Genomic DNA, 57671 nt, shown 5'->3' with positions numbered 1-57671 from the left:
GTTCCCAACGGCTGACTGCCTTATCCGTCACACCGATCTTCCCTGCAAGCTCTGCCTGCGTCATATACTGCTGTTTTCTTCTGTCAGAAATAAATGCACCAAACTTCTTTGCATCCATTTATCAGTTCCTCCATCCTTTTCTGACTCTGGTATACACTATAGCTGGTATTTTCGTCAATCGACGAATTGTTTACATGCAAAAATATGTCTATGTAGTGCAAAAAAAGTTATTTTTTAAAAGTTTTTGCAATTCAGTGCATAAACTTTATTTTTTCAAAATTTTATGCTACACTCTACCTATAAGGAGGAATGTCAAATGATTGATACACACAAACTGCAAAAAAGAGATTTATACTTGAATAAAATGATTGCCTTTCAGGACACAGAACCTGTGAAGGTTGTCACCGGAATTCGCAGGTGTGGCAAATCCAGCCTGCTGAAACTCATGACTCTTCATTTAAAGGAAAGTGGCATCACAGAAGAGCAGATTCTTGAAATGAATTTTGAATCTCATGCTTTTAAAAGTATGACCAATGATGATTTTTATGAATACGTAAAGCAGCACATCGTACCGGATAAAAGAATGTATCTTTTCTTTGATGAAGTCCAGCGTATTCCTAACTGGGAAGATACTGTCAATTCGCTCCGTGTTGATTTTAACTGCGATATTTATGTTACTGGTTCCAATGCCTATATGCTCTCCTCCGAATATTCCACCTATTTATCCGGCAGGTGTGTTGAAATAAAAATGCTTCCATTGTCTTTCTCTGAATTTTTATCTTTTTACGGATTTGAAATCAGAGAAACCAAAAGTGCATTAGGCGGCACGAGAAAACAGGCGTTTGATCAAAATGACGACCCGTATGAGATTCGTGAAATTTTTGATGCCTACATGCGCTTTGGCGGTATGCCTGGTATTGCTGATGTTGGATTAGATCAGGAAAAAGCACTGGTTTTACTTGAAGGGATCTACTCCACTGTAATTGTAAGAGATATTCTCGAACGCGAAAAACGCCGTGGACAAAAGAATATCACAGATCCTGTTCTCCTGAAAAAAATTGTTCTGTTTCTGGCCGATAATATTGGCAGCAACATATCCGTATCCTCCATTGGGAACATCCTTGTAAATGAAGGACTGCTCGAAGACGGCAAACGAAAAGGGACACCAAGCGCCCATACTGTACAGGCATACATCAATGCACTTCTGGAATCCTATTTCTTTTATGAAATTAAACGATTTGATATCAAGGGAAAAGCGTTTTTGCGGACATTGGGAAAATATTACATTGTCGATATTGGTCTCAGAAATTATTTGCTGGGCTTCAGGGATCGTGACAGTGGTCATGCATTAGAAAATATTGTGTATTTTGAACTTCTCCGTCGTGGTTACGATGTATCAATCGGTAAGGTAGATCAATCAGAAGTAGACTTTATTGCAACGAAAGCAGATGATAAACTGTATGTTCAGGTAACAGAATCCATGACAGGTGAAGATGTCCGTAAAAGAGAACTTGCTCCACTGCAAAAAATCAATGATAACTATGAAAAGATTGTTCTTTCCATGAATCCCGGAATGGATTCTTCTTATGAAGGTATAAAATCCATCAATCTTATCGACTGGCTGATTTCCTGACAACGATTCAGGGAGCATATCATTTTTTGTGATATGCTCCCTGTGTTTTACTTCCTCTGTAAAAGGTTCTCCACGGTACATTCCTCGGTACGAATGCAAAGTCCTCTTTTGGTATTTCCCGAACGGTTCCGTCGTGTTCGATCATCAGCAGCCGGTCTGCCAGTGACAGGGAATCAGACAGATTCAGGGAGATGTCCACTACTGTGATTCCGCGGTCCAGCAGCATCTCCAGCAGCTTCCAGATATGAATCCGGTGGGCCAGGTCAGCTCCTTTGAATGGTTTAATACAATATACAATCTGGGGATTCTGAAGCATCACACGGCTGTAAATTAACTGGTATTTCTGCCTCTCACTAAGATCTTCCACCTTCATATCAAAAACTTCTTCCCCCAGAAGACTCTCATATTCTCTGCGGATACTTCCCCGTATGCTGCTGGTTTTCCAGATGTTTCCCATTCTTCTAGAAAGAGACATGCACAGGTTATCCATATAGCTGAGTCCGTGAAAAATCATGCTGACCGTAGGAGATTCCTGAATAACCGCCGCTTTTTCATCTTTTACTGTATCTGTCTGTAATTTTTCAATTATCTCCTGAAGAATCGTATTCTCATGGATCTGAACGGCCAGATATTCCCCGCGGTAAATAGGAAATTCCAGTTTTTTGCCCATAGTTTCACTGAAAGAACGCCAGGTGGTATATATCTCCTGCGTCTTTTCCTCGAGTTCTCTTTTTTCCAGATGAAAACGCACCATCTGGTTGTATTCCATATTATAATGGTTGTAATCGTAGATCTCCCATGTCTGGTTCTTCATCATTTCCTTGGGGATCACTTTCCAGATCCGTCCGTTAGTCAGAAACGCTATCCTGTCACAGAAGTTATTCTCCTCCTCAAAATGAGGACTGATGTACAGAAAGGAAAAGCCTTTCTCTGCATAATGGTGCAGAATCTGATGAAGATATTCCAGTTCCCGGTCACTGATCAAAGCACCGATCTCCTCCAGCACAATCAGATGATTGCCCGCCACCACGGAGCGAAGCAGTTCCACGATGACACGCTGAAATACCGTCAGGCGCTCTACTTTTGTCTCCGCTGTCATCTCCATGCCAATCTCTTTTAAAAAAGGCTGCAGCTGCCGGTTCAACAGTTCCTCGTGAATGACTTCCTGGCGGAATCCCTGCCTCAGAACAAATACATTATCTGCAATCGTCATAGATTCTACCAGTGAACTCTGAGCCTGAATCACTCCGATCCGGTTATGGGTTCCGGATGACTCTTTCCAGGAATTGACCTGCTCCCCATTATAATAGATATAACCGTCATACAACGGCAGATTCACCTGCAGAAGCTTCAAGAGATCAGCCATACCCTGCCCGTTAAATGGCAGCATTCCCATGATCTCGCCCTCATAGATCTGCAGATTAAAATCCTCCAGCCTGGTCATATCCGCTTCTTTGTAGGTAACCCGCTCCATTCGCAAAATTTCTTTTCTCATGACAGTACACTCCGGTTCTTCACATCCCGGTCATTTGCCGTGATCGGAATGGTAATCTCCACATCTGTTCCCCTCTGCTGTACCGAATAAACATGCATGCCATATTCATCCCCAAAGATCAGATGGATGCGGTTATTCACATTAACCAGTGCGATTCCGCCCTTTTTCTCATCCGGGGAACCGAAGGAATCATTTCCCCTCCCCAGCTTCCGGTTCAGGGCTGCCAGCGTCTCCTCATCCATTCCCACACCATCGTCAGAGATACAGATAATCAGACGATCCTGGGTGCAGGCGAAACGAATATACAGATTGCCCGCTCCGATCTTCAGTTCCGTTCCATGAATAATACTGTTCTCTAATATGGGCTGCAGTGTCAGCTTCGGAATCCGGCAGTTCATGATCTTCTCATATTCTTTTGGATCGTATTCAATATGCAGATTCAGCCGGTCTCCGAACCGATACTTCTGAATGCCAAAATAAGTCTCACAGTTATCCAGTTCTTCCTCTACTGATACCAGATTTTCTACTTTTGTGATGGTATACCGGAAAAACTTCGCCAGCGCTTCAGTCATATCTGCCACCCCATCCAGCCCGGCAATCAGAGCCTCTCCACGGATGCTTTCCAACGTGTTATATAAAAAATGTGGATTAATCTGATTCTGCAGTGCCAGATACTGTGCCTGCCGTTTATTCAGATCCATCATCTGCGGAGAATGCAGAAAATGCTCCATGAACTTCATCTCTTCGGCAGTCGTCGGTGTCAGCAACGCTGCCCGCGCCCCATCTCCTGCCATAACCATATAGCCTTCCAGAAAACGCTCCATGGTCTTTTCTGCCTGCTGATATGGTCTGCTGATCCAGAATACTGCTGCTATCAGATACCCAATCAATACCGCCACTGTCAACAATACATTCCAAAGCGGTCCCTGCCCCTGAAAAAACAGGACTGCCTGAGTCACTGTCAGTATAACCAGAAGTGCCAGCACTGCCATTCCCATCCACCAGATTCTGCCGGAAATATAACGAATATTTCTTCTTTCTTTCATAGCAAGTATTCTCCTGATCAGCCGTATAACTTCCGGTAAGTAGATGGTTTCACTTCGGTAGACTTTTCAAAGGTCTGGGTAAAATGCTTCAGATCGTTGTAACCTACTTTTTTACAGATCTCCACCACCGGAAGATTGGTCTCACGCAAAAGGATCTTCGCCTGTTCCATCCGCACATTGATCAGATATCTGGCAAAGCCTTCCCCTTCTGTCTTCTTAAATAATACGCTGAAATAAGTCGGACTTAAGCCTACTTCGCTGCTGACCTCTTCCAGAGTAATCGGCTCCCCGTAATGATTCTGAATGTATTCTTTGGCCCGGCGGATCGGACGCACTCTGTCATTTTCCCGCTTTTCTTCTATCTCACGAACGTATTTCTGCTGGAATTCCCGCAAAGTGGCAAAGAGTTTTTCCACACTTGCGCACTGTTCACACTGTCTGCGAAAAGCTTCCAGACATTCGGTGCGGTTGGCGATCTGTATGCACGCTGTAAAGACATCTGCTGCGCTGTATACAAGATCCAGGATATCGCAGCCCCGTGGATTCCTTGCCTCACTGACCTTTTTCTGCAGATAAACAGCTGATTCATCCGCAAGATCTGTACTCATCACTTCCACGGCATGAGTGATCTCACGAATATATTTGTCCAGCAGCCGTTCTCCCTGCAGGGAAGAATAGTTCTCCTGCTGCTCCAGAATCCGACCGCTGCCCTTTACCAGCCTCTGGCAGATCAGCCTGGACAACTCCGGTCCTGCATCTTCCAGTTCTTCTGCTCTTCTCACGGCTTTTCCCAGCGCCATAGAAAATTCTACCGATTTGAAAATGGCCTTCTGCAGTTCCATCTGCGCCAGCGCATTCTTCAGAATCCTGCGCACATCCTCCTGCTGCCTGCTTTCATAATTCAACAAACCGATACAGTAAAATCCCTGACATTCCATAATCGGATCCAGCCTTTTTTCCCGAAGGTTCCGGTCCAGAATCTCCAGTGCCTTTTCCATCAGAACAGATACAGAGGAAGTACCAAGTGCCTCTTCCTCGCAGTCCATCTTCAGGCTAAATGGCTGAATTAGCCCGGCTTTTAGCGTAATTCCATACTGATTCTGCAGAATCTCTTCTGTCAGGGATACCGGTTCCCCGTTTAAAAGCTGCGTCAGCAGCTTGCTGCGCATATAATCTTCATTCTTCTGCGCCTTCTGGATCAGGACCTGCTTGTCCCTCTCAAATTCTTGCCGCTGACCGATCTTACTCTTCAGCTTCTCCAGTGTCTCTGTCAGTTCCGCCTTATTGATCGGCTTCAACAGATAGTGACCCACACCAAACCGGATAGCCTGCTGCGCATATTCAAAATGAGCATAACCACTGATGATAATAATCTCCACCTCCGGGCAAGCTTCCTTTACTTTCTCAATTAATTCCAGACCTGACAATCCGGGCATCCGGATGTCTGTGATCAGGATATCCGGACACACCTTCTGCACCACATCAAATGCTTCGATCCCGTTGTGCGCCATTCCTGCGATCTCCATTCCCAGACGATCCCAGTTTATTAATGCCTGAATCAGCTGGCAGATTCGTTCCTCATCGTCTGCAATAACAACTTTCAAGTTTCCCATCTTCTCTTCCCCAAAAACATTTATATTTATATTGTCTCATACTTTCGCTTTTCGGTCAATTTTCTGTAACCGAAAAAACCGCCGCGGGATGCGACGGTTTTTCTCAGAGTTATTCTATGCGAGGTTTATTTGCTTTCTTTTGTCAGTACGGATACACCGGTATCTGTTACTTCACCGCCAAGGTCTTCACCGTTGATTGCCTGGATTGCTGCTTTTACGCCTTCGTATCCCATAACGTCTGGATTCTGAGCCATAGTTGCATACAGATATCCGTCATCGATCAGGTTCAGGATTGCATCAGATTTATCAAAACCAACACCAACGATTGCATCGTTTCCGGAAGCTTTGATGGCATTGCCGGCACCTGTTGTGGATCCTTCATTACAACCGAAGATACCAACAACACCCTGTGTGATGTAGTTTTCTGCGATACTCTGAGATTTTGCTGCATCACCTTCGCCGTACTGTGTTTCCATCAGTTCGAAGTCAGATCCGTCAAATGCTGCACGGAAGCCTTCTTCTCTGTTTACACAGGAGTCTGTTGCTGCGTTTACATTGATGATACCGATCTTACCGGATGTAACGCCTGCGTCTTCCAGAGCTTTGATCATTTCTTCGCCGGCTGTCTGGCCTGCTGCCTTGTTATCTGTGGAGAATGTAGCGGATGCTTCTACGTTTGCAGGGGAGTCGACGTATACGATCTTAACTCCACCGTCTACTGCTTCCTGTAATGCAGATGAAATTGCATCCGGTCCGTTTGCTGCTACCATGATGGCACCGTAGCCGCCTGCTACTGCGTTGTTTACACATTCGATCTGCTGTGCATCGTCCTTGGTATTTGGGGACATGAAGTCTACGGTTACACCAAATTCTTCAGCTGCTTTCTGTGCGCCTTCATTCAATGTGATCCAGTGCTGGTCGATGGAGTCCATAGTGATCAGAGCTATCTTCTCGTCTCCTGTTGCCTTTACTTCGTCGTCTGCCATTGCCATAGTTCCCATTGAGAATACCATTGTTGCTGCGCAGATCGCTGCTAATAATTTCTTTTTCATTTTTAAAACCCTCCTAAATATATAATTTGTTTTATTTACTATCCGCAACCCATATTTTGCGGCTTAGTTCGTATCTGGTCTGAATTGTACGAAACAATCCATATGGCATCTTTTTGCCTCATGATTTACTACTTTCTTTTTCCGAATTTTCCGTTACGTACGACTACGTCCAGAAGAACGGCTACTACTACGATGACACCGATGACTACTCGCTGGATACCTACCTGTGCACCGATCATGTTCAGACCATTTTCCAGTGTCTGCCATACAGCTGCACCTGCCAGAGTTCCAAGAAGAATACCGGTTCCTCCAAGTGGTGATACACCACCGATAACGCCGGCTGCCACACCATACATTTCATACATGTTTCCTGCTTCCATATTTCCCATACCGGCCTGTGCACAGAGGATCAGACCTACCAGGCAGGAACAGGTTGCACTGATCAGGTATGTCTTAATGGTGGTTGCCACTACGTCTACACCTGACAGTTTTGCTGCGTCTACGTTTGAACCGATTGCGTAAATATGACGTCCGGTTCTTGTTTTGGACAGTACAAAGAAGAAAATAATGAATACGATCATTGCAATCCAGAAGGTATTATATACACCAAGTGTTTTTCCATAGTAGAAAAAGTTCTGGAACTTGTCTGCTGCTTCTTTTCCGATACCGGTTGCAATGGCATCGGTATTACGGTTACCGTTTACCATGTAGGCAATACCTCTTGCCACGAACATGGTTCCCAAAGTTGCGATGAATGGCGGAAGCTTGAACTTTCCTACCAGATATCCGTTGACTACACCGATCACCAGACAACACAGTAGTGAAATCAGGATGGCAAGCAGCGGATTCATACCTGTAGTCATCAGGGTTGCTGAGATCATGGCACTCATACCAACCATTGAACCAATGGACAGGTCGATGTTTCCTGTGATCAATACGTAGCTCTGTGCAATACCGATGAGCAGATATTTGGACATGGAACGAAGTAAGTTCAGAATGTTCTGTCCGGAAAATACTGCTGAATTAATCAGACCGAATGCGATATAGATAATGACCAGACCTACGAAGGCGGTCAGGGCTGCGCCCATTCCCCGGATTGCCAGTAATTTTTTTACCGGGCTCTGCTGTTTGTTGTTCATTTTTCTTCCCCTCCACTAACTCACTATTTTCTTGTTTTCAAAGGATGTTGCCATGGTCAGAATCTCGTTCTGAGTTGTATCCTGTGCCATTACTTCACCGGTAATACGGCCATCACACATAACGATGATCCGGTCTGCGATTCCCATGACTTCCGGCATTTCGGAAGATACGAACATGACTGCTATTCCCTGTTTTTTCAGTTCATTCATCAGATTGTAGATCTCTACCTTGGCTCCGACATCGATTCCTCTGGTCGGCTCATCAAAGATGACCACTCTGGAATTTCTTGCCAGCCATTTTCCAACTACTACTTTCTGCTGATTACCACCGGATAAGTTGCCGGAGTCGATCTCTACATTCGGTGTCTTAATGCGGAGGTTCTGTACTGCCTCTTCACACAGTTTATCTTCTTTGGTACTGCTGATCACGCCAAGTCCGTTGCAGATCATATCCAGATTCGGTAGTGCCAGGTTCTGACGGATACTAAGTTTGGTACACAGCCCGTCTTTTTTCCGGTCTTCCGGTGCCAGTACCACACCGTGTTTGATAGCATCCATCGGACAGTTGATCTTGATTTCCTGTCCATCCAGCCAGATCTCTCCTCTGTCCTTCGGATCTGCTCCGAAGATTGCTCTTGTGGTCTCGGTTCTTCCCGCTCCCATGAGTCCTGCAAATCCAACGATCTCGCCTTCATATAAGGAGAAGTTGATGTCCCGCACCATTTTTCCTGCATTCAGATGCTTCACTTCAAAGACTTTTTTGCCCTTCTCGCAGGATACCCGCGGGAATTTTTCTTTGATCTCACGTCCAACCATGTTGGTAATAATCTGATCCATGGTCATATCCGCAAAATTGCCATTGGTGATGTACTGGCCATCTCTCATGATGGTAACACGATCAACGATCTCTGCCAGTTCTTCCAGTCTGTGGGATATGTATACAATTCCTCTTCCTTCCGCTTTTAATTTGCGGATAATGCGGAACAGGTCTTCGATCTCTTTTGCCGTCAGCGCAGAGGTCGGTTCGTCCATGATCAGGATCTTGGCATTGATGGATAAGGCTTTTGCAATCTCAACCATCTGCTGCTTGGATACCGGCAGATCCCCAACGGTCTGATCTGGATTAATATCAATCTTCAGATCATCCAGTATCCGTTTCGCTTCCTGGCGCATCTTTCGATTGTCCAGTGTAAACTTGCCTGCCAGCTCTCTTCCCAGGAACATATTTTCCGCAACGGATAAGTGTCTGCACATGTTCAATTCCTGATGAATAATGGCTACTCCGACTTCCTGCGCCTGCTTCGGTGTCAGATCTCCATATTCCTTTCCGAATATCTCCATTGTACCATCATCTCTGGTATAGACGCCACTGAGGATTTTCATCAGTGTAGACTTACCTGCACCATTTTCTCCCAGAAGTGCCATAACCTCACCGGATCTCAGTTCGAAATGTACATCATCCAGTGCCTTCACACCCGGAAAGCTCTTGCTTATATGGTTCATGGAAACTATGATTTCATTCATATGATTTCCCCCCGTTTTTTGTTTTCTTTTTCCTTATGTCAGTATGATAACGCAGTTTTCTTTTGTGCAACAGGATGGGAGATTTTTGTTTTAGAGGGGGTTTTTTATGCAGTTTGATGCCAAAATAAAAATGCACCATAGAAAAAACACAGCTTTCTGACTGATTTTATCGAAAACTGTGCTTTTTTATTGGCATTTTATTCACTTTTTTCCATACTGTGCCACTGTAATTTCACCTTCTGAATCAAAATGGCATTCTTTTTAGCATTTAAGCGCATCCGATCGTAAGCAGAATATTCGCAAATGTTCTCTGTTCTCCTGTACTGATTGCCAGATAAACAGCATTTTCTTCCATACATGCATCATAGTATTCATATCTTCCCATTCCGGAAAGTTCCATTCCATTTAACTGGCTGCGGAATTCTTCAAAGATCTCAGGTTCTGGTCCTTCTTCCGGCACCATAACTTCCGCTTTTTCAACATTCACTACTGAAAGAATGGCCTCTAATACATCCGTTACTGTCGGTAATCCTCTTGTCAGACCAAGATATACTTTTCTGGCATTTCCGCTTTTTTCTGCCAGCGGATAATTCGCATCTGCAATCAGCACTTTGCTTCCATGTCCACAATATGCAAGTGCAGCTAAAATATCCGGATTAATTAACTTTGTTGTTGTCATATTTTTATACCTCTCCTTCTCTTAACTTTCCGAGGGCACCATGTGGATGATGTTTTACATACTGTTCCGGTGTTACATTGCAGTCTGCCTGTAAAATCACCGTCAGCATCTGAAGGACTAACATTTCAGCTAAAATAGAATTTCTTGGCGCACGGTTCAATGGACCGCCTTCTTTTTCAATATCCGCCAGCAGACATACATCACTGTTTAATGCCAGTTTACTGGATGAATTACCTGTTACACCAATTACCTTACATCCATTATCAATTACACAGGCTATCGTTGCCATCAGTTCATCTGTGTTGCCACTGTTGGAGATTGCAATTACTACATCTCCCTCTACCAGCTGTCCACTGGATCCATGTACCGCTTCCGTTCCGTGTAAGAAATAGGTCGGAGTTCCGGTAGATGCCATTAATGAGGATATATAGCCAGCTAAATGTCCCGGTTTACCAATTCCTGTTACATGAATCCGGCCACCATTTTTTACCGATTCCTGTATCAGCTCTGCCGCCTTGCCAAGTGCTTCTTTATCCACACTTTCTATTGTATATGTTACCTGTTCCTTCACAGCTTCCCAAAATACATCTAATGCTTTATTTCCCATTTCTGTCATTTCTGTAATTCCTCTACTTTCTCAATAATCGAAACATCCCTTCCTGCTGCTTTATGGAACTCTTTCGCCACTTTCAGGCTGGACAGCGATGGCTGCGCACCCATTTTGGAAACAGTAACTGCTGCAATCATATTGGCAAATGCCATCGCATCCCCATCATTCAGTCCAGAACCTTTGGCAACACAGAATGCAGCTACAAATGAATCTCCTGCCGCTGTCGGGTCTACTGCTTTAATATTCGGTACAGCCGGTTTAAATACTACATTTTCACCCTCAATCGTCATCGCACCCGCATCTCCCAGCGTTAACAGCAGTTTCTGAAGATTTTTCTTTCGCATTGCCTCTTTTATTCCTTTTATTGCTTCTTCTGTCATCTCCTGTCCTTCTTCACGAATAAAACAGTTCAGAAGTGCTGCTGCTTCTGTCTCATTTGGTGATAAGTAGGTGATATGGCTCATAAAATCTTCTGAAAGTGGAGCAATCGGTGCCGGATTTAACATAACCGGTACTCCCTTATCATATGCATATTTCGCAACCAGTTCATTAATCTCCATTGGTATTTCCAGCTGAAGCATCACCATGTCATATTCTCCGACAGCCTCTTTTAAAAACGCCACATCTTCCGGTGTAATTTTCATATTGGCACCAGGAATCACAATAATCCGATTATTCTGAAGCACACCATTTTTTGTCGTAAGCATAACATTTCCGATACCACTGCTGACATCCGGCTGTCTTCCTACAAAGTCTGTATTCACTCCTGCACTCTGCAGGGACTCAATCATCCTGTCTCCAAACGCATCTGTTCCTACTTTTCCAACCATGGTTACTTCTGCACCAAGAAGTGCAGCTTCCATTGCCTGATTTGCTCCTTTTCCTCCCGGGGCTGTTGTATATTGATATCCTAAAACAGTCTGACCAGATTCCGGAAAAATTTCAGTACTGGAAATGGTATCCATAACAAAACTTCCAACAACCAGGATTTTTACTTTTTTATTCATGCTCCATTCCTCTTTTTCTATAATCTTTTCAAGCTGCCATATTTTTTCTGTCAATTCTTCTCAGCATTTCTGATAAACGTGATCTTATTCTGTAAAAACGCTTTATTTATCTGAACAAAAAACGGGCTGTCTCTCTGGAGAAACAGTCCGTTTTGCTTGCTTACACAATGATTACGTATTTGCTGACTGACATAAAGCTTTACGATTCTTCAATATGGCTTCGCGTACTGCATGGACACTGTGTTTCTCTTGATTTCTCACTTTTTCATGTTGCCAGTGCATACCTTATCATTTTTCCACGCAAGAATGTGTCTTTTTGAATCATCGCGATAAAACATTTCCCGTAGTACTTACCCTGAAGAAATTACAGATAACCTCCTGCATCCTTAACAGGAACACGAATGACATTATCCATTTGACGCCATACATAGATAGAAATATTACAATTTTTCCGTCGTGACAGAAGTATTTTTATTATGAATCTTCTCCATATCACTGGTAGTAATATTCAGATGATTTCTCATCTCATCCACAGCTCTCTTATAATCATGGTGACGGAAACAGTCTAATAATGCTTCATGAGGCTCGATCGCATTTTTATATACATCACGGTCGGTAAAAGATTCTGAACGATATACCCGAAAAGCTTCCAAAAGCTGTCTGTTAATATTGATCAGAAGCTGATTTTTCGTTATTCCCACTATCGTTGTGTGAAATAATTCATCAAGCATAATCATCCGCACCATATCTTTGTTCTCATTTGCTTCTACAAAGGACTGATGGATTTCTTCCAGCTTCTTTATATCTTTTTCTGAAGCCTTCTTCACGGCTATACGGACTGCAAATGTCTCCATTGCCATACGAATATCCATAAAATCAGTAAACTGCGGATTCTCCACATCATACCACAAAGATGAGTCTTCTTTATGATTGGCAGCCACAAATGCACCTTTTCCCGGTTTATTCTCGACATACCCCAGTGCCTGCAATACTCTCAATGCCTCTCTGACACTTGTTCTGCTTACTTTCAGCATTTCACAGAGTTTTGCTTCTGCCGGCAGTTTTTCCCCAACTTTATATTCTTCTGCCTCAATCATTTCCTTAATATTATCAACCACTGCATCCGTTATTGAAATTCTTTGTATCTCTTTCATGCTTCCCCCTGTTATGTATTGTTCCTTTGGTACGACTGTTCGAAACATCTGTGTAATTCAGAAGAACTGAATGATCATATCATAGAAAACTTTCAAAATATGCATTGATTGAAGAAAATTAAAGCACTGCATCCATATACTAGTTATCATCTTGGGTCATTAATAATTGGAATAATTTTCAGTCACGATGTCTGTCTGATATGAACTCTTACTGTTTCGAAATACACAGCAAGAACTTAAGAACTATGTATTCTATATACAACTATAATTAAAGCTTAATATATCATATAAATTTTTCAGACACAATCTTTTTCTCACAACATTTTTCGCTTATTGCAAATTATTCTTCAATGGTTGCTTAAAGTTTTCCGATCTCTTTCAGAATTGCAGTAGTTACTGCCATTTCTTCCTCTGTAGCCGGTGCAAGAGGACTTCTTGCTGCTCCAAGTTTAATTCCTGTTACCAGTTCAATTGCCGGTCTGAGAATTGAGTTCGGAAGAATTCTTCCATTCTGGCCGGTTGATTTGCACACTCTGTAAATCGGAACAAATAACTCTTTTGCTTTCTCATTTTCTCCATTTTCAAATGCCTTGAAAATCTCACGGATTTCATGTCCGAAAATGTGAGCGCCACCACTTACCAGTCCCATAGCACCCTGAACGATCGTAGGCAGTAACATAATATCATCACCATTGAAAATAACGAAATCAGGATCTACATCCTTGGTTGCAAGGAAGAAATCTGTAACCTGTGTAGGATTAATTCCGGCTTCATCTTTGATACCAATGATATTGTCGATCGCTGCCAGTCTTGCAACTGTTTCCGGTTCCAGGTTTACACCTACGAAAATTGGGATATTGTAAAGAAGAATTTTGGTATCAGGGCAAGCCTCTGCAATTGCTTTGTAATGTCTGTAGATACCTTCCTGGGTTGGTTTGTTATAAAATGGAACTACGATCATGCACACTTCAATTCCAAGCTTTGCAGCTTCTTTTGTAAGTGCAATGGTCTCTTTGGTAGATGCACATCCTGTACCGGCGATTACCGGTTTTTTACCAGCTGCTGCTTTAACTGCGGTCTGCATCAGTTTTACTCTTTCATCAAATGTAAGGAGAGATGCTTCACCGGTAGTACCTGTTACGATAAAGGTATCACAAAGATCTTCTTTTGCCAGATAGTTGATCAGTTCTTCATATGTGTCATAATTTACTTCTTCATTTTCACCATATGGTGTAATTAATGGTAACAGAATCTGTCCGTATTTTTCTTTAAAAGTCATTTTTTTAACCCTCCGCTTATATATATAATTTTTTTTGTAAAAACTTTATTCCATAAATGCTGCTCTGATCTTTGCCTTCTCGTCGTCAGGCAGGTAAGTAATCGGACTTCTGCAAAGCCCCGGCTCGCGTCCAAGAACTTCTAACGCATATTTCAAACGAATTGGGAACTGGTTGCCGCCAAGACACTGCCATTTGTTATATAAAGCATTTTGTATTGCAAAAGCTTTTTCCTTTTCGCCATTTTGCTGATAGTTGAACATGTCTACACATTCTTTCGGGAATACGGAAAGAATTGCGGAAATCGCACCGCTTGCTCCCAGTTCATAGCAGGTATACAGCATATCATCTGTAGCAGCATAAACATCGCCTTTATCACCAACTGCCATTTTCATTGCATACAATGCAGGAACACTTCCCACGCTTTGCTTTACACCTCGTACATACTCGGTTTCGTCTACCAGACGTTTAAACAGTCCAGGAAGAATGGTATTCTGAGGAATTACGTTGTAAATAATAATCGGAAGCTGCACTTCTTTTGATATGGTGCTGTAATAATCGAACATTCCCTGTTCATTCGGAACTAATACGTTATATGCCGGTGGTGTTACCATGATGGCATCTGCTCCAGCCTCTTTTGCTGCCAGTCCGGCACGTACCGCATCTCTTGTACAGGTCCGCATAACACCACATACCAGACTCTGTTCTTCTTTCAGAAGTTTCTTTGCAACACCGATCAGTTCTACCAGTTCTTCATCCCGAAGTGTAGGTCCTTCTCCTGTACTGCCTCCAACACTGATACCATGCACTCCTGCGTCCAGACAAATCTTCATTTCTTTCTCTGCCAATTTCAGATTAATTGAACCATCCGGATCAAACGGAGTAACAATTGGCGGGATAATTCCCGCAATTTTTTTTGCCATTCTTAATTGCCTCCTTTTCCTCTCCTTATGTTTTGTATGATTGTATGATGTGTTATAATCATACAATATTGTTTCTTTTTCGTCAATACTAAAAACTAATATTTCTCATCTTTTTTGATTCTCATGTACACCGTATGTCTGAACAGGTTCCTTCAGCCAAATGACATTTCCATTCTCGTTAAACGGAGTCTCTTCAGGCTCACTCTCTATCGACAGAGAAGGATTCTTTTTTGCCTCCTCCACTAATGATTCAGAAATCCAGAAAGACTCTACATGAAGTGTATTCTTCATCCAAACCATTCTGTAATCCATAGTTCTGTCATTATCCATACAGGTCTGCAAAGCCATCTTAACTGCACATTCATCATTAGGCATTACAGGCGGAATTCTCATACTGCAAGGATCATGACTGGTAATTCCATTTGGATAGGAGGTCACAAAATCCATTTTTTCAAAAAATCTCTGAGTCGTAATATCTGCTCCTCCAATTCCACATCCGTTATGATGCGATTTTTCTGTAAGATCCAACACTACAATACGCTCAATAAATGGTTTCCAACGCCCAAGCATACTGGAACGTCCCGTAACATTCGGATCCATTCCTGCTCCACTCACGTCTTTTCCGATCTCATCCAGTACCAGAACATCCACTTTATCAAAAGGAATGCCCGGAACCAGCGCTTTCGCCTGGATCAGCAGTTTTTCTTCCTCTTCTTCTATCTTTTCACCTGCAATTGCCTGTATCTTGTAGGTGCCATGAAAGGCATCCTCTACAATGGCAATACCAAATGGAATCTGTTTCTTTTCCAAAATTACTCTGGCGATCTCTGTTACATTTTCCGCCATCATAGGGAATCCCAGCGTATGGCATATGTTGGCACCATGCTGTTTTCCACAGCCGATCGTCAGCATCTTCATCAGGCCACTCTCTATTTTCCCTCTGAAATCTGTATGTGGTTTCACTCTTCCAATCGGGATTACATAATCTGCCTCATCCGCATACTTATCAAAATGAACCTCCAGCCCCTTTGGACTCTTTCCAAGAATTACCGTATCCATAGAAGCTTTCACAGGTACGCCCATGGTTTCTTCTGTAACACCATAACCTGCCAGAATCTCTTTCTGCCCTTCTGCATTAGCCCCGCCGTGACTTCCCATTGCAGGAAAAATAAACGGTTCTGCCCCTTTTTCTTTCAGCAATTCGATCACACTGCGAAGAATAATATCAATATTACAGATTTCCCTGCTTCCGCAAGTCAGTGCAACCGTTTTTCCTTCCTCAATCCGATCCAGGAGATGCTGACTTTCCAGTGATTCTCTGATAATACCCGGAATCTGACTGGCACTCACCTCTCCACGCTGAATGTGATACTTTACTTTTACCATTTTAGGAATTCTTGTTTCCTCTAACAGCTTATCAAAAATCATTTTTCAGTACCTCTCTTGTATGGTTTACAGGAATCCCATGATACGTGGCAGGAACAGGCATAATTCCGGTACAAAAGTCAGTATCACTACCAATGCGAAGCCCATAAGTATGAACGGCATTGTGGATTTTACTACAGTCTCGAACTTCTCTTTTCCTACATTTGCAACTGCATACAATACTACACCTACAGGTGGTGTAATCAGTCCAACCGTTAAATTCACAATTACAATCACTGCGAAATGCACCGGATGTACTCCCATAGAAGTTACCATAGGTGCCAGAATCGGGACAAACAGAAGAATCGCAGCTGATGTCTCCATCCACATTCCTACAATCAGGAAAATCAGGTTAATAATTAACAGCATCACATATTTACTTTCCGTTACAGACATCATAAATGCTGTGAGCTGTGCCGGTATGTTTTCTACACCAATTGCCCATGCAAATACTGCAGATAAAGAAGTAATAATAAACAAGTTCGCAGTGGTCTTTCCAGCTGCTTTTAAAGAACTGATGACCATCTCAAGTGTCAGATTATGAAATACAAAGATACCTACGATCAGTGCATACAAAACTGCTACTGCTGCCGCTTCTGTCGGGGTTACAATCCCTGCTGTAATGCCAATCAGAATAATCAGTGGCATTCCCATAGCGATCAGACCACGCTTACGGATATCTTTCTTTTCTTCTTTTGTATATTCTTTTTCATGCATAGGGAATTTTTTGGAATTCAGCTTCACATATGCCATTTCACCAAAAGCAAGCAACAGTCCCGGAATCAGACCTGCGTACAGCACTGCACCAACGGATAATGCCATTGTTCCTGCATAAAGAATGGCTACATTACTCGGTGGAATCAGCGGACTCTGAATAGAAGAAGCTGCTGTTACAGCACAGGAAAATCCTTTGTCATAACCGTCTTCGTCCATAGCCTGAAGTTCTACTGCACCAAGCCCTGCAATATCTGAAAGAGCTGCACCTGATATACTTCCAAAAATTGTACTTACCAGAATATTTACATAGGCCAGTCCGCCTCTCTTTTTTCCAAATCGGGTAATACGCACAAAGTCAAAAAGTTTTGAAGAAATCCCTGTCCGGATCATAATCTCAGCTGCCAGCATAAACAGCGGTAATGCCATCAATGTAAATGAATTAATACCTGAGAACATACGAATCGGAATTGCTGAAATATTGGCCGGATTCGTCATCAAAATGTAGATCACTGTTGTAATACCAATCGAAAATGCTATGGGAAAACCAATTAAAATGGTTCCAATCAGTAAAACGGTTGCAATACCAAATTCAAGCATTTTTAACACCTCCCGCTATATATGTGATAATCTGACAAATTCCCTGAATAATGCATAAGCAGGATCCAATAATAATGGAGCACTGTGCATATAAAAGAGGGAATCCCATGGATGCACTTTTCTGGAAAAGACCGGTCTTCGGAAATACCTGCATAGATAAATATAATGCCAGACACCAAAATACCAGAATTGCCAATCGAATAATTATATTCAAAATATATCTGCCGATCCCCGGAAGCCGTGTGATAATAAAGTCAACCCCAACATTCGACCATTCTTTAATTCCCGTACTTGCTCCAAGGTATGCTATGTAAATCATCAAATATCTGGACAATTCTTCTGTCCAATTTGGATTTCTTACAGGTAAGAATCTCGTCGATACCTGAATTAAAACTATCACTGTCATTGCTGCCATTAAGATAATGCAGATAACCGTTATCGCTTTATCAATTGCAGAACTGATTTTTTTTATGACCTCCACGTTTATCCCTCCACTCTGAAAAAATAATTCTGCGGATCATCCAGACAGATCATCCGCAGATTTTATTCTCGCCTGTTAATATATATCCTTCAGGTTTCCTTTTACTTGAGACCTGCTTTTATCTCTTCTTCCTCAACAGCTCCTAACAATCCATCTACTACTTCTGGATCAATTTCAGTTTTCAGATACTCAATAACCGGTTCCTGTGATACTTTAAATGTTTCCAGCTCTTCTGCTGTAGGTGAATAAACCTGCACGCCTTCTTCTGACAAAGTATTGATTGCTATTGATTCTGCATAACGACAGGTGCCGCGTGCTGCGATAGAAGCTTCTTCTCCTGCAATAAGAACTTTTTTCTGTGTCTCTGCATCAAGGCTCTGATACCAGCTCTCACTGACTGTCAAAAATGCAAGTCCAAGAAGATGACCATCCAGTGTGCAATATTTCTGAACTTCATTCAAGGATGCACCAAGTGTAGTAACTGCTGAGTTTTCCTGTCCGTCTACCACACCAGTCTGTAAGGCGCTGTACAGTTCAAGGAAAGCAACCGGTGTAGCAGATGCGCCAAGAGACTCTATCAGTTTCAAATATACCGGGCTGTCCATAACACGAATATTTAATCCTTCCATATCCGCTGCTGTTTTGATTTCTTTCTTGCTGTTTGTAAAGTGTCTGAATCCACCGTTGTCATATGATGCGATTACTCGTATTCCGGTTTCTTCTGCAATATCATTAAATAAATTCTGGCAAAATTCACCATCCAACACATCATAGGCTACCGTTACTTCAGAGAACAAATATGGAACCGTAAATGCCTGAATGTCCGGTGCAAATGCGGAAAGTGCGCCATCAGCCGGTGTGCTTCCCTGAAGAGTTCCGATTAACATCTGTTCCATAGTCGAAGCAGCATCACCGAGTGTTCCATTTGGATATAATTCAACGCTGTACTCTCCATTTGTGCTTTTCTCAAATGCCCCTTTGAATGCTAACATTGCTGCATAGGATGGGTGATAAATCTCCATATCACCAACTTTAAGTGTCGGTGCATCTGTAAATGCAATTTTTACTACATTGTCATCTGCCTGTGCTGAAGCGCCCAGCCCTACTGCTAACATTGTTGCTGATACAAGAGTTGCGATCACACTTTTTCTTAATTTCATTTTCATACCCCTTTCGCTATACATTGTATTATTGTGTTATTGTGTTATTGTATGATGTCCTACCCATGAACATACTTTAACAGTTATATTAAAATTAGTCAATAATTATTTTAAGTATTTTTCTTTTTTGGAACTTTTGCACAAATATGACTTTGTTTTTTCTACTTTCCAGATATATACCAAATCTGTACGCAAACAGAAAGGGACTGATCCGAATACTTTCGAACTTCATCTCAGTATTCAGATCAGTCCCGTTTCAAAGGGTCACTTACATTTTAACAGCTACACTTCCACCAAATAGTCAGCAGCGCAGATTCCCAGTTTCTCACTGAGTTTTGTTATTTCATCATAGGTTGCATCATTAACAGATACACCTTCCTTTTTCACCTTTTCCATGTTTTCAAATTCTTTTTCACCATGTGTGTAAATACGATCGTGTCCCTCTGCTTTATCGGAATCACGAATCATCTGAAGGAATTCAGAAAGATGCTTAAAAATTTCTTCTTTATCTTCATTAAACATTGCAGGATCTATTGCCCAGAACATATGACAACATAATTCCTTTTCTTTCACCACACGAACACCTGAACTGGTCACACCTCCTGCAAAAATGCCTGTCATAATTTCCACTAACATAGACATACCATATCCTTTATGACCGCTGTGGAGCTCACCTGCACCGCCAATCGGAAGCAGACCGCCACGACCAGTGCCACGATTTGCCACAAAAACACCTGCATCTGTGTTTACAGCGCCGTTTTCATCCACCAGCCAGCCTTCCGGGCAAGGTTTTTTGTTTTTTGCATAAACTTCCATCTTTCCTGCTGTTACTACACTTGTAGACATATCCAGATGGAATGGATACGGTTTTGCCGGAACTGTAAATGCAATAGGATTTGTGCCAAGTATTGGTTTCTGACCAAATGTAGGAACTACCAATGCCTGTGTATTCGTCATAGACATACCTACAAGTCCCTCTTCGGCTGCCATCAGAGAGTAATATCCTGCTATTCCATAATGATTCGAATTTCTTACGACTGTAAAGCCCATGCCATGCTGTTTTGCTTTTTCGATAGCCAGTTTCATAGCTTTCACGCCTGCGATCTGTCCCATTCCATCATGAGCATCAATAACCGCACTCAATGGTGTTTCTCTTACAATTTCCGGTTTTGCGTCTACTTTAATTCTTCCAATACTGATTCCGAATGGATACAAAGTCATTCTCTGTACACCATGAGACTCTATCCCCATCAAATCTGCTTTCAATAAAACATCTGTAATGGTCTCTGCATCTTCTTCTGAATAGCCATATTTCATAAAAACCAGTTTGGACAATTCTCTCAGTTTCTCATAATTCATTTTTCTATATGCCATAATCTTTTCTACCTCATTTCTACTTAATAAAAGCTCACAAATTCAATCGCCAGATCTTTTCTACAACTGCAACAATGTATACAAAATTGGCAAGGTAATCATACTAAGTAACGTTGAAACAAGAATAAGCTGGGAAGCAAATTCTGCATTAGCCCCATGTTCTTCCGCAAGCATCGCCGTAATCGTTCCGGCCGGCGTACCAGCCATTACAACGAGTACATTGCGCACCAATGGATCTAATTTTACCGCTGTAAAAAACAAATACATGACAGCCGGAATTCCTATTAACCGGATAGCACTGAAATAATATAATTTCCAGTCTAAAATACTTCTGGCCTTAACTCCTGCCAGGATAGAACCTATAATAAGCATTGCTATCGGCATTACACAGTTTCCCATACGATCCAGAACATCTACCATACATGAAGGCAGCGGAATCTTCAGTGCTCCAAGCAGAATCCCTGCAACTACTGCAAGAAAACAAGGATGCTTCAGAACGCTTTTTATTCCCTTTTTTCCATCCATTGATGTAAACTGAGCCAAGGCCACTGTCCAGGTAAAAATTGTAGACGGAATCATTGCCATAGATGCCAGCATCAAACCTTCCTGTCCAAATATTGCCTGAATGATTGGAAAACCCATAAACTGCGCATTACTGATAATTGTTGCATATTTCAGAATTCCCTGTTCATCTGACCGGATTTTTATATACAGGACTTTTCCGATTAACCAGCAAAAAGTCAGGTCTGCTGTAAATGCCAAAACCATCAAACCGCCTTTTCCAAGAAGATCCTGCGTCATATTTTTATAAAATGCGGAAACAACACTGCATGGAATCATCACATTAATAAAAATACTGACCAGGCATTCTCTGCCTTCTTTCGTAAACATGCCTCGTTTTGCACAGAAAAATCCAATTGCCAGCATAATAAACATCGTAAGCTGCAGCTCAAACATCAGATTTCCGCTCATCAGATTCTTGCTACTCCTGTTCTTCTGGCAGCCTCAGCTACGGCTGCTGCCACTGTCTTTCCAACACGTGGGTCAAACGCCTTTGGTATAATATAATCCTCATTCAGTTCTTCATCAGAAATCAATCCGGCAAGAGCTCTTGCCGCTGCAATTTTCATTTCATCATTGATATCACTTGCCCGTACATCAAAAGCACCTCTGAATATACCAGGAAAAGCAAGAACATTATTAATCTGATTTGGATAATCACTTCTTCCCGTAGAACAAACCTTTGCTCCTCCTGCTTTCGCATCATCTGGGAATATTTCCGGTGTCGGATTGGCGCAGGCAAAAATAATCGAATCTTTATTCATTGTTTTTACCATCTCTGTGGTCACCATTCCAGGCGCGCTGACTCCGATAAATACATCTGCACCCGCTATAACATCTTTTAAGGCGCCTTTTCGCTTATCCTTGTTTGTCCTTAATGCCATTTCATTTTTAATCGCATTCATACCTTCCTCGCGGCCTTCATAAATAGCGCCTTTTCTGTCACAAAGCGTAATATCCTGAAATCCGTCGGATAAAAGCAATCTGGTAATCGAAATGGCAGCCGCGCCGGCACCATTAATAACAATACGAACATTCTCTTTTTTCTTTCCGACTACCTTTAATGCATTTGTCAGTCCTGCCAGAGTGATTACTGCAGTTCCATGCTGATCATCATGGAAAATAGGAATATCGCACTTTTCTTTCAGTTTTTTTTCAATTTCAAAACATCTCGGTGCTGAAATATCTTCCAGATTCACACCGCCAAAGCTGCCTGATATTAAATATACTGTATTGACAAATTCATCTACATCTTTCGTCTTTACACACAGAGGAAATGCGTCTACATCACCAAAAGCTTTAAATAATACACATTTTCCTTCCATTACCGGCATACCTGCTTCCGGACCAATGTCTCCTAATCCTAATACAGCGCTTCCATCTGTCACAACAAGACACATATTATGTCGTCTGGTCAGTTCATAACTTTCGTCAATATTCTTCTGTATTTCGAGACACGCCTGTGCTACACCTGGGGTATAAGCCAGAGATAAGTCCTCCTTTGATGCTACAGGCACTCTGGAAATCACTTCAATTTTTCCCTTCCACTCTTTATGCAAGCGCAAGGATTCTTTTGCATAGTCCATATTTCAACCTCCAACACGTTTTCATAATTGTATGATGTATACTCATCATACAATTATACAGTGTGTTTGTCAATTCACTTTCGAAGTAAATATTATACAAACTAAGAACACAAAAATTTGTATTTTTGCACAAAAAAACCATCCTTACGGATGGTTTAGCGCAATTATCTGTCTGAAAATTTGCAATTCTTATTCGCCATTTTATAAATCTTATAGATATCCTCTTCATCGCACACATGGAAGGATCCTATTGTCCTGACGCCACCATAGGTGCAGCTATGTGCCATGGCATGAAGGGTCTCGTCACTCTGTACTCCGACTCCCTCTGCTTCCCCAAAGCAAGTTGGCATATCCAGTGACTTGAAGTAATCTACGGTCTGCCGGATTCCTTCTAATGCAGCTTTTTCTGTGTCATCTTCTTTTACATTCCATACCCTTCTGGCATACTGGGCGAATCGCTCCGGTTTTTCCTGGTATACATACAACGCCCAGGATTCCCATACTGCGGAAAGGCTGGCTCCATGTGCCAGGTCGAATCTGGAGCTTAATTCATGTCCCAGCTGATGCACAGCAAAGTCTTTCTGTGCGCCCAGCCCTGTCAGACCATTATGAGACAGACTTCCTGCCCACATCAGTTCACTCATGGCATCATAATTATGGGCATCTTTTATGGCTATCTTTCCATTACGGATTACCGTGCGAAGCAATCCTTCTGCAATCTCATCCGTCAGTTCATTGTGTTCTGATTTTGTAAAATAGCGATCCAGTGTGTGCATACAGATATCTACAATTCCACATCCCACCTGATATTTTGGCAAAGTGAAGGTCAGTTCCGGATTCATAATTGCAAATGCCGGTCTGTTAAAATCCGTCGCCATTCCACGTTTTTCATGAGTTTCTTCATCAGTCAGCACTGCTGAGTCACTGGTTTCACTTCCTGCTGCCGACAGTGTCAACACCACTCCCACCGGCAGGGATCTGGTTACTTTCTGCTTTCCTGTCCAGAAATCCCAGATATCAGTATCCGGATTCGCAGTTCCGTGTGCAATAGCCTTTCCTGTATCAATTACACTGCCTCCGCCAATGGCAAGCACAAAATCTGTTCCGAATTCCTTTGATTTTTCCACGCATTCTCTTGCAAATGACAGACGCGGATTCGGTTTCACACCGCCTGCTGCCATCCATTCAAGTCCTGCTTCTGAAAGCGATGTGGTTACGCGTTCCAGCAGCCCGCTCCTGACTACGCTTCCTCCGCCATATATGACAAATACTCTTGTGGCTCCCATCTGCTTTGCCAGGCTTCCTGCCTGATGTTCTGTGTCCTTTCCAAATACAATTCTGGTTGGTGTATATTGTGTAAATGCCTGCATGATTTATCCTCCTGTTTATCTCCACAGTCCCCTGCGTTTACGGATAGTATAATACATGCTGTTTTCCATTGCCATCACTTTCTGAATCGGCACGCTTTTGAATACCGGCATTTTCATCTTGATGCGGATCCAGAAGAAGGAATAGATGCCCAGCACCAGGAAGGTGATACCGGTGACCAGCCAGATCATCATGCGTTCTGTCGGATCGGTTGAGATGTTCAGGATCATGTATACAGTGCCCGCAATGCCGATGCACGGGAACAGCGGTCCACACGGTACTTTGAAGGAGCGCGGTGCCTTTGGCAGGCGATGACGCAGGATCAGTACATCCAAATGCGCAAAGATGTATGAGATCATCCAGAACACGGAGCCTACCAGAATCAGGAAGGATATTGCTTCGGAAGATCCATCGCTGAGTGCTGCAAATACGAAAATGAAAACGCTGACAAAAATCACTCCGAAGAATGGCACGCCATGCTTATTGGTCTTTGCAAAGATTCTTGGCATCATATTCATTTTTGCCATGCCCTGACAGATTCCTGCCAGTCCGTTGACGGTGGAATTCTGGGTACTGACTACTGCCAGCGCCGCTACAAATGTCATCCAGATCTTACCGGTTGAACCTAACAGATTCTCTCCATACAGCAAGTGTGGTGCTGCAGAAGCTTCCAGTTCACCCCATGGTGTATAATTATGAAAACCAAGCACCATGATGGACTGCACCAGACAGATCAGTGCCAGACCTATCATCATACCAAGTGGTACATTGCGTTTCGCATTTTTCACATTTCTGGATACCGGAATGACATATTCTGCTCCGATGAACAGCCAGAATGCCACTGCCACCATGGATACCACTTCTTTCCAGTCTGCAGCCATACTGTATGGCTGCTGCACCATCGCACCGGTTCCCAATCCAAACATTCCGATGATTCCCATAATCAGCATAGAACCTACCAGAAGAAATGCTACCAGATCCTGGATCTTTGCAAACATATCCACACCGTACAGATTCGCAATCATTACCACAATGGTCATAGCCAGTGTATACAGAATACTGGAAATCGGAAGATGAATCGTTGATGCCATGGCGTAAGAAAAAATGGATGCTTCCACGCCGGATGACATGATGTTGCAGATCAGATATCCACCCACCATGGAAATCAGTGTGGGGAATGGTCCGAGACAGGCCAGTGTGTATTGGGCCAGACCGCCTGTGGTATTTGGCATCAGTGCATTTAATTCTGAAAGGGATGCCACCGTGGTCATATTCAGGAGACAGGCGATCACCATAGCTCCGATAAATACGACGCCGATACTTCCGGCTCCCTGCCCCAGTGATGTAGGACGGATTTTGCGGACATTCAAAATAAAAAAGAATGTGGAGGTAACAGACAATGGCAAAATCATTATTTGAGGAACTGGGCGGCAAATACGAAAGGCAAGGGGATTATTTGATACCGTGCTTAACTGTACCCGCCGAAGAAGAACAGGCAATAGGCATCTGGGGGCAACGGCATTTAGATTATCTAAAACAGTACCGTAAAGTTACATACACCAATCTTCTTACAAGCGGCAGGCTAAACGCCTACCTTGCCGACATCAACAGACAGGCACAGGAACGCTTTGAAAGGCTCATAGAGGGTATGAAACAGGCACAGGGCATAACGGAACAGCTAAAGGCAGAAAACGCCTTAGAATGGACAGGATGCCTCAATAACATAAGGGCTTGTGCGAGGGAGATTGTGGAAAAGGAAATTATTTTTGCATAAACAGATGATTAGTGGCAGGGGGAAATCCTGCCGCTTTTTCTGCTTTAGTTTGTCAGCTTGACAAATAAAGGGTTAAGGAATATAATTAGATTCAGTATTATACAAGGAGTTAATAAATATGCGGCAAGGTATTCTTAAATAAACTGTCAATTTGATAGTGGGAACAAAAAGTAGCAGTCTCGTTTCACTTTTAATATGGGGCTTAGTTTTTTGTACCCAGTTTAAGAATACTTTTATCATGTAATTTTATATGCCCGAAAACATATAAGTGTTTTGGGGCTATTGGAGTTATTTACCCAGTGATAGGAGTATTTATCACTGGGTATTTTTATGCCCTTTTTTGGGTGTTGATAGGAGGAAAATCACATGAAAATAATTAACTTAGGCATTCTGGCTCACGTTGACGCAGGAAAGACAACATTAACGGAAAGTTTATTGTATACCAGTGGTGCAATTGCAGAACTAGGGAGCGTAGATGAAGGCACAACAAGGACAGATACAATGAATTTGGAGCGTCAAAGGGGAATCACTATCCAGACAGCAGTGACATCTTTTCAGTGGGAGGATGTAAAAGTCAACATTATAGATACGCCAGGCCATATGGATTTTTTGGCGGAAGTATACCGTTCTTTATCCGTATTAGACGGAGCAGTATTATTAGTTTCTGCAAAGGATGGCATACAGGCACAGACCCGTATACTGTTTCATGCACTACAGACAATGAAGATTCCGACAATTTTTTTCATCAATAAAATTGACCAAGAGGGGATTGATTTGCCAATGGTATATCGAGAAATGAAAGCAAAGCTTTCTTCGGAAATTATAGTGAAGCAAAAGGTTGGGCAGCATCCCCATATAAATGTAACGGACAATGACGATATGGAACAGTGGGATGCGGTAATTATGGGAAACGATGAACTATTAGAGAAATATATGTCAGGGAAACCGTTTAAAATGTCAGAACTGGAACAGGAAGAAAACAGGAGATTCCAAAACGGAACGTTATTTCCCGTTTATCACGGAAGCGCTAAAAACAATCTGGGGATTCGGCAGCTTATAGAAGTGATTGCCAGTAAATTTTATTCATCAACGCCTGAAGGTCAATCTGAACTATGCGGGCAGGTTTTTAAGATTGAATATTCAGAGAAAAGGCGGCGTTTTGTTTATGTGCGTATATATAGCGGAACATTGCATTTGAGGGATGTTATTAGAATATCTGAAAAAGAGAAAATAAAAATCACAGAGATGTGTGTTCCGACAAACGGTGAATTATATTCATCCGATACAGCCTGCTCTGGTGATATTGTAATTTTACCAAATGATGTTTTGCAGCTAAACAGTATTTTGGGGAACGGAATACTGTTGCCGCAGAGAAAATTTATTGAAAATCCTCTCCCTATGCTCCAAACAACGATTGCAGTAAAGAAATCTGAACAGCGGGAAATATTGCTTGGGGCACTTACAGAAATTTCAGATGGCGACCCTCTTTTAAAATATTATGTGGATACTACAACGCATGAGATTATACTTTCTTTTTTGGGGAAAGTGCAGATGGAAGTCATTTGTGCCATCCTTGAGGAAAAATATCATGTGGAGGCAGAAATAAAAGAGCCTACTGTTATATATATGGAAAGACCGCTTAGAAAAGCAGAATATACCATCCACATAGAAGTCCCGCCAAATCCTTTCTGGGCTTCTGTCGGGTTGTCCATAGAGCCGCTCCCTATTGGAAGCGGAGTGCAGTATGAAAGCAGAGTTTCACTTGGATATTTAAATCAATCGTTCCAAAATGCGGTTATGGAGGGGGTTCTTTATGGCTGCGAGCAGGGGCTGTATGGATGGAAAGTGACAGACTGTAAAATCTGTTTTGAATATGGATTGTATTATAGTCCTGTAAGTACCCCCGCAGACTTTCGGCTGCTTTCCCCTATCGTATTGGAGCAGGCTTTAAAAAAAGCAGGGACAGAACTATTAGAGCCATATCTCCACTTTGAAATTTATGCACCGCAGGAATATCTCTCACGGGCGTATCATGATGCTCCAAGGTATTGTGCAGATATTGTAAGTACTCAGATAAAGAATGACGAGGTCATTCTGAAAGGAGAAATCCCTGCTAGATGTATTCAAGAATACAGGAACGATTTAACTTATTTCACAAATGGGCAGGGAGTCTGCTTGACAGAGTTAAAAGGATACCAGCCAGCTATTGGTAAATTTATTTGCCAACCCCGCCGCCCGAATAGCCGTATAGATAAGGTTCGGCATATGTTCCACAAGTTAGCTTAACAGCTTGCAAAAGTCATATAAAATGAGATTTGAAAGGATTAGAGACTAATTATGATGAAATGCGAATGGATATTGTGTCCTGTTTGTGGGAACAAAACCCGTAATAAAATTAGGAAGGACACTGTTTTGGAGAATTATCCCCTTTATTGTCCAAAATGCAGACAAGAAAGATTGATTAAAGTTGACAACTTGAAGATAACTGTCATCAAAGAGCCAGACGCTTAAGACGCAGAGCCGATGAAATTGTGGAACAATTCACGAATCATCGGCTCTTTTTGTTTCGTATTTGAAAGAACAAACTCACCAAATAAAAAAAACGATATTCGGGTGGGTTATTTTGTTATACCCTAAATTACCCTCTGAATTTGTTTTTAAATTTGGAGGGATTTTTTTATGTCCTTTTTTCGGGCAGTTATCTATCTGCTCATACGAAGCAAAATTTATCAATACATAGCATATCAGAGAACGGCAGGAAACCAGTTAAAAAAATTTCTGCCTATGCAACGGCACTTCCTGCCTTGAATGTAGAAGTACAATCTCCATACAACAGAATTAATATTTCCCATAACCGTAAAGGTCATAGAGCCTTTGCGGTTTTTCTTTTGTCGATTTTTGTTGGAAAGTGCCATAGGGCTATTAGTGGTGTTAGGTGTCGTTCGCCACCTCTCCATCTGGATTTTGAACATTTCAAAAATTCAGATGGGAGGTACTTACAGTGAAATACGCACCGAGAAAGGTATATATCAAGGAAAGCGGCAGATATGTGGAACTGTCCTATACGGATTTCTGCCGCCGCAGGGAATCCGACCAGACCTATATGGACAAGCTGTTTATCCCCATTCAAGGCTGTCTGCTTGAAGTCGTGAGGGAGCAATACACGGACTTCTACCGAGATAAGGAACGGTGGCGTTATCTGAAAAAATTAGATACGAAGAACAGCCTGCTTTCTCTGGATGGATTTACGGACAGCGAGGGGAAGCCTTTAGACTTTATCGCTGATGAAGCGGCAGACATTGCGGAAACCGTTGTCAATGCGGTTATGGTGGACAGGCTGAAAGCCGCCCTGCCTTTGCTGTCGGATAGTGAACAGGAATTGATACAGGCAATCTTTTTTGACGGACTTTCTGAGCGTGAAGTCGGGGCGAGGTTCGGCATAACCCAGAGCGTTGTGAACAAACGCAAAGCCAGAATCCTAAGAAAACTAAGAAAGATAATAGAAAATTAAAATTTAAGGCGTTCAGCCCCCTTGTTTTTTCCTTTGGGAAAATGAGGGGGTTTTTCTCTGCCCTCTCAATCAATTCTGATTGGAGGAAAAGAAGCATGGCATATAACCACGGACGGGAGGACAGGAAATGGCGTATCTGGAAAGAAGCGGAGGAAAAGCTGCTGCGTGAGTGCGGCGTTGATGAAGCGACCATTGAGCAGATACGCATTGCGGACAGGGCAGACTTCAATTCCAACAGGCGGTTTTACCGATGGACGAATGACATTGCGGAATACCTTGAGGACATGGCAGACAGGGAGCGGCAGACGGAAGTGGGTACGGTTGCGGAGTTACTGGACGAGATTGAGAGCGAAAATCTCTATCAAGTATTAGTCGCGGTGGACGGGCGTACCTTGAAAATCGTCCTGCTGAAAATGCAGGGGTATTCCACAAAGGAGATTGCCCCGCTCGTGCATTTGACGACTGGTGCCATCTATGCGAGGTTAGACCATCTGCGGAAGAAGCTACGAAAATTTTATAGCGTCTAAAACAGCCTGCCGTCCTGCGGGCTACTGGGTGAGGGATGGAAATCCCCTCACTTATTTTTTGCAGGAGGCAAGCGGGATGGCATACAGAGTTAAGGCGTACACGCTTCGGGAGGAATCCACGGAAAGCGGCACAAGGTATTTTATCAGCTTTAAGGACGGGCAGGGCAAATCCCACGAGTTGGAAGTGTCGGAACAGTTCTTTATGGAGTTTCGGCAGATGGAACGCAGGAACAGGAATCTCCTCCAATGGGACGAGCGGCACAGGGAGTTTTCGGAAGTATGGGACGAAACGCTGAACAGGCGGGCGTTGAAGCTGCCTAAGAGCATAGAGGAACAAATGATTGAGGCAGAACGGGCAGAACTGCTCTGTAAGGCGGTTGACGGACTGCCAGAGATACAAAGGCGGCGTTTCCTGCTCTACTACGAGTATGAGTTCAATTTTTACCAAATCGCCGCTATGGAGCATTGCACCGCTTCGGCAATACAGAAATCTGTTGCGATTGCAAAGGAGAAAGTAAAGGCGGAAATGAGGAAGTATCTCCAACCGTGACCGACACCGCCCGAAAAAGAAATCTGTTTTTTATTTGTGTGGGATTGGCGGCATTACATACTCTCACTTTTTCTTCGTGGGAGTAAATCTATTTTTAAGGAGGTCAACGCCTATGTGCAACGAAAACAAAAACACCGCCCGAAAGGAGGAAAGCCATGCAGAAGTTACAGACAGTCAACGCCGAAACGCTCCTTTATGAACCGCTTGAGAAGCCGTCCTTTGTGGTGGACAGCCTTATCCCCACAGGCTTGTCGCTGTTCTGCGGCTCACAGAAGATAGGAAAGAGCTGGCTCATGCTGAAGCTATGTTTATGCGTGTCGCAGGGACTTCCCTTGTGGGATATGCCGACAATGGAGGGCGACGTGCTTTACCTCTGCCTTGAGGACACGTTCTGCCGTATACAGGACAGGCTGTTCCGATTGACGAACGAAGCGAGCAGGCGGCTTCACTTTGCCGTGGCAAGCTGCAAGCTGTCAGACGGTCTTATCGTGCAGCTTGAAGATTATCTGAAAGATTACCCAAACAGCAGGCTTATTGTCATTGACACTTTGCAGAAAGTCCGTACAGCTTCAAAAGACAATGCCTACGCAAGCGACTATGGGGACATCTCACTAATCAAAGACTTTGCCGACAGGCATTCATTGGCGGTCATTGTCGTACACCACATCCGAAAGCAGAATGACAGCGATGTGTTCAACAAGGTGTCTGGGACGACAGGCTTAACGGGGAGTGCGGACGCTACCTTTGTTCTGGAAAAGGAGAAACGGGCATCCGACACCGCCAAGCTGTATGTGACGGGCAGGGACACGCCCTATCAGGAATACACGCTGCGTTTCCGTGATTGCAGTTGGGAACTTGTGGAGAGAAAAACGCAGGAGCAGCTTGCGAAAGAAACGATACCAGACGTCCTTTTTCGGTTGGTGGATTTTATGAGGGATAAGGAAGAATGGGCAGGCACGGCAACGGAGCTGTTAGCCGCTATGAGGGAAACGGAAACCATACCCACGGTGATTACGAAATGGCTCAATGAATACCGCACCACATTTTTAAATGAGAACCATATCGTTTATCAGTACAGCCGCAAAAAACACGGCAGGCAGATTTCGCTTGCAAAGCGGGCGGGTGACAGCGGTGACGGTGGTGACAGCGATATTGGGATACCCCCTGTTACTGTCATTGACGCTTAAAGCCGTGTAAAGCTGGCGACTCTGCCCTGCGGGTGACAGCGGTGACGGCGGTGACAGTGATTTTAGGATACCCTGCCGCTGTCATCCCTGCGGGAGAACACCCCGTAAACGCAAAGTGCAGGCGTAGGATTTACCCGCCCTTTTCGGCGTGTAAAACCACCCCTGCGGTCAGAAAAATCCTTCCGATTTTTCCGACTGCGTTTACAGGGTGTAACACACTACACTTTGCCCTGCAAAGTCGTGTGCCAGACGTTCCCTCTGGACTCCCTTATGGCAGGTCTTACGCCCTGCTTATCCTACGCTCCACGCTTCGGATAAAAGAATGGCAGCATGACGGTGACGGCTCTTGCGAGGGGGTATTCCAAAAACACCGTCATCATCGACATGACCGTCATGCAGGGAATAAGGGTGACAGTTGAGGCAGTCGGTAGGGGGTATCCCAAAACTGCTGTCACCGCCGTCACCGCTGTCACCCAAAGGGCAGTTTACCCGCCGAAGAAAGGAAGATGATGAATTATGCCCTATGCAATCCTGCGTTTCCAGAAACGCAAAGCGGGCGGCGTTGCGGCTTGCGAACGCCACAACGAGCGTAAAAAAGAAGCCTATAAAAGCAATCCAGATATAGATATGGAACGCTCGAAAGATAACTACCATCTTGTGAATCCGCCGAGGTACACCTACAAGAAAGAGATTAACCGCATGGTAGCCGAAGCAGGGTGCAGGACGAGGAAAGATAGCGTGATGATGGTGGAAACGCTTATCACGGCTTCGCCAGAATTTATGAACAGCCTGCCGCCCAAAGAACAGAAAGCGTATTTTACGATGGCTCTGGATTTCATTTCAGAGCGTGTCGGGGAGAAAAATATCCTCTCCGCAGTCGTCCACATGGACGAGAGAACGCCGCATATGCACCTCTGTTTTGTGCCGATTACACCAGACAATAAGCTGTCTGCCAAAACAATTTTAGGCAATCAAAAGAGCCTGTCCGAATGGCAGACCGCCTACCATGAGCGGATGTCCTCACGGTGGAATCAGCTTGAAAGAGGTCAGTCCTCAATGGAAACGAAGCGGAAACATGTCCCCACATGGCTCTATAAGTTGGGCGGCAGGCTTGATAAACAGTATGAGGAAATTGTGTCTGCACTGTCCGACATCAACGCCTTTAATGCAGGGAAGAAGCGTGACAAGGCTCTGGAACTGATTGCGGCATGGCTCCCAGACGTGGAGAAATTCTCAAAGGAAATCAGTAAGCAGAGTGCCTATATCAATAGCCTAAAGGAGCAAATCGGGCAGGAATCAGACTATGCGGGGCGTATGCGTGATGAAAAGTATGAGCAGGAACTAAAGGTGCAGAAAGCGAACCAGAAGATATTTGAGTTGCAGAGAACCAACGAGCAGATGGGGCGGCTGCTCTCAAAGATACCGCCCGAAGTGTTGGAAGAATTGCAGAAAAACCATAAAAGCAGAGCGAAAGAAAGGTAGATATGTGAATGAAGAAACAGGATTTTAAGGTGTTAAAGACCAAAGACTTGTACCCGTTTCCCGACAATCCGTTTCATGTGGCAGAGGATGAAACGCTGTCAGAATTAGCGGAAAGCATCAAGGAATTTGGCATTGTCACGCCGATAATCACACGCCCGAAAGAGGACGGGAACGGCTATGAAGTGATTGCAGGGCAGCGGCGTGTCCGTGCGTCTGAACTTGCAGGGATAAATACCGTGCCTGCGTTTGTCCTGCCCTTAGACCGTGACCGAGCCATCATCACCCTTGTAGACAGTAATTTACAGCGTGAGAATATCCTGCCATCAGAGCGGGCGTTTGCCTACAAGATGAAATCCGAAGCCATGAAGCGGCAGGGTTTCCGCACAGACTTAACCTCGTCACAAGTTGTGACGAAGTTGCGGACGGACGACAAGGTGGCACAGGGCTTCGGCGTAGGCAGGATGACCGTACAAAGATTTATCCGTTTGACGGAACTGATACCGCCGATTTTGCGGATGGTGGACGAGGGGAAAATCGCCCTCACGCCTGCGGTGGAACTGTCCTTTTTGAAGAAAGACGAGCAGGAAAACCTCTTTGCCACGATGGAGAGCGAAGAAGCAACGCCCTCACTCTCACAGGCACAGCGGATGAAAAGCCTAAGCCAGAGCGGGCGGCTTGACATGGATACGATATTTGCAATTATGACGGAGGAAAAGGGAAACCAGAAAGAAACCTTGAAAATCAACACAAGCAAGCTGAAAAAGTATTTTCCGAAGAACACAACGCCGAAGCAGATGGAGGAAACCATCATTAAACTTTTGGAGCGTGAATTGCAGAGGAAACGGGGCAGGGACAGCCGCTAATCTTCTCTTTTCGGGAGGTAAATGCAGAAAATTGAGGTATGAAGAATGAAAGAAATCCAGTATGAGATTGTAAAGGAAATCGCCGTATTGTCTAAGGGCGACAGCGGCTACACAAAAGAAATCAATCTTATCTCATGGAACGGAAGAGAGCCGAAATATGACATCCGCAGCTTTTCCCCGAACCGTGAGAAGTGCGGAAAGGGTATCACGTTGAACGCTGATGAAGCAGCAGCACTCCTTGAAGCATTACAGAAAGAAGTAAACAGCGGGGATTGATGGTATCTGATTGACAGGGCGGGGCGTTTCCAGACGTTCTCCTGCCCTGTCTGGAAAGGAAGATTTAAGTATGGGCGAGGATAAGAAAGCAGATAAAAAGAGAAAGCGTATCGTGCCGAAAGCACCAGTTCAGATGATAATCAGCCGTGAATATGTCGGCACGCAGACAGTCACAGAAGCGTTTATCCCGATTATTTCCGAGGATATTCGGAAGAAGATTGCCGAGGGCGACACCTTCGACAATGAGGGGCTGTCCGCTTAGAATGTACGCAATGGAACATGAAAACAGATAGGACAGATATGGAGGTTTTACAGTATGGCAGGAATAAGAATGGAGAACAAGATTTATGAAGTCGGCATGTACTGCCGCTTGTCAAAAGACGATGGCACGGATAACGAGAGTGCGAGCATTGCGACACAGAAATCCATCCTCACGGATTATGTGAAAAAGCAGGGATGGCACTTAGCAAAAACGTATGTGGACGACGGTTACTCTGGTACAAATTTCCAAAGACCAAGTTTCCAGAACATGATTAAGGACATTGAAAGCGGTCTGATAAACTGCGTTATCACGAAAGATTTATCTCGTCTGGGGAGGAACTATCTTGATTGCGGACTGTATCTGGAAGTGTTTTTCCCAGAGCATAATGTGAGGTATATAGCGGTCAATGACGGCGTGGACACGCTCAATAAATCCGCTATGGACATCACGCCTTTCCGCAACATCCTAAACGAAATGTATTCCGCCGATGTGTCGGTCAAGATAAAATCGGCGTACCGAGCGAGGTTTCAGCAGGGGAAATTCATGGGGACGACAGCACCATACGGTTACGTCAAAGACCCCGCCGACCACAACCATCTGCTGATAGATGACAAAGTTGCCCATGTGGTAAGGGAAATATTTGACCTTGCGTTAGCGGGCAACGGAATCGCCAAAATCCGCAAGCACATCAACAAACAGCATATCTTACGCCCCGCCGCTTATGCGGCGGAGCAGGGGGCAACAGGCTATGAGAGGTATTTTGAGGAGAATGAGGAGAACCGTTATATTTGGAGCGAGAACAGCGTAAGGGGCATTTTAAGAAGCCCGATATATGCGGGAAACCTTGCAGGCTACAAGCGGATTGCCGCCAACATGAAAAGCAAGAAACGCCCCTCTAAGCTGCCCGAAGAATGGGAAGTGATACCAGACACCCATGAGGGGATAGTCACGCAGGAGGAATTTGATACCGTACAGCAGCTTATTACAAGCCGCAGATTACCAGAAAACAAGGGCGGCTTTGAGAACATCTTTGCAGGCGTTATTAAGTGTGCGGACTGCGGCTATGCGATGCGGGCTATGAGTGCCAACAGGAGGAAACGCCCCGACATCATCGACTGCGTACAATATTCCTGCAATAATTATGGCAGATACGGTAATATCATGTGTACCGCACACAGCATTGAAGCGAGGGACTTGTTCAACGCTGTCCTCACCGACATCAACCGATTTGCGGATATGGCAGTCAATGATGAAAAGGCAGTGAGGGCGATTGAAAAGCGGCTCACGGAAACAGACCAGAGCAAGGCAAAGGCACTGGAAAAGGAGCAAAGAAAACTGAACAAACGCCTTGCAGAACTGGACAGGCTGTTTTCCTCACTCTATGAAGATAAGGTGATGGAGCGTATTACCGAGCGGAATTTTGAGATGATGTCGGGAAAATACCAGAAAGAACAGCTTGAAATTGAAGCAAGGCTGAAAGAGGTAACGGAAACGCTCAGCGACAGCTATGAGAAGACGCAGGGTGTCCGTGATTTCCTCTCCCTAATCCGCAACTATCAAGGCATTAAGGAACTGGACGCAACCATCATAAACGCACTTATAGACAAGATACTTGTTTCGGAACGTGAGAAACTTACAGACGGAATGGTGCGGCAGGAAATCAAGATTTATTATAAATTCATCGGCTTTGTCGGTGAATTACATATCACACCGACAAAGCGGTGGACTGCGTTAAAGCCTAAGAATTGTACGGTGTGCGGTGTTGAATATGTTCCCCGCTCTGGCATATCGAAGTATTGTCCTGCTTGTGCCAAGAAGATACAGAGGGAGAAATCAAACGAGAGCAAACGCAGGAGCAGGGAGCGAAACAGACAGGCATGTATTGAACTGTCCGCAAAAAATGACCGACTGATACCAGACAACTGGTGGCAATGACCAGACCTACGGAAATCGAGACAACGCTTCGCAGTCCCAGAGTTCTGTCTTTTTCTTCCATATGTACTCACTCCTCATTTATCAAATGTACCTGCTAACGATTCTGTCAAATCGAATTATCACACAGGCATATTTTTCTACCACTCTACAGGGCATCGATTCCTTCATCACCGGTACGTACCCGGATGACATTGGTGATATCGTATACAAAAATCTTACCGTCACCGATATGTCCGGTGTAGAGTTCCTGTTTGATCAGTTCTACGATAGCCGGAACCTTAGATTTTTCCACTACTACAGCAATCTGCTGCTTCGGAAGGAGTTCCATCTCATAATTTTCTTCTACCTCATATTCTTTCGTACCTTTTTCAATCCCGCATCCCAGTACCTGAGTCACGGTCATACCACGAACCCCTGCTTTGCTTAAAGCAGATTTCAGACCATTGAATTTTGACATTCCTGTGATGATTTCAATTCTTGATAATTCCATGAGTATTCTCCTTCTGTTTATTTATTGTTGTATGGGCAGCCCTTCTGTCACTGCCATCGCAAATTCTCTTCTTATACTTCTCCGGCGTGGTTCCTGCGAATGCCCGGAAATCTTTTAACATATGGGACTGATCGTAATATCCGCAGTTCAATGCAGTCTCTTCGCTGTCTGCTTCTCCCGGCGCGGCTGTGATTTCATTTAAAAATGCCTGAAACCGGATGAACCGTTCAAATTCCTTCGGTGAAATGCCGTGTATCTGCTTGAAAATCCTGCGGATGTAACATTCGGAATAACCTGTTTCTCGGCTAAGCATCCCAATGGTGATATTTCCTTTGGTAGCGTAAATACGCTGTCTCATGTATTCTTCCAGTGTATGTGCTCCATCCCGGCAGCTGCCTTTCTGATTCTCCGAAAGATAAGACATCAGTATCTGCGCTCTCTGCTCCACATCTTCTGCCTCAGCAATCCTGTCCGTCAGTCCTGTTCCATAATCATTCAGGTCAATCTCCACGTCGTTATTCACCACATCCTGAATGGAAAGATCTTTGGGAAGAATACATCTTCCCGGCAGGAATCTGGCTCCGAAATAATATCGTCCGTCATCAAAGTCCCAGTTTTTGGCTCTCAGAACCGTCCCGCCAATCAACACTTTTACATCTTTTTCTCCGATTCCGAAGACCAGATCTGTGCTTCCATCTGGAACAGCTTTGAAGCTGTTCTGTGTTTGATCCTTTACCTGAAATTCATAAAAACTGGAAATCCCCATGCGTTTGTTCAGTATTTCTTTGTAATCTTCTGCATCCAGCCTGAGATATGGCTGAACCGGAGTAACAACCTTCTTTTCGTCCATAATCCTTTCTCCTGTGCATGTTTTGCAGCATGATCTGGGATTGATCGGAGCATTTTTAGTCGGATCTTGTCATCATCTTATGGTGGGTTCTGTCTATTGTTTTTTGACTTCTATGCCATCTCCGGTTTTTCCCATAATGGCAGTTTGATTCCGATTCCCATTTTCACCGCATTGCGGTATACCGTGCCACCCCATGCAATGTCTTCTACCGGCATGCCGCCTACAGAGTAAACAATGATCTCATCGTCACTTTCCCGTCCCAGACGCCGTTTTTCAATGATATCTGTGATATCTATGATATCTTCTGCCTTGACTTTTCCGTCATGTTTTAAATCTGTGAATTTTGTTCCGATGATCTGTACCTGCGGATAAGTCGGGTACGGATATTCCTCTTCCCAGGCTTCGTACAGCTTGGAATTGTCCACTACCAGCTTGCATCCTGCCAGAAAATCATCGTCAAATCTGGCTGCGGACGGCATGCTGATCAGTGCGCCTTTTTTTATCCAGTCCCCGCTGATATATGGGAAGGAGAAAACATCATCACGTACCGTTGTGGTGAAACTGATGATGTCACTGTCCCGTACTGCTTCCTCGACTGTATCGCAGACCTCAATGTTCTTAATCTGTGGCAGTTCTTCTTTTACGAACTTCACAAAGGCATCCAGCGATCTCTGGCTTCTTCCTTTGATTTTTACGGTATCTACCTGTGGGCAGACACTGACAAATGCAGCCAGGGAAGTCTTGCCCATGACACCAGGTCCGATGATGGATACCACCTTTGCGTCTTTTCGGGCCAGATATTTGGCACCCACTCCCGGGATTCCACCGGTACGGTAAGCACTTACCAGATTCGCAGACATCAGTGCAAGCGGTGCTCCGGTATCTTTATCATTTAACATCATCATCAGAATGGAACGTGGCAGACCTTTCTTCTTGTTGTCTACGTTTGATCCATACCATTTCATACCTGCCATCTGATATCTTCCGCCAAGATATGCCGGCATTGCCATGAATCTGCGGTCATCTGCATTCTTCGGCATGCCTTCGAACTGGGGATCATCCGGGAACATGATCATACAGCCGTGGGAGTTGTGGTTGGCCCCTCCCATCACATAATCTCCTTTGTACAGGGTAATGAGCAGATCTTCCATTACCTCCACACAGGAAGCCATGTCCTTGACACCGGCTTTGATCATATCTTCTTCACTTAAATATAAAAAATCAATTTTTGCATCCATTTGAATGTCTCCTTTGCTGAATCTATTTTCCAAAATCTACCCAGCGGTCGAAAACTTTCAACTTTATGCTGAGTATAGCACGCGGAATATTATGTGTCACACTGAAATAAGTGGAGTTATTTATGCATTTCTTAGATTATCGCTTTGAATCGGTCGTAGCGGAATGCTGACAGATCCAGGGTGGTTTTTTCTTCTCTTGCGACCTCGGCCAGCAGGGTTCCCACAATCGGCGAGATTCCAAATCCGTGTCCGGTAAAGGCACAGGCGGTAATCAGTCCTGGGATTTCTTTGATCTCGCCCAGCACCGGTACGCCGTCTGCAGATACATCTTCATATCCTGCCCAGGTACGGACGATCTTGGCATTTGCCAGTTTCGGAATGTATTTCATAATACCGCGGCAGATACATGGTGCTGTAATACTGGAAGTCATATTGTGACCATTGTCTTTGTTCACCGTCTCGAATCCGGAAGCACCTCCGAATACGAAGGAACCATGGTCGGTCTGATGTCCGTAAAAGTCAGCATCTGCAGTTCCCAGCATCTGTGGAAACATCGGTGCCTCTGCTTCTGTTACCAGTGCTTCGATGAGATCCTTGGACATTGGAATGTCGATTCCCACACTTTCCAGAATCCAGCGGCTTTCATAACCTGCTGCCACGATGATCTTCTCGCCTTCGAATACGTTCTTTTTTGTAATCACTCTCCGGGCTTTTCCTTTTATGGTCTGAAGCTCTGTCACTTCTTCCCCAGTGTAAAACTGTACCCCAAGTCTTCTCGCTGCCCGGTAATAACCAAGGGTGGTCATCAGCGGATTGGCATGTCCGTCTGTGGCACACCAGCTGGCTCCGATGACTTCATCACTTAAATATGGATTGATGGCACGGACTTCTGCACCGTCGATCATCCGCACATCCAGTCCACAGGCAGTTGCCCGGTCTGTCAGTCCCTGAAGGATCTCCAGATGATGCTCCGTCTTGCCAAGTCGTAAGTTGCCTTCTTTGTGGTATTCTACGTTTACGCCCAGTTCCTCGGAAAGAGTCGGCCACAGATTGTTTACTGCATACATGGCCAGCGGCAGTTCCCTTGGATCTCGTCCCGACTGACGGACACCTCCGCCGTTTCTGGCAGATCCTCCGTTTCCAATATTCTCATCTTTATCCAGAACGATGACGGAAGTTCCTTTTTTTGCAAGATAGTAAGCAGTGGCACATCCGATGACGCCGCTCCCTATGATAATCACATCTGCTGTTCTACTCATCTTCCTCACCTTCCTTTGCAAATATCTTCATTTCCAGTGGTCTCATAGGTGCTCTGGATGTGGCCGGTGTCAGCACGGCCGGGGAAACTCCCAGTTCCCTTGCCACAATTCCTTTTACCAGCTTCGCACAGGTCTGTCCCTGGCAAAGTCCCATGCCGCTGCGCAGATATCTTCGGATCTCTGTAATAGTATACATGCCGTCATGCACAGCTCTGCGGATCTCACCTTTGGTAACTTCCTCACATCTGCAGATAATCCGGTCATCATCCGGTTCCGGTTTATATTCACCCAAATCTATGGTTCTGTCATATATGTTTTCCATCGTTTTCCTCCCATCGATAATTATCTTTCTCATTACCGTTTCAAGCTGTCTGTTTACTGTGCCAGATAGAATCTGGCCTTCATGGCATAATCTGCCGGAACTTTGATGGTCAGCAAGTTCGTGTGGTCAAAGGCTTTGGTACTCTTAACGGATATCACTTCTGCCTCACAGATCTTCTGACCGTCTCTTCCCAGCCCGTATCCTTTTTCTCCCGGTTCCGGAAGTGGAAGGAATTCATATGGAATGGTGACTGCGGCAAATCCCGGTTCATACGTCTCGTCCACCAGGAAAATGGCCTGTCCGGAGCAGGAAGCTACGCACATACCGCAGCCGATACAGTCTACCGCTTCGTCTACCGCCGGAAGGGAAGTGATATGCTCTCCGATCTTGATGCAGTGCTTTGGACATGCATCCTGACATGGGTTACATGGAATATTCTGTGTGCATTCCATTACCGGGTGTACACCAACTCTGTGGGTAACTCCAGGGAAGCGTTCGATTTCATCATCTGCCACGAATCCGTGTTTCAGAAGATTCATGGAAATGTCAATGCCTTCCTCTGTCTTCTTAATGAGTTTTCCACGGTTCTTTGGTGCAAACATGCCCTGACGTAAGCCTTCCAGGGCTGCTTCGTTTTTCTCTACATCTTCTTTTAATTCTGTTTCTTCGATATAACCAAGGTATTTTGCAGCTGCAATTCCGGCAATCCTGCCCTCGATCATGGCGGAGCTGGCTTCTTCTATTCCGGATACATCTCCGGCTACAAAAATACCTTTGATGGAAGTCTCCCCATATTCGTCTACAATCGGTACCTGCCCGCCTCGTTTCGGATTATCTTCCATCTCACAGCCTGCCATTTTCAGAAGCTGTGACATCGGAGAAAGTCCAACTGCAAGACAGATCGTATCCACATCAAAATGCTTCTCGGTTCCCGGTATGAACCGGAAGTGGCTATCCACTTCTGCGATGGTAACGCCTGTCACGTAATCAGTTCCTTCTGCTTTCACAATGGTATGGGACAGATAGAATGGGACTCCGGTTCTGGCTACTTTTGCAGCATGTACACCGTATCCACCGATTCTCGGTGCTGCATCCACCAGCGCCACCACATCACATCCACACTGTTTTAACTGAAAACTAACCACCAAACCTACATTTCCACTTCCCAGCATGAGAATTCTGTTTCCCGGTTTGACTCCATGTAGATTCATCATGGTCTGTGCTGCTCCGGCACCGATGACACCCGGAAGTGTCCAGCCATCGAAGGTGACCATATTTTCTGCCGCGCCGGTTGCAATAATAATGGCATTTCCTTTATAATGGAAAACTTCTTCGCCCTTGCGGACTACAATCTCTTTATCCTGATACATACCAACCACGGTCGCATTTAACTCCACATCCACACCGGCTTTGTCTGCTTCTGCCAGAAGTTCCTCTCCGATTACGAAACCTCTTATCCTCGCCTTGTGTTCTTTGGATCCAAAAAACTTATGAATCTGCTTAAATAACTGTCCGCCCGGTTTTTCATTTTCATCAAAAACAACTACCTTCAATCCTCTTTTTGCTGCCTCAATAGCAGCTGACAATCCGGATGGACCGGCTCCCACAACGATCAAATCATATCTTTTCATTTTCTCATCTCCTGCTATTGTTTTTCAAAAGGTTCTGCGGATACACCATACTGAGTCTGGATCTTCATTCCCGCCTTCAGCGGTGTCACACAGGTTCGCACATTGGGAACGCCGTCCACCACCATGACACAGTCCGTGCAGCGTCCAATGGCACAGAAAATACCGCGCGGTGTATGTTCTTTTTTTGTATACCGGTGAATTTGAATGCCGGCTGCCTTCAGTGCCGCTGCAATCGGCTCTCCCTCATATCCCTGAATCTTCTTGCCGTCATAGGTAAAACTGACCAGACTGCCTTTCTGTGGTACTCCCAAAATCGGATGTTCTGTAATACGTGTTCCCATATCCTTTCTCCCTTCTGTTGATGAACAGTTATCGCGGCAGTCGCCAAGGTCTCGTGCAAGCACGGACTTTGGCTCGTTGCTCGTGTAAATAAAAACAGCCGGGGATATCTGCGATTGTGTGCAGACATCCTCGGCTGACTTATCGATTTTTTTGATTTGTAACTAGTTTTGTTTTGATTTATTCATATCATAATCGTCTTGAAGGGAATTGTATTGTAAAAAACGATACTAACTATTCTGGTACAGCATACAAAAATTAACCGGACTAATAACGCAGAATGAAAAATTCCTTCTGAGCCGAATACTTCCACTCTCTGATCATAGCCATACACTGCTTTTCTGGAATTCCAATTCTTCCGGCGCCGATAATTCCTAAATTGATCATTGCTATACCCTCCATTGATATTTTTTCATATCTACCAGCCCGTTTTCCTTGAATTCCACGCCTTCCTGCTCCAGAAGAAAACGTTGTTCTCTCCATCCCGGTGCCGTGCGTCCGGTATGATTCACCACACGGTGGCAGGGATAATCCCCATAAAATTCTGCCCTGGATAATACTCTGCCAACCAGTCTTGAATTTTTCTCACGACCAATCAGTGCTGCGATCTGTCCGTAGGATGCCACGCTTCCTTCCGGTATTTCTTCCACCACAGAAAGAATCTCATATATTAGGGACTCATCTAATATCTTCGCCATTCTATCATCTCCATTTTTAACACACGCCGTTCTCTTTTCAGTATAGCAAAACAGGGAAGTGGACGCCAGTGCTTATATGAGTTTTCTCTTTCAGACTTATTACAAAAAAGTACAGGACCAGCCAAATGTCTGTCCTGTACTTTTTTTCAGTTTACGGTCTCCAGGAAGACTCATCCATTTTTTTCAGCATTGTCTCCTGATCAACAGTATATGCTACTTTTACTTCACTGTTTTTTCTGACAACAAATTCAGACAGACCATATTCTTCTCCGTTATCTGCCCAGTCGTATGTGTAACCGAGTCTCGTCCATGGATATTTCCCGTCAAAATAACTGGAGATAATATTTGAATCAAACCATTCTTTATAGTCCTCATCAACTTCTTCTGAAAATGCATCTGTCATTTCTGTTTCTGTTATGTCTGAAACATACGCCGGTCTGAAAACATCTTCCAGCTTTACCCACATGGCTGTGAAATACTCTGATTCATTATCCGGGCGCAGGCCAATGAGTTCTTTTATTCTTGTCTGCCAGTCTGTCACATTCTCTTTATTTTTCTGATACCATTCTTCCAGTTCGCCGCCTGTAAACGTCCATACATTTCCCCATTCCAGTTTTACATCTGCGCCATCCGGATAACTGTCCGGATATTTATGGAATGTATAAAGAAGGATTCTGCCATCTTGATCGTAAACGGCATATGGCTGTCCCTCCTCCAGACTTACTACGGGAAGGATTTCATCCTTGTCAATGATCATTGCATCTTCAACTGCATCGTCGAAGAGAATCTGCTGATCCTCTTCACTTTCTGCTGAAATATCTGTTTCTTCTGCCTGAACGCTTACCGTTGTTTTGCCTGATAATGTAATTGCAGAAATCAGGATACTGTTCACGATCATGATTTTCCATAATTTATTTTTCATATATTATCTTTCCTTTCCGCCCAAAACTTTATGGTTCAATAATATTAAAATATTTATTGTCTGACGTAACAGTAACCGCATCCATCAATCGTGTCAGACAGGTCTCATCACCCTCCTGTTCGATCAAAGCAGCAACATTCTCTGCGTTTTTCTGAACAACAGACAACAGTCCGACACGTTTTGTAGTCCATGTTACATCTGCATTCGGCTCCTGTGTATCCTTCTGATAAAGCAGTACACCATTTTTCACGCGGAGTACATAATTGCCTTCCGGCAGTATAAGATTTGCTGTAAAGGTCAGATCTGGAATCTTCGTCGTATCTACAAGAATTCCCAGATAATCCAGAATCATATCCGGTGTCATATGTAAGAAAACATCACCGTTACCGCTACTTCGCGTTGCATCATCGGTATTTGTACCATTTCGCAGTTCCTGTGCGGCACAAAGGTAAGCACTGCGCCATGGACCTGATTCTGCCTGATATCCCAATTGCTCCAATGCATCCGCACACAGATAACGTGCATCAGTATTTTCCGGATCAGCAAAAACCAGCGTATTGGTAATCTGAGCCACCCACTGATATTCTCCCTTTGCAAAATCTTCTTTTGCTTTTTCAAGAACTGCATCTGTATCACCGAAATATTCTACCAGCTTTTGGGCATAATCCGATGGTGTAAGTTCAGCAAGATGGACAGGATTACCGTCATACCAGCCCATATATTTCTCATATACTGCCTTTGAATTATGAGAAACTGTACCGTAATACTGACGGGTATACCAGACTTTCTCCAGTTCCTCGGGAAGCTGGATCATATTGGCAATCTCTGTTTCCGTATAACCTTCATTAATATAAAGCAATGTCTGGTCGTTAATAAACTTATATACAGCTGCCGTATTGATCATATATTCCTGAATAACGTCATTTCCCCAATGTGGCCAGTTATGGGACTGGAATACCACATCTACCTTATCACCATAAAGAGCCAGAGATTCCATAATGTACTCTGCCCATGCATTTCCGTCACGCACCTGGGCTCCGCGGAGTGTATACAGATTGTGGAGTGTTCCTGTACAGTTTTCAGCCATCCACAAAGCATTTTTCGATCCAATCCAGAAGTTCATCTCTGCCGGTGCTTCGGTGCCCGGAGTAAGCTGAAATTCAATTTCCACTCCGTCAATGATATGCTTCTCACCGGTTTGTGTGATTTCAAGTGTAGGAGAAATATAACTTGTGCTGCCCTTAGACTGTCCCATACCAATACCAATGGCAAGGGATCCTGTTTCACCACCCTCAAGCATTGTTCCATACTGGTAACTTGCTCTTCGTCCCATAGCAGTACCTGCATAAATATTCTCGCTGACAGCATACTTCTCAAAGCCTTCCGGTGCAATTACCTGCACATTGCCGGCTTGTACCTCTTCTTCCGAAACAACTCCCTTGACTCCACCGAAATGATCAACATGGGAATGGCTGTAGATCACTGCCTTTACAGGGAAAGTGCCCAGATTCTCTTCCACCAGGGCAAGAGCCGCTTGTGCACACTCTACACTCATCAATGGATCTACTACAATCCATCCTGTATCACCTTTTATGAATGTGACATTGGACATATCATAGCCACGCACCTGATAAATTCCATCGGTTACTTCAAAAAGGCCATAAATATGATTCAGCTGTGTATTTCTCCAAAGGCTGGGATTCGCTGTATCCGGAGCGTCCTGATCCAGAAAAGCATATGCCGTCTGACTCCATACAACCTTCCCGTTTTCATCACAAATATCCAGAGTATCCGGAGAAGCGAGCAGACCTTTGGTCGCATTCTCAAACTCCGTAGTATCTTCAAAATCCAGCAATGCATAAACTTCCTGATTTGCATCAATCGTATACTGGGTAGCCGGTTTGCTTTCCGCTGTTAATTCTGATGCTGCAATTGCGGTTGAACTGCCACAGACAGTCATGGTAAATGCCAATGTAGCGGCAATCATAGTAATTACTTTTTTTCTTTTCATGATATATTTCCCCCTTTGTTCTATATCCTCGCTGTTTTTATTTTAACATAAATACATTTAAACAACAATATTTTTATGAATTTAAAATGAATAAATACACGAAAATTTTAGTTATTTTTCAATATATTAATTTAAGTTCAAATAATCATTCATTATCAATGATCTTAAAATGGAATTAATAAAAAGTTCTATTGTATTTTGACGAAATATATAGTAACATTAAAGTCAGAAAATTATTAACGAACAGAAAGCAGGTATTTTTACATGAGATATAATGTACTTCATTTTTTTGAACGTAAAAATATTGATATATCTAATATTCTTTATCTTACACGTCAAAATCCACTTACAAAAATTACATTTTTTGATGGGAAAGAGATCCTGACTGCAATTCCGGTGAAAGAGATTGCAATTTATCTTCCGGATGAAGAATTTGTGAATATTACAAAAGGTATTCTTCTTCGAAAATCACAGATTGTAAATATTTCAGATGACGGATTATATGCCATGACAGATGGAAGTGTATTTCAGGGACGAAAAAGGAATACCAGTCAACATAAACAACTCAGACAGGCGTTAGGATTGTCTAAAGAACAGAATGAAAAAACAGAGAAAATGATCCCCCTTGAATTGTTGGAAAAATGTAGTATTCTCAATGACATGCCGCTTGCTTTTTGTGTTATTGAACTTGTATTTGATGCGAACGGCAGGGGAGTAGATTTTGTATTTCGTTATTGTAATGAGGAAATGGCTGTTGTAGAAGGAATTCCGGTTTCAGAAATGCTGAATAATTCGTTTTATGAGGTTTTTGAAAATGGAGATAAAAAATGGCTGGTTACTTATGCCGACGTAGCTTTAAACGGTAAAAAGGTCATTCTACATGATTACAGTCCGGAAATCGGGAAAGATCTGACTATTTATTGCTTTCAGCCACATCCGGGGTATTGTGCATGTATATTGATTCCGGGATAAATACATTTAGCTTTCACATATGAGGGAGACTTTGAGCTGTACATAAAGCCCCCGAGGATGTCAAGTCATTGCTACAAAAAATATGCGGCTTTTTTGCCAAGAAAATGGCTTAAAACCGCATATTTCTGTATAGGGGACGTTATATAATTGTCACAAAGTAGGTGGGGAGGATGTTACGTCATTGCTAGAAAGCAATTACAATCTTCCTGTTTCATCTTTTCCATACTGCTTCAGTTCTTCCATCAGCTTCCAAAGATTGCAACCAATATTATCTATTAGATCTTCTTCATCTACTGCAAATTTTTTTGCCTGATTAATAGCTTGATTAATTCTAGGCATATATTGTGTTGCAAATTTAATTCCGCTTTTTCCATGATGTCCTTTTTCTGATACAGCTTTACTTACAAATGTATGATGTTCTGATATTTTGGGATTTTCTTTTATTTTTTCCAGTTGTTCTCCAAATTCAATATTTATATCTGCCAAATGCATTAAAAGCCAGAATTCAAAACAAGGATTAGCAATATAGCATTTATATCCATTATCCTTACAATGCTTTATACACTCACGCATATTTTCTTCTGAATGAGTTTGCATATCCCTATCTATTAATACAGCAAATTCATCTAGTTCCCTATTGTACTTTCTCAAATACTTCCTGTAGTTAATATCATAGCCAATCTTTTTAAGTTCCGTAATAAAAGAATTGCGTTGCTTCTTAGGAATTTCATTTGGATCTTGTAAATATTGTTTTATGAATTCTATGCTATATTGTTCTTTAAATTGTTCTGATATCTCTTCCAAAATATCATCTTCTTTTTGTTCGCGAAGTCTGATATATTCTTCTAAAAGTTCAATTACTTGTTGAGGTGCACTATTTGTATCTTTTTTCCCTCTTCGCAGAACTTCCACATCAACTTCAGCATTTATTCCTATTTTTTCTCTATATTTTGATACTCCATCAAAATATTCTTTTTCTGTTGCATTTCCCTCTACAGACAAAAAAATTCTTTTTTCCGGAAGGACTTTTTGTGATTCATCCTCTCGCTCATATACTGTAGATGTAAGTCTATAGCGATTAATCATTCATATCCTCCAAAATTTCTTCATCAAATATCGGTATTGCATCATATCGACCTAATAAATATTCTTTATCGATTTTTTTGTCATATCGTTCCTTATAACGATTTAATGAATACATTTTAGAACTATGATCCTCCGAGCGTTTAACAAACCATATTTCATCTTGTCTAACTAAATCCAAATCCAACAAATTAGAATCATGCGTTGTTGCAATTATCTGACAATCTGCATCTTCTGTAAGAGTATAAAAAAGCTCTAAAAATCTTCTTGTAAGGTTCGTATGAAGACTCCTATCAATTTCATCTATAAAGATTACTCTATTATTTTGATGTTCATAGAACAATGGAATTAAATCAAATAATCTTTGCGTTCCATCAGACTCATCTGAATATTCAAACAATTCTTGTGAATTTCCATGATTTTGCATCATCTTTGTCGTTATAATATTGCCATCCTCATCTTTTCTTAAGGAATATACTTGATTGTTCACCTTAAACATAACTGGATCATTTTCTATATCATTAGAAATTCTAATTTTTAATTTTTCTGCATGTTCCTTTGGAATACCTTCAAAAATTCTATCAAAATTCATTTCTCCCTGTTTAGATTCAACAGATTCTATGCCTGTATCAAAATATTTCAATATATCAGAGAAAAATTTTCTTACTTCTTCTTTTTCAACCAATTGATTTAATCCACTATACTGACTTGTCGGAAACAAAATTATTATACTCTGAAACCATTCATAGACATCCCGTATTTCTTTAAGAATTCCATTTTTTTCGTTACTTCTCTCCGCAACATCACTTAAAATACTCTTTTTCTTCATCGCTGGTGAAATATTTTTTCCAAATACATCTAAAAATATTTCCCATTTTATCTTTTCGGCTTCATTTTTATGCTTTACTTCACTAAAGGTAAAATTCATTCCGTTTTCATCAATATCTCTATTAAATATGCACGTTTCTGAACCACTTTTTTCAATGCGTACCAACCATTCCGAAATAATTTCTTTTGTTGCATACGAAATTGCTATTCCGTAAGAATATTCCTTTTTTGATTGTGTAATAAGCCTATACTCAAATACGCCTGGCTGTCTATAACCATCTTTACTAATTCTAAAATATTTTCGATTTAAATCTACTTCTTCGAGACCATCTAATATGATATCTCTAGAGAAATCAATTGCTTTAATAAAATTGCTTTTACCACCTGCATTAGCTCCATAAATAAGTCCTGTTTTTAAAATCTTTTTCCCATTTCCATTCAGTATATGCTCTTTATGCCTAGCAACTTTTGATGCCATCATAGACATAGTCTGTGGATTTTTAAATGACAAAAAATTACTTACTGAAAATCCTATAAACATATCTCTACTCTCTTTCATTTATTATTATATTTTATACCATTATAAAGTGAATTATTCTCTTATGTCAATATTATTAGAGAATTCTATTTCATTTTTTTAATTTAAATGTGATTTTTTCTCATTTACATATTGACTTTGTTTTTTATTTGTGCTATCTTGTATTCACAGGAGTTAGCACTCTTTTTATCTAAGTGCTAATAATAAAGGTAAAAAAAAGATGGCTCTAAGGCCACCTTTCATTCTGAATCTGCAATATACAAATTCAACATAAGCACTTGAATCATAGCATATATTCGCAGATAGTTCAACAGTAATGTGCTGATTTTATGGCATTTTACCTTTCCCAGTTTTTGAGAAAGGAGGAACTCAGTTATGTCATTTGATGGAGCTCTCATTAAAGAACAAGGCGTTACATTTGCAATAGCTGTTGTCAAACCAAGCGTCTTGACTAATCCCAATAAAGAAGCTATTCGTCAAACTTTTTCTCGTTATTTCGGATTTGTACCAACAGTACTCATGGCACAGAATAGTCGAGGAATCCCCACCTATGATGGACGAAGAGATCTTGTAAGATTTCTCTCTCACATCCATCCATCTAGAATTCCTTGGAAACATTTTACAACTTCATAGAAAGGGCAGATAATATGGCAAACCAGCATGTAGTTCCTAACAATGGACAATGGCAAGTAAAACGCGAAAATGCAACTCGCGCAACAAAAACTTTTGACACACAAAAAGAAGCAATCGCATATGGACGAAATATCGCAATTAACCAGGAATCAGAATTAGTTATCCACGATCGTCATGGACGTATTCGCGACAAAGATAGCTACGGCAATGATCCTTGTCCACCCAAAGATACTCGATTCTAATTAACCATTAACGCCAAAAGCAATACTGTAATAATCTACACTATTGCTTCTGGCGTTTTTTCATTTAATTAGTACCTTCATTATTGTTACTTAGTTCTTTCCACTCCACCTTCACTCTCCCGTCATCATACACATATATTCCCTGCACATATTCTTCCAACATCTCTCGTGTTAGCTTTTCATAGCCTAAATACATCAACATCTGCTCCACTGGAACATTCTTTTTCATCAGGATTTCTTTCTCACCATTTATCAGTTCTTCCAGTTCCTGTACACGTTTCTGCAGTCGTTCTCTTTCTTCTTCCAACTGCTTCTTGGCTTCCATAAACTGGTTCTGGTTCATCTGTCCCTCGTGATACTTTTCATAGTTCTGGCGGTTCTGGATTTTTATTTGTTCTTGACACTTTTCACAATCTGCACTTTCCGTCTTATAGGCTTCTATACTGTCCTCATGCTGTTTTCTCATGGATTGCTGCATCTGTTCCTGACTGATATTCTGACGTAAGTAAGCCTTTATTTCTGCCAGTACGATATGCTCCAGCATTTTGTTATCAGCTTTCCCGGCAAAACACCCTGTATCTTCTTTTCCTTTACTGTACGCACAGCTATAAAGGATATGACCATGAACCGGACTGCTTGAAGTCAGGCTTCTGCGACAATTCCCGCATTTTACATAGCCACCTAATAGTGTTGTTTCCCTGTCAAATTTGCTTTTCTTGGTGTATCTGATCTGCAGGGACTGTGCTTTCTCAAAGACCTCTTTTGATACAATCGGCTCGTGATGGTTTTCCATTACTTTCCACTGATTTCTCGGCACTGGTACTTCTTTCCCTGTTCCGGGATCTGGAATCTTTGTCTTTCCATAGACCATACAGCCTATATAAGTTTTATCATCCACAATCTTCCGTATCATATCACTCGTCCACTGCAATCCTCTTGATGCAGCTTTCTTGCTGTCTGATTTCTGTCGTCTACTCATAGACTGCAAGGGAGTCAATACCCCCTCTTCATTGAATAACTTACAAATCTCCATCTTGGAATATCGCTGATTGGTCAGTTCAAATACTCTGCGGATTACTTCCGCTTCGTCCTCTACAATCACCAGTTCTTTCTTATTTTCAGGATTGATTCGATACCCATACGGTGCAGAGCCACAGCAATACTCACCTTTTCCTCGTCTGGTACTGACTGCCGCTTTTACCTTTACGGACTGGTCTTTCACATAAAAATCTGCTATCAGTCCTTTAAACTGTACTTCAATATCCGAACTCTTTCCCTTATAATCTTTAGAATCATATCGGTCTGAGATAGAAATGAATCGTACTCCCAGGAATGGAAAAATCTGTTCCAGATAAGTTCCCATCTCAATATAGTTTCTGGCAAAACGTGAAAAATCTTTTACCACAATACACTGCACTTTGTTCTCTCTGGCAAGTTCCAGAACCTGCTTAATTGCCGGACGTTCCATACTGGAACCAGAATATCCATCGTCGTAGAACTCCTGAAAGGGCATAGCCACCAGTTCAGGAATATTGGAAATATAATCTTTTACCAGTTTTCTCTGATTAATAATGCTGTTACTTTCTCCCTCTGAGTCATCTTCCACGGAAAGGCGGTAATATCCAATAATCAGTTTCTGATCACTCATGTTCTACCGCCCCCTTAAACCCGAAGTTGATTTCCAGTTTGCCATCACCATATAGATACATACTTTCAATCAAGCCTTCTGCAAGTTCCGCATTGATTCTGGTTGTCCCATCCAGCTCCAGCAGGCTTCGTAAAAATCTGGCTTCTTCTTTCTGCTGTTTTTCCAGTTTTCGTATAGTCTGCTCCAAAGACTTCTTTCTCTCTTCGCAGAACTCTTTCCAGTTATTACGGTCATCTTTCATTTCTATATAGGCTGCTTTGGAAAGTTCACCCTCTTTATATTGCATGAATGCCTGTGCCAGTTTTTCTGAACGTCTTTCCATATCTGCATCCAGTTTCCTGATCTCCGCTTGAATTTCTTTGATTTTGGAAAGAAATACCGCACTGCTTATAGCAGACATATCCTTTTTCCGTAAGTCAGATAACTGAAACTGTCTGGTCAGCTCCGAACGGACAATTTTCTGCAGTTTTCCTTCGGAAATAGATTTATGACTGCATTTCCTTTCATCCCGATACTGGGCAGCATTGCAAAAGTAAAGCACATCATTTCCGTATCTGCGTGTGCACATTTTTCGCTTACAATCTCCACAATAGAATACATTGTAAAATGCTCTTTCATCCTCTTCCCATCCTGCTGTAGTTTTTGCTGCTTTCTGTTGTGCTGCTTTTAACCTGACCTGTGCTTTGTCAAACAATTCTCGACTGATAATCGCTTCATGGGCATTTGGCGTAATAATCCACTGACTTTCATCCAGTATGTCACACCATTTTTCCCCTCTTTGAAATCTTGATTCGTATTTTCTCTGAACCAGATCACCATAATAATTATTTCGATTTAAAACCGCACGTATCGAAGAATTTCCCCACTGATGAAGATTCTCTCCATCCTGACAATACACATGATGATATTGGTTATAGTCCGAAATCCGATGTACCCCATCTTCAAACAGCCTGTCAATAATACTCTGTATACCATCTCCAGAAGCATATTCTTCAAAAATCCTGCGGACAATCTTTGCAGCTTCCGGTTCCACAATCAACTTATAAATCCCATTTACCTTTTCCAGACGATATCCGTATGAAGCTGTAGATCCCACATATTCACCATTTTTCTGTGCAATACGTTTCGCAGCCCGTTCTTTTGCAGAAATGTCTTTCGCATAAGCATCATTCACCAAATTCTTGATATTCATGGATAATTCCTGATTCTTAGCACCCGGTGCAAATGAATCATAGTTGTCACATACAGAAATAAACCGCACTTTCATAAAAGGAAGAATCTTTTCCAGATAGTTGCCAGTTTCGATATAATTTCTTCCAAATCGTGAGAAATCCTTTACCAGAATACAGTTTAGTTTACCTGCCCTGACATCATTCATCATCCGTTCAAATCCCGGTCGGTCAAAATTTGTTCCGGTTTTTCCCAAATCAGAATAAATATCATATACAGCAATCTCATACTCTTTGTCCGGATTTTCATTGTGCTTCTGAATGAATTCTTTTATCAGCGTAACCTGTGTTTCAATAGATTCTGACTTTTTTTCATCATTGTCTACGGATAATCTGGCATAAATTGCAGCCATACATACCGGAATACCAGGAATCTTCTTCTCTGTGTTTTTCTTATATCTTTTTGCTGTTCTTGCCATTTATCCCACCTCTTTCCTGCATTCTGTCCTGTGTTCCGCATAAAACCGTCTTATGACTTTCATCTTCTCAATCATATCCTGATAGCGGATGTGAATTTTAATTTGCTTGTTTTCATAAATATAGATTTTATCTACGGTCAGTGCCAGCAATGTGCGATCCAATTCTTTGATTTCCAGTGATTTCTTCCAGTCCTCCAACTGAACGGTTGCAGACACTCCACCCTCAAACATTTGCTTTATCAGCTTTTTCTGATTCTCAATCATCTGCTCCAGTTCTTCACATTTTCTTCCATAACTTTCCCGAAAATCATCGAACTCCGCTTTGCTGATCAGTCCCTCTTTCAAGTCATCACCCAAAGATGCTTTCAGACTGTAATAACGGTTATATTCTTCCTGCAACTTACTAATCTGTGTATCATAACCGATTACCTGATCGTAACTAACTTGCATCTCACAAAGTTCTTCCATAATCATCTGATAGTCTATAAAAAGTGCTGTATATGCCTGAATCTCTTTCAATACAATCCTTTTCAGCACCTCTTCCGGAATACTGTGTCTGGTACAATCTCCACCTTTATTCTTTGTCTGGCAGATATAAAAAGCTTTTTTCTTCCCCTTATACTGATTTACCCTGCGTATCATCGGGGTCTTGCAATCTCCACAAAACACAAATCCCCAAAAAAAGTTTGCACTGTCTGATGTTTTCGATGCTCTGCCATCATATTGGAGTAACTTCTGCACCACATCAAAATCATTCTGCCTGATGATTGCCGGATGCGTATTTTCTACTTTCACCCACTCTGATTCTGGCTTATCCAGGCGTTGCTTTACTTTATAGCTGATTCGTTCCTGCTTGCCCTGTACCATGTTTCCAATGTAAACCTCGTTGGTCAGAATCCTTTTGATCTGCACTGCCGACCATTTTGGTGTATCTGAACTATGGAATCCGGAATTGTAATTTTCACCATTTGCCTTTTTATATTCTTTTGGCGACTGCACATGACGTACATTCAGTTTTTCTGCGATTGCTCCAAGACTGAACCCATCAATTTTCCATGAAAATATTTTTCTTACAATATCCGCTGCATAAGAATCAATCACCAGACAGTTCTTATTCTCCGGATCTTTGCAGTAACCATACGGTGCAAATGCTCCAATAAATTCACCTTTCTCACGTTTGATTTTCTGATGACTTCGCACTTTACCGGAAATGTCTCGGCAATAACTTTCATTTACAAAATTTTTGATTGGAACTACAAATGACTTCTCTGAAAAATCTGCTGTTTTACTGTCAAACTGGTCTGTAACTGAAATAAAACGCACATTTAAAGCCGGGTAGGTCTTTTCGATCCATCGCCCGGCTTCTATATATTCTCTTCCGAATCTGGATAAGTCTTTTACAATCACACAGTTTACTTTTCCAGCTTCTATATCAGTTGTCATTCGTTTAAACTCAGGTCGGTCAAAATTTCCTCCTGAGTATCCGTCATCCACATATATATCAAAGATCTGAATATCCGGCTGGCTTTTTACAAAGCTCCGAAGTAACTCTCTCTGATTTGCAATGCTGTTGCTCTCTGACTTCGCACCGCCCTCTTCCATATCATCTTTCGATAATCGAAGATACAATGCAGCATCGTATATATCTGGCATATTCATTTGCATCTGTTCCATTTTACATCGCTCCCAACTTACTTATTCCATTGAATTTGAAGTCAGAAACCATGTATCACGTTCATTTTCCCTGACCTCACATTAACATAACATCTGTAGCTTCGCAAGATATTTTTTCAAGACTTGCATCTAATACATCAACTCCGTTCTTTTTCTAAGATAATCACTAATGGCATCTGTGGCATCCATTTCTCCGGTCATTTCCACGACCACCACATACCCTTCATTCATGTGAGCATACGGTTGATCGCCGGATTTATCCAGAAAAGTTTCCACTTTCTCAGAAATAGCTTTATCCATATCAGGAATTAAATCTTCAATGTCCTTTAACTGCTCCAGATCAACACTGGAATCTATTACTGACTGATTCACCATGATGCTCACCTCTTTTCCAACATATTCTTTGTATCAGTTGTCCTATACCTGCAATTTTCTCAATTGCATCACCTTACCTTTTCGTATTTTGTTCTCACAGTTTATCTATTGTTATAGCATTGCATATTCCGTTCGGCGTGTTGGCTTCCATTCGTATAATCTGCTGTCAGCGTTACTGCCAACCTCTATCAGAATATTTCTGAATGCTGGCAGCTTCTTCGCAAACTTACCAGCCGTTTCCGGAGTATCTTCGACGCTCGCCAGTAAAATCATTTACAGGGTTATGGCATCTGTGGAATCAGATTATACAGCTCATGCAGTTTTCAAGGTACAAAAGAGAGTTTTTTGAATATCCTTTCACTTATTACAGCCTAGAAACACCAAAATGTTGTTCTCTTCAAAAAAATCCTCTCACTAATAAAGCCTGACAGAATGATTTTACCAACCTAATTTTGCAATAATTTGCAAAATGTATTTATCCTCATCCGTACATTCGCTTTCATGCGAATGTCAAGCGTTTTGTTCGCTTCAATGCGAATCTTTCTGTTTACATTCCTTGTTTTTGGTAGTAAAATGGATTTATCAAAAAGAAAGTTGGAAATTTGGTATGACAATCGGTGATAAAATAAAAAAAATCCGGACATTCCGGAATATGACACAGGCAGAACTTGGAGCTGCCCTCGGCTGGGGCGATAAAGGTGCAAACCGCCTTGCCCAATACGAAACGAATTACAGGGTTCCCCGTAAAGATCTGGTAACTGAAATGGCTAAGATTCTGGACGTAAATCCACTGGCACTGCATGAACCTACTACTATGGATGCTTCTGAACTTATGGAAATCCTGTTCTGGATTGATGAATTTAATCCGGCAGCTATCAATCTCTTTCAGTTAGAAACTTATCCCGGAGAGAAATGCAATTCCAGCGAAGATACCGCAGTCCGTTACCATAACTCTGACAACTGGCCTGCTCATCCACCTGTTGGTATGTGGTTCAATTATGGAGTTCTCAATGATTTTATGAAAGAATGGGTTCTCAGAAAAGAAGAACTGAAATCCGGTGAGATTACCAGAGATGAGTATTTTGAGTGGAAAATCAACTGGCCGCAGACCTGTGATGGGTGTGGAAAATTTGAGCCGAAAAGGCAGTGGCGATCTGTTAATGCTGAACTTAGTGAAACTTAGCAAAACTTAAATTTATTATGTTTTTTCTCATTAGTCAAAGAGAAGGCACTGTAAAACCAATAATTCAGGGGTTTTCAGTGCCTTTTTCATGTTTTTTCTATTAAATTTTCCTCAGACACCTATATAAGTGAAACTTAGCGAAACTTAAATTATACCCAATATGGAATATACTTTTTATACCGTAAGCGTCCAATAAGAGGGTGTATCGAAATTTCTGGCTGTTGCATGTAAACTATTGATTAGAGTTTTGGGAGTTGACTCTAAAAACTCTAAATCTAATCTAAGGAGCAGGCTTATGG

56 protein-coding genes (1 of these 56 running past the window's edge) are annotated in these 57671 nt (G+C 42.6%); 18 read left to right on the top strand and 38 right to left on the bottom strand.

Features of this window, described 5'->3' with window-relative positions; translation table 11 throughout:
- Nucleotides 1-118, bottom strand: partial view of a helix-turn-helix domain-containing protein gene (locus H8716_RS13525; RefSeq protein ID WP_249309582.1) — the start only. 1073 nt of this gene lie to the left of the window's left edge; the window shows 118 of its 1191 coding nt (coding positions 1-118); it begins with the start codon at nucleotides 116-118; its stop codon lies off the left edge, out of view.
- A gap of 198 nt (nucleotides 119-316) precedes the next feature.
- On the opposite strand from H8716_RS13525, the gene H8716_RS13520 reads away from it, so the two are divergent.
- Nucleotides 317-1633 (top strand): ATP-binding protein, encoded by a 1317-nt coding sequence (locus H8716_RS13520; protein WP_249309581.1) that lies wholly within the window; start codon nucleotides 317-319, stop codon nucleotides 1631-1633.
- A 19-nt stretch (nucleotides 1634-1652) separates the two neighbouring features.
- On the opposite strand, the gene H8716_RS13515 is transcribed toward H8716_RS13520, so the two are convergent.
- From H8716_RS13515 to H8716_RS13415, 21 genes are all read right to left on the bottom strand, one after another.
- Nucleotides 1653-3128: an ATP-binding cassette domain-containing protein gene (locus H8716_RS13515; RefSeq protein WP_249309579.1), complete on the bottom strand. Its 1476-nt coding sequence runs from the start codon at nucleotides 3126-3128 to the stop codon at nucleotides 1653-1655.
- Entirely contained in the window at nucleotides 3125-4174 is a 1050-nt protein-coding gene (locus tag H8716_RS13510) for a sensor histidine kinase (RefSeq protein WP_249309577.1), read from the bottom strand. The genes H8716_RS13515 and H8716_RS13510 overlap by 4 nt, the downstream gene beginning before the upstream one ends.
- 17 nt (nucleotides 4175-4191) lie before the next feature.
- Nucleotides 4192-5787: a response regulator transcription factor gene (locus H8716_RS13505; RefSeq protein ID WP_249309574.1), complete on the bottom strand. Its 1596-nt coding sequence runs from the start codon at nucleotides 5785-5787 to the stop codon at nucleotides 4192-4194.
- Between the two features lie 125 nt (nucleotides 5788-5912).
- Nucleotides 5913-6839 carry an ABC transporter substrate-binding protein gene (locus H8716_RS13500; RefSeq protein WP_330606628.1) on the bottom strand — a complete coding sequence of 309 codons (927 nt, stop codon included), beginning with the start codon at nucleotides 6837-6839 and terminating at the stop codon, nucleotides 5913-5915.
- A 128-nt stretch (nucleotides 6840-6967) separates the two neighbouring features.
- Entirely contained in the window at nucleotides 6968-7978 is a 1011-nt protein-coding gene (locus tag H8716_RS13495; protein ID WP_249309573.1) for an ABC transporter permease, read from the bottom strand.
- Between the two features lie 15 nt (nucleotides 7979-7993).
- Nucleotides 7994-9502 (bottom strand): sugar ABC transporter ATP-binding protein, encoded by a 1509-nt coding sequence (locus tag H8716_RS13490; RefSeq protein ID WP_249309571.1) that lies wholly within the window; start codon nucleotides 9500-9502, stop codon nucleotides 7994-7996.
- Between the two features lie 268 nt (nucleotides 9503-9770).
- A complete protein-coding gene (locus tag H8716_RS13485; RefSeq protein ID WP_249309569.1) occupies nucleotides 9771-10181 on the bottom strand; it encodes an RbsD/FucU family protein in 411 nt (136 codons plus the stop codon).
- Between the two features lie 4 nt (nucleotides 10182-10185).
- Nucleotides 10186-10797, bottom strand: coding sequence for an SIS domain-containing protein (locus tag H8716_RS13480; protein WP_330606627.1), 612 nt, complete (start codon nucleotides 10795-10797; stop codon nucleotides 10186-10188).
- On the bottom strand, nucleotides 10794-11798 hold the full coding sequence (locus tag H8716_RS13475; RefSeq protein ID WP_249309567.1) for a ribokinase: 1005 nt from the start codon (nucleotides 11796-11798) through the stop codon (nucleotides 10794-10796). The genes H8716_RS13480 and H8716_RS13475 overlap by 4 nt, the downstream gene beginning before the upstream one ends.
- A gap of 440 nt (nucleotides 11799-12238) precedes the next feature.
- Nucleotides 12239-12952 carry a FadR/GntR family transcriptional regulator gene (locus H8716_RS13470; protein ID WP_249309565.1) on the bottom strand — a complete coding sequence of 238 codons (714 nt, stop codon included), beginning with the start codon at nucleotides 12950-12952 and terminating at the stop codon, nucleotides 12239-12241.
- Nucleotides 12953-13310: 358 nt separating this feature from the next.
- The gene (gene dapA, locus H8716_RS13465; RefSeq protein ID WP_249309563.1) at nucleotides 13311-14231 is read right to left on the bottom strand and encodes a 4-hydroxy-tetrahydrodipicolinate synthase; all 921 of its coding nucleotides are present in this window, start codon (nucleotides 14229-14231) and stop codon (nucleotides 13311-13313) included.
- Nucleotides 14232-14276: 45 nt separating this feature from the next.
- A complete protein-coding gene (locus H8716_RS13460) occupies nucleotides 14277-15152 on the bottom strand; it encodes a dihydrodipicolinate synthase family protein (protein WP_249309561.1) in 876 nt (291 codons plus the stop codon).
- 105 nt (nucleotides 15153-15257) lie between these two features.
- Nucleotides 15258-16580, bottom strand: coding sequence for a nickel pincer cofactor-dependent isomerase, group 22 (locus tag H8716_RS13455; RefSeq protein ID WP_249309559.1), 1323 nt, complete (start codon nucleotides 16578-16580; stop codon nucleotides 15258-15260).
- A 24-nt stretch (nucleotides 16581-16604) separates the two neighbouring features.
- A complete protein-coding gene (locus H8716_RS13450; RefSeq protein ID WP_249309557.1) occupies nucleotides 16605-17891 on the bottom strand; it encodes a TRAP transporter large permease in 1287 nt (428 codons plus the stop codon).
- Nucleotides 17884-18372 carry a TRAP transporter small permease gene (locus tag H8716_RS13445; protein ID WP_249309556.1) on the bottom strand — a complete coding sequence of 163 codons (489 nt, stop codon included), beginning with the start codon at nucleotides 18370-18372 and terminating at the stop codon, nucleotides 17884-17886. Before H8716_RS13445 ends, H8716_RS13450 begins: the two co-directional genes overlap by 8 nt.
- 101 nt (nucleotides 18373-18473) lie before the next feature.
- Entirely contained in the window at nucleotides 18474-19532 is a 1059-nt protein-coding gene (gene dctP / locus H8716_RS13440) for a TRAP transporter substrate-binding protein DctP (protein WP_249309554.1), read from the bottom strand.
- A gap of 282 nt (nucleotides 19533-19814) precedes the next feature.
- Nucleotides 19815-20906, bottom strand: coding sequence for an Ldh family oxidoreductase (locus tag H8716_RS13435; protein WP_249309552.1), 1092 nt, complete (start codon nucleotides 20904-20906; stop codon nucleotides 19815-19817).
- Nucleotides 20907-20966: 60 nt separating this feature from the next.
- Nucleotides 20967-21878 carry an AEC family transporter gene (locus H8716_RS13430; RefSeq protein WP_249309550.1) on the bottom strand — a complete coding sequence of 304 codons (912 nt, stop codon included), beginning with the start codon at nucleotides 21876-21878 and terminating at the stop codon, nucleotides 20967-20969.
- Nucleotides 21878-23053 (bottom strand): NAD(P)-dependent malic enzyme, encoded by a 1176-nt coding sequence (locus H8716_RS13425; protein ID WP_249309548.1) that lies wholly within the window; start codon nucleotides 23051-23053, stop codon nucleotides 21878-21880. Before H8716_RS13425 ends, H8716_RS13430 begins: the two co-directional genes overlap by 1 nt.
- Before the next feature lie 164 nt (nucleotides 23054-23217).
- The gene (locus H8716_RS13420; protein ID WP_249309546.1) at nucleotides 23218-24423 is read right to left on the bottom strand and encodes an iron-containing alcohol dehydrogenase; all 1206 of its coding nucleotides are present in this window, start codon (nucleotides 24421-24423) and stop codon (nucleotides 23218-23220) included.
- A gap of 15 nt (nucleotides 24424-24438) precedes the next feature.
- Nucleotides 24439-25791, bottom strand: a complete 1353-nt coding sequence (locus H8716_RS13415; protein ID WP_408610895.1) for an APC family permease — start codon at nucleotides 25789-25791, stop codon at nucleotides 24439-24441.
- A gap of 29 nt (nucleotides 25792-25820) precedes the next feature.
- Here H8716_RS13415 and H8716_RS13410 point away from each other — a divergent pair, with 29 nt between their 5' ends.
- The 13 genes from H8716_RS13410 (at nucleotide 25821) to H8716_RS13350 (ending at nucleotide 36788) form a co-directional block, all read left to right on the top strand.
- Nucleotides 25821-26195 (top strand): TnpV protein, encoded by a 375-nt coding sequence (locus H8716_RS13410; RefSeq protein ID WP_001129922.1) that lies wholly within the window; start codon nucleotides 25821-25823, stop codon nucleotides 26193-26195.
- A gap of 366 nt (nucleotides 26196-26561) precedes the next feature.
- Nucleotides 26562-28481: a tetracycline resistance ribosomal protection protein Tet(O) gene (gene tet(O) / locus H8716_RS13405; protein ID WP_002596250.1), complete on the top strand. Its 1920-nt coding sequence runs from the start codon at nucleotides 26562-26564 to the stop codon at nucleotides 28479-28481.
- Nucleotides 28482-28532: 51 nt separating this feature from the next.
- The gene (locus tag H8716_RS13400; RefSeq protein ID WP_008724758.1) at nucleotides 28533-28706 is read left to right on the top strand and encodes a cysteine-rich KTR domain-containing protein; all 174 of its coding nucleotides are present in this window, start codon (nucleotides 28533-28535) and stop codon (nucleotides 28704-28706) included.
- Nucleotides 28707-29196: 490 nt separating this feature from the next.
- Nucleotides 29197-29706, top strand: a complete 510-nt coding sequence (locus H8716_RS13395; protein WP_002596252.1) for a sigma-70 family RNA polymerase sigma factor — start codon at nucleotides 29197-29199, stop codon at nucleotides 29704-29706.
- A gap of 95 nt (nucleotides 29707-29801) precedes the next feature.
- Nucleotides 29802-30233: an RNA polymerase sigma factor gene (locus H8716_RS13390; protein ID WP_002596253.1), complete on the top strand. Its 432-nt coding sequence runs from the start codon at nucleotides 29802-29804 to the stop codon at nucleotides 30231-30233.
- A gap of 76 nt (nucleotides 30234-30309) precedes the next feature.
- Entirely contained in the window at nucleotides 30310-30783 is a 474-nt protein-coding gene (locus H8716_RS13385; RefSeq protein WP_002596254.1) for an RNA polymerase sigma factor, read from the top strand.
- A gap of 155 nt (nucleotides 30784-30938) precedes the next feature.
- Nucleotides 30939-31970 (top strand): AAA family ATPase, encoded by a 1032-nt coding sequence (locus H8716_RS13380; RefSeq protein WP_002596255.1) that lies wholly within the window; start codon nucleotides 30939-30941, stop codon nucleotides 31968-31970.
- Between the two features lie 330 nt (nucleotides 31971-32300).
- On the top strand, nucleotides 32301-32480 hold the full coding sequence (locus tag H8716_RS13375) for a hypothetical protein (RefSeq protein ID WP_004613323.1): 180 nt from the start codon (nucleotides 32301-32303) through the stop codon (nucleotides 32478-32480).
- A gap of 6 nt (nucleotides 32481-32486) precedes the next feature.
- Nucleotides 32487-33452 carry a MobV family relaxase gene (gene mobV, locus H8716_RS13370; protein WP_002596256.1) on the top strand — a complete coding sequence of 322 codons (966 nt, stop codon included), beginning with the start codon at nucleotides 32487-32489 and terminating at the stop codon, nucleotides 33450-33452.
- 8 nt (nucleotides 33453-33460) lie between these two features.
- The gene (locus tag H8716_RS13365; RefSeq protein ID WP_002596257.1) at nucleotides 33461-34315 is read left to right on the top strand and encodes a ParB/RepB/Spo0J family partition protein; all 855 of its coding nucleotides are present in this window, start codon (nucleotides 33461-33463) and stop codon (nucleotides 34313-34315) included.
- Between the two features lie 45 nt (nucleotides 34316-34360).
- A complete protein-coding gene (locus H8716_RS13360) occupies nucleotides 34361-34591 on the top strand; it encodes a YdbC family protein (RefSeq protein ID WP_002596258.1) in 231 nt (76 codons plus the stop codon).
- A 70-nt stretch (nucleotides 34592-34661) separates the two neighbouring features.
- The gene (locus tag H8716_RS13355) at nucleotides 34662-34853 is read left to right on the top strand and encodes a hypothetical protein (protein WP_002596259.1); all 192 of its coding nucleotides are present in this window, start codon (nucleotides 34662-34664) and stop codon (nucleotides 34851-34853) included.
- Between the two features lie 54 nt (nucleotides 34854-34907).
- The gene (locus H8716_RS13350; protein WP_249309542.1) at nucleotides 34908-36788 is read left to right on the top strand and encodes a recombinase family protein; all 1881 of its coding nucleotides are present in this window, start codon (nucleotides 34908-34910) and stop codon (nucleotides 36786-36788) included.
- 145 nt (nucleotides 36789-36933) lie between these two features.
- Here the strand turns inward: H8716_RS13350 and H8716_RS13345 are convergent, their stop codons facing one another.
- The 10 genes from H8716_RS13345 to H8716_RS13300 all read right to left on the bottom strand — a co-directional run bounded on the left by H8716_RS13345 (nucleotide 36934) and on the right by H8716_RS13300 (nucleotide 46548).
- Nucleotides 36934-37278: a P-II family nitrogen regulator gene (locus tag H8716_RS13345; protein WP_117448089.1), complete on the bottom strand. Its 345-nt coding sequence runs from the start codon at nucleotides 37276-37278 to the stop codon at nucleotides 36934-36936.
- On the bottom strand, nucleotides 37259-38128 hold the full coding sequence (locus tag H8716_RS13340; protein ID WP_249309541.1) for a helix-turn-helix domain-containing protein: 870 nt from the start codon (nucleotides 38126-38128) through the stop codon (nucleotides 37259-37261). The genes H8716_RS13345 and H8716_RS13340 overlap by 20 nt, the downstream gene beginning before the upstream one ends.
- Nucleotides 38129-38238: 110 nt before the next feature.
- Nucleotides 38239-39366, bottom strand: coding sequence for a tyramine oxidase subunit B (locus H8716_RS13335; protein ID WP_249309539.1), 1128 nt, complete (start codon nucleotides 39364-39366; stop codon nucleotides 38239-38241).
- A gap of 131 nt (nucleotides 39367-39497) precedes the next feature.
- Nucleotides 39498-40625 (bottom strand): NAD(P)/FAD-dependent oxidoreductase, encoded by a 1128-nt coding sequence (locus H8716_RS13330; RefSeq protein ID WP_249309538.1) that lies wholly within the window; start codon nucleotides 40623-40625, stop codon nucleotides 39498-39500.
- Nucleotides 40618-40947 carry a (2Fe-2S)-binding protein gene (locus tag H8716_RS13325; protein ID WP_249309537.1) on the bottom strand — a complete coding sequence of 110 codons (330 nt, stop codon included), beginning with the start codon at nucleotides 40945-40947 and terminating at the stop codon, nucleotides 40618-40620. The genes H8716_RS13330 and H8716_RS13325 overlap by 8 nt, the downstream gene beginning before the upstream one ends.
- Before the next feature lie 53 nt (nucleotides 40948-41000).
- The gene (locus H8716_RS13320) at nucleotides 41001-42578 is read right to left on the bottom strand and encodes an FAD-dependent oxidoreductase (RefSeq protein ID WP_249309535.1); all 1578 of its coding nucleotides are present in this window, start codon (nucleotides 42576-42578) and stop codon (nucleotides 41001-41003) included.
- A gap of 14 nt (nucleotides 42579-42592) precedes the next feature.
- Entirely contained in the window at nucleotides 42593-42919 is a 327-nt protein-coding gene (locus tag H8716_RS13315; protein WP_117448084.1) for a (2Fe-2S)-binding protein, read from the bottom strand.
- Between the two features lie 387 nt (nucleotides 42920-43306).
- A complete protein-coding gene (locus tag H8716_RS13310) occupies nucleotides 43307-43615 on the bottom strand; it encodes an MGMT family protein (RefSeq protein WP_249309533.1) in 309 nt (102 codons plus the stop codon).
- Between the two features lie 151 nt (nucleotides 43616-43766).
- Nucleotides 43767-44537 (bottom strand): hypothetical protein, encoded by a 771-nt coding sequence (locus tag H8716_RS13305; protein WP_249309531.1) that lies wholly within the window; start codon nucleotides 44535-44537, stop codon nucleotides 43767-43769.
- Nucleotides 44538-44565: 28 nt separating this feature from the next.
- Entirely contained in the window at nucleotides 44566-46548 is a 1983-nt protein-coding gene (locus H8716_RS13300; protein ID WP_249309529.1) for an alkyl/aryl-sulfatase, read from the bottom strand.
- A gap of 264 nt (nucleotides 46549-46812) precedes the next feature.
- On the opposite strand from H8716_RS13300, the gene H8716_RS13295 reads away from it, so the two are divergent.
- Nucleotides 46813-47520 (top strand): hypothetical protein, encoded by a 708-nt coding sequence (locus H8716_RS13295; protein WP_249309527.1) that lies wholly within the window; start codon nucleotides 46813-46815, stop codon nucleotides 47518-47520.
- A gap of 195 nt (nucleotides 47521-47715) precedes the next feature.
- Here H8716_RS13295 and H8716_RS13290 read toward each other — a convergent pair whose 3' ends face one another.
- Together H8716_RS13290 and H8716_RS13285 are read right to left on the bottom strand one after the other, a co-directional pair.
- The gene (locus H8716_RS13290) at nucleotides 47716-48606 is read right to left on the bottom strand and encodes an RloB family protein (RefSeq protein WP_249309525.1); all 891 of its coding nucleotides are present in this window, start codon (nucleotides 48604-48606) and stop codon (nucleotides 47716-47718) included.
- On the bottom strand, nucleotides 48599-49972 hold the full coding sequence (locus H8716_RS13285; protein WP_249309523.1) for an AAA family ATPase: 1374 nt from the start codon (nucleotides 49970-49972) through the stop codon (nucleotides 48599-48601). The genes H8716_RS13290 and H8716_RS13285 overlap by 8 nt, the downstream gene beginning before the upstream one ends.
- 372 nt (nucleotides 49973-50344) lie before the next feature.
- Between H8716_RS13285 and H8716_RS13280 the strand changes: the two genes are divergently transcribed.
- Both H8716_RS13280 and H8716_RS13275 read left to right on the top strand, forming a co-directional pair.
- Nucleotides 50345-50602 carry a hypothetical protein gene (locus H8716_RS13280; protein WP_249309521.1) on the top strand — a complete coding sequence of 86 codons (258 nt, stop codon included), beginning with the start codon at nucleotides 50345-50347 and terminating at the stop codon, nucleotides 50600-50602.
- 14 nt (nucleotides 50603-50616) lie between these two features.
- Entirely contained in the window at nucleotides 50617-50844 is a 228-nt protein-coding gene (locus H8716_RS13275; protein WP_249309519.1) for a DUF2188 domain-containing protein, read from the top strand.
- Nucleotides 50845-50908: 64 nt separating this feature from the next.
- Here the strand turns inward: H8716_RS13275 and H8716_RS13270 are convergent, their stop codons facing one another.
- From H8716_RS13270 to H8716_RS13255, 4 genes are all read right to left on the bottom strand, one after another.
- On the bottom strand, nucleotides 50909-52492 hold the full coding sequence (locus H8716_RS13270; protein ID WP_249309517.1) for a recombinase family protein: 1584 nt from the start codon (nucleotides 52490-52492) through the stop codon (nucleotides 50909-50911).
- Nucleotides 52485-54140: a recombinase family protein gene (locus H8716_RS13265; RefSeq protein ID WP_249309515.1), complete on the bottom strand. Its 1656-nt coding sequence runs from the start codon at nucleotides 54138-54140 to the stop codon at nucleotides 52485-52487. Before H8716_RS13265 ends, H8716_RS13270 begins: the two co-directional genes overlap by 8 nt.
- Nucleotides 54141-55814 (bottom strand): recombinase family protein, encoded by a 1674-nt coding sequence (locus H8716_RS13260; RefSeq protein WP_249309513.1) that lies wholly within the window; start codon nucleotides 55812-55814, stop codon nucleotides 54141-54143.
- Nucleotides 55815-55943: 129 nt separating this feature from the next.
- A complete protein-coding gene (locus tag H8716_RS13255; RefSeq protein WP_008369874.1) occupies nucleotides 55944-56189 on the bottom strand; it encodes a DUF6870 family protein in 246 nt (81 codons plus the stop codon).
- 607 nt (nucleotides 56190-56796) lie between these two features.
- Here H8716_RS13255 and H8716_RS13250 point away from each other — a divergent pair.
- Nucleotides 56797-57372, top strand: a complete 576-nt coding sequence (locus tag H8716_RS13250; protein WP_118359279.1) for a helix-turn-helix domain-containing protein — start codon at nucleotides 56797-56799, stop codon at nucleotides 57370-57372.
- Nucleotides 57373-57671 lie beyond the last annotated feature (299 nt).

This window comes from Jingyaoa shaoxingensis, assembly GCF_014385005.1.
GTDB classification, from domain to species: Bacteria; Bacillota; Clostridia; order Lachnospirales; family Lachnospiraceae; genus Marvinbryantia; species Marvinbryantia shaoxingensis.
The sequence above is the reverse complement of the archived record's forward strand: the minus strand, read 5'-3'. Positions and strand labels throughout refer to the sequence as shown.

Excerpts from the sequence above, each read along its gene's own strand:
- H8716_RS13520 (WP_249309581.1), top strand. The coding sequence starts at position 317 with ATGATTGATACACACAAACTGCAAAAAAGAGATTTATACTTGAATAAA.
- H8716_RS13515 (WP_249309579.1), bottom strand. The coding sequence starts at position 3,128 with ATGAGAAAAGAAATTTTGCGAATGGAGCGGGTTACCTACAAAGAAGCG.
- H8716_RS13510 (WP_249309577.1), bottom strand. The coding sequence starts at position 4,174 with ATGAAAGAAAGAAGAAATATTCGTTATATTTCCGGCAGAATCTGGTGG.
- H8716_RS13505 (WP_249309574.1), bottom strand. The coding sequence starts at position 5,787 with ATGGGAAACTTGAAAGTTGTTATTGCAGACGATGAGGAACGAATCTGC.
- H8716_RS13500 (WP_330606628.1), bottom strand. The coding sequence starts at position 6,839 with ATGAAAAAGAAATTATTAGCAGCGATCTGCGCAGCAACAATGGTATTC.
- H8716_RS13495 (WP_249309573.1), bottom strand. The coding sequence starts at position 7,978 with ATGAACAACAAACAGCAGAGCCCGGTAAAAAAATTACTGGCAATCCGG.
- H8716_RS13490 (WP_249309571.1), bottom strand. The coding sequence starts at position 9,502 with ATGAATGAAATCATAGTTTCCATGAACCATATAAGCAAGAGCTTTCCG.
- H8716_RS13485 (WP_249309569.1), bottom strand. The coding sequence starts at position 10,181 with ATGACAACAACAAAGTTAATTAATCCGGATATTTTAGCTGCACTTGCA.
- H8716_RS13480 (WP_330606627.1), bottom strand. The coding sequence starts at position 10,797 with ATGACAGAAATGGGAAATAAAGCATTAGATGTATTTTGGGAAGCTGTG.
- H8716_RS13475 (WP_249309567.1), bottom strand. The coding sequence starts at position 11,798 with ATGAATAAAAAAGTAAAAATCCTGGTTGTTGGAAGTTTTGTTATGGAT.
- H8716_RS13470 (WP_249309565.1), bottom strand. The coding sequence starts at position 12,952 with ATGAAAGAGATACAAAGAATTTCAATAACGGATGCAGTGGTTGATAAT.
- dapA (WP_249309563.1), bottom strand. The coding sequence starts at position 14,231 with ATGACTTTTAAAGAAAAATACGGACAGATTCTGTTACCATTAATTACA.
- H8716_RS13460 (WP_249309561.1), bottom strand. The coding sequence starts at position 15,152 with ATGGCAAAAAAAATTGCGGGAATTATCCCGCCAATTGTTACTCCGTTT.
- H8716_RS13455 (WP_249309559.1), bottom strand. The coding sequence starts at position 16,580 with ATGATTTTTGATAAGCTGTTAGAGGAAACAAGAATTCCTAAAATGGTA.
- H8716_RS13450 (WP_249309557.1), bottom strand. The coding sequence starts at position 17,891 with ATGCTTGAATTTGGTATTGCAACCGTTTTACTGATTGGAACCATTTTA.
- dctP (WP_249309554.1), bottom strand. The coding sequence starts at position 19,532 with ATGAAATTAAGAAAAAGTGTGATCGCAACTCTTGTATCAGCAACAATG.
- H8716_RS13435 (WP_249309552.1), bottom strand. The coding sequence starts at position 20,906 with ATGGCATATAGAAAAATGAATTATGAGAAACTGAGAGAATTGTCCAAA.
- H8716_RS13430 (WP_249309550.1), bottom strand. The coding sequence starts at position 21,878 with ATGAGCGGAAATCTGATGTTTGAGCTGCAGCTTACGATGTTTATTATG.
- H8716_RS13425 (WP_249309548.1), bottom strand. The coding sequence starts at position 23,053 with ATGGACTATGCAAAAGAATCCTTGCGCTTGCATAAAGAGTGGAAGGGA.
- H8716_RS13420 (WP_249309546.1), bottom strand. The coding sequence starts at position 24,423 with ATGCAGGCATTTACACAATATACACCAACCAGAATTGTATTTGGAAAG.
- H8716_RS13410 (WP_001129922.1), top strand. The coding sequence starts at position 25,821 with ATGGCAAAATCATTATTTGAGGAACTGGGCGGCAAATACGAAAGGCAA.
- H8716_RS13400 (WP_008724758.1), top strand. The coding sequence starts at position 28,533 with ATGATGAAATGCGAATGGATATTGTGTCCTGTTTGTGGGAACAAAACC.
- H8716_RS13390 (WP_002596253.1), top strand. The coding sequence starts at position 29,802 with ATGGCATATAACCACGGACGGGAGGACAGGAAATGGCGTATCTGGAAA.
- H8716_RS13385 (WP_002596254.1), top strand. The coding sequence starts at position 30,310 with ATGGCATACAGAGTTAAGGCGTACACGCTTCGGGAGGAATCCACGGAA.
- H8716_RS13380 (WP_002596255.1), top strand. The coding sequence starts at position 30,939 with ATGCAGAAGTTACAGACAGTCAACGCCGAAACGCTCCTTTATGAACCG.
- H8716_RS13375 (WP_004613323.1), top strand. The coding sequence starts at position 32,301 with ATGACGGTGACGGCTCTTGCGAGGGGGTATTCCAAAAACACCGTCATC.
- mobV (WP_002596256.1), top strand. The coding sequence starts at position 32,487 with ATGCCCTATGCAATCCTGCGTTTCCAGAAACGCAAAGCGGGCGGCGTT.
- H8716_RS13365 (WP_002596257.1), top strand. The coding sequence starts at position 33,461 with ATGAAGAAACAGGATTTTAAGGTGTTAAAGACCAAAGACTTGTACCCG.
- H8716_RS13360 (WP_002596258.1), top strand. The coding sequence starts at position 34,361 with ATGAAAGAAATCCAGTATGAGATTGTAAAGGAAATCGCCGTATTGTCT.
- H8716_RS13355 (WP_002596259.1), top strand. The coding sequence starts at position 34,662 with ATGGGCGAGGATAAGAAAGCAGATAAAAAGAGAAAGCGTATCGTGCCG.
- H8716_RS13350 (WP_249309542.1), top strand. The coding sequence starts at position 34,908 with ATGGCAGGAATAAGAATGGAGAACAAGATTTATGAAGTCGGCATGTAC.
- H8716_RS13345 (WP_117448089.1), bottom strand. The coding sequence starts at position 37,278 with ATGGAATTATCAAGAATTGAAATCATCACAGGAATGTCAAAATTCAAT.
- H8716_RS13340 (WP_249309541.1), bottom strand. The coding sequence starts at position 38,128 with ATGGACGAAAAGAAGGTTGTTACTCCGGTTCAGCCATATCTCAGGCTG.
- H8716_RS13335 (WP_249309539.1), bottom strand. The coding sequence starts at position 39,366 with ATGGATGCAAAAATTGATTTTTTATATTTAAGTGAAGAAGATATGATC.
- H8716_RS13330 (WP_249309538.1), bottom strand. The coding sequence starts at position 40,625 with ATGAGTAGAACAGCAGATGTGATTATCATAGGGAGCGGCGTCATCGGA.
- H8716_RS13325 (WP_249309537.1), bottom strand. The coding sequence starts at position 40,947 with ATGGAAAACATATATGACAGAACCATAGATTTGGGTGAATATAAACCG.
- H8716_RS13320 (WP_249309535.1), bottom strand. The coding sequence starts at position 42,578 with ATGAAAAGATATGATTTGATCGTTGTGGGAGCCGGTCCATCCGGATTG.
- H8716_RS13315 (WP_117448084.1), bottom strand. The coding sequence starts at position 42,919 with ATGGGAACACGTATTACAGAACATCCGATTTTGGGAGTACCACAGAAA.
- H8716_RS13310 (WP_249309533.1), bottom strand. The coding sequence starts at position 43,615 with ATGGCGAAGATATTAGATGAGTCCCTAATATATGAGATTCTTTCTGTG.
- H8716_RS13305 (WP_249309531.1), bottom strand. The coding sequence starts at position 44,537 with ATGAAAAATAAATTATGGAAAATCATGATCGTGAACAGTATCCTGATT.
- H8716_RS13300 (WP_249309529.1), bottom strand. The coding sequence starts at position 46,548 with ATGAAAAGAAAAAAAGTAATTACTATGATTGCCGCTACATTGGCATTT.
- H8716_RS13295 (WP_249309527.1), top strand. The coding sequence starts at position 46,813 with ATGAGATATAATGTACTTCATTTTTTTGAACGTAAAAATATTGATATA.
- H8716_RS13290 (WP_249309525.1), bottom strand. The coding sequence starts at position 48,606 with ATGATTAATCGCTATAGACTTACATCTACAGTATATGAGCGAGAGGAT.
- H8716_RS13285 (WP_249309523.1), bottom strand. The coding sequence starts at position 49,972 with ATGTTTATAGGATTTTCAGTAAGTAATTTTTTGTCATTTAAAAATCCA.
- H8716_RS13280 (WP_249309521.1), top strand. The coding sequence starts at position 50,345 with ATGTCATTTGATGGAGCTCTCATTAAAGAACAAGGCGTTACATTTGCA.
- H8716_RS13275 (WP_249309519.1), top strand. The coding sequence starts at position 50,617 with ATGGCAAACCAGCATGTAGTTCCTAACAATGGACAATGGCAAGTAAAA.
- H8716_RS13270 (WP_249309517.1), bottom strand. The coding sequence starts at position 52,492 with ATGAGTGATCAGAAACTGATTATTGGATATTACCGCCTTTCCGTGGAA.
- H8716_RS13265 (WP_249309515.1), bottom strand. The coding sequence starts at position 54,140 with ATGGCAAGAACAGCAAAAAGATATAAGAAAAACACAGAGAAGAAGATT.
- H8716_RS13260 (WP_249309513.1), bottom strand. The coding sequence starts at position 55,814 with ATGGAACAGATGCAAATGAATATGCCAGATATATACGATGCTGCATTG.
- H8716_RS13255 (WP_008369874.1), bottom strand. The coding sequence starts at position 56,189 with ATGGTGAATCAGTCAGTAATAGATTCCAGTGTTGATCTGGAGCAGTTA.
- H8716_RS13250 (WP_118359279.1), top strand. The coding sequence starts at position 56,797 with ATGACAATCGGTGATAAAATAAAAAAAATCCGGACATTCCGGAATATG.